Below are 57,671 nucleotides of genomic sequence, written 5' to 3'. Positions count from 1 at the left end.
ATAGGTATAATCATATATAAATAATAAGCACTTCCATTATAAGCGCTAAAGGCTTACAATGAAAGATGTCACTTAATGTTCACAAAATTTCTCCCGGAAGACAAGGATGTATAATGCATTGGCAAGCTAAGGTAAACTAAGCTTTACCGAATGATTTCCGGGAAACTCCTGCCGATCCTCGAAAAATGTTACAAATTGTTGACGCTTAGTAAGGGTGGGAGTACAATGGGTATTGGTTTGGATTGACAAGCTTCATATTTTTGAAAGGGGAACTCTTACAGATGGCAGGAAATTCTTATTATTACCGCAAGCTGCATTCACTGCTTGGCGTCATCCCGGTCGGATTCTTCCTGGTCGAGCATCTGCTGATGAACTACTCGGCCTTTAACGAAGGCCACCAAGGGTTTATCGACAAGGTAGAGTGGATCAACAGTTTGCCGTTTATTTTCGGCCTTGAGCTGATCGGCATCTGGCTTCCGCTTCTTTACCATGGTGTTTACGGCTTGTACGTGGCCTATACGGCGCGGAATAACGTTTCTAACTACGGGTATTTCCGAAACGTAATGTTCATGCTGCAGAGAGTAACCGGAGTGATCACGCTCCTGTTCGTTTCCTGGCACGTATTTGAAACCCGGGTGCAAGTGGCGTTAGGGAACGTTACTCATGAAGAGCTGGGCGTCAGAATGCATGAAATTGCCACGCAGCCTTGGGCTTTCGTGCTCTACATTATCGGTATCGTAGCGGCAGTTTTCCACTTCAGCAACGGGATGTGGTCTTTCCTGGTAAGCTGGGGAATTACCGTCGGTCCGCGTGCCCAGCGGGTTTCCAGCTATATCTGGATGGCGGTATTCGTACTCGTTTCGCTTATGGGCATTCTTGCACTGGTCGGATTCTTGGATCCGGAATTTAAAGACACGACTGTCTTGACAAAACTGTAAGAGGTGAACGGCAATGGCTAATTCAAAGGTTATCGTAGTAGGCGGAGGCTTGGCTGGACTAATGGCGACGATTAAGGCCGCCGAAGCGGGGGTACATGTAGACCTGTTTTCCTTGGTGCCGGTCAAGCGTTCACACTCCGTTTGCGCTCAAGGCGGTATTAACGGCGCTGTAAATACGAAAGGGGAAGGCGACTCTCCCTGGGAGCACTTTGACGATACCGTATACGGCGGAGACTTCCTGGCTAATCAGCCGCCGGTTAAAGCGATGTGTGAAGCGGCTCCAGGCATTATCCATCTAATGGACCGGATGGGAGTCATGTTTAACCGGACACCGGAAGGCTTGCTTGATTTCCGCCGGTTCGGAGGAACGAAACATCACCGTACGGCATTTGCGGGAGCAACTACCGGCCAGCAGCTGCTGTACGCTTTGGACGAACAGGTCCGGCGCTGGGAAACGGCCGGTTTGGTCAAGAAATTCGAGCACTGGGAGTTTACTTCCGCTGTCATTGACGATGAGGGAGTATGCCGCGGGATTACCGCCCAGGATTTGCGCAGCATGGAAGTTCGGAGCTTCCGCGCCGATGCGGTCATCATGGCTACCGGAGGTCCCGGAATTATATTCGGTAAAACGACCAACTCCGTCATCAACACCGGAACGGCAGCCAGCGCATTGTATCAGCAGGGAGTTCATTATGCCAACGGCGAGTTTATTCAAATTCACCCGACGGCTATTCCCGGTGACGACAAGCTGCGTCTGATGTCTGAATCCGCACGTGGAGAGGGCGGACGGATATGGACTTATAAAGACGGCAAGCCGTGGTACTTCCTGGAGGAGAAATATCCGGCTTACGGAAACCTCGTTCCCAGGGATATTGCCACTCGGGAAATTTTCCACGTGTGCGTAGATTTGAAGCTTGGAATCAACGGGGAGAATATGGTCTATCTGGATCTGTCTCATAAGGATCCGAAGGAATTGGATGTTAAGCTGGGCGGAATCATTGAGATTTATGAGAAATTCGTAGGGGATGACCCGCGCAAGCTTCCGATGAAAATCTTCCCGGCCGTTCACTACTCGATGGGCGGCTTGTGGGTCGACTATAATCAAATGACGAATATTCCAGGCTTGTTTGCCGCCGGAGAGTGTGACTATTCGATTCACGGTGCTAACCGCCTCGGTGCGAACTCGCTGGTTTCCGCTATTTTCGGAGGAATGGTTGCTGGTCCTAAAGCGATCGAATACATCAAGGGATTGAACAAGCATGCCGAGGATGTCTCCTCGACCGTATTCGACCGTGAATGTAAGAAACAGGAAGAAAAATATGAAAGCTTGCTATCCATGGATGGAACGGAAAATGCCTATGCTCTTCACAAAGAGCTTGGAGAATTGATGACAGCCAATATGACCGTTGTTCGTTACAACAAGCGGCTGCAGGAAACAGACGACAAAATTCAGGAACTGATGGAACGTTACAAAAACCTGAGCATGACCGACACGTCCCGCTGGAATAACCAGGGCGTAAGCTTTGCCCGTCAGTTGTGGAACATGTTCGAACTGGCACGCGCCATGACGATCGGCGCCTTGATGCGTAACGAAAGCCGTGGGGCGCATTACAAGCCGGAATTCCCGGAGCGCGATGACGAGAACTTCCTGAAAACAACGATTGCATCCTACTCGAAAGAAGGTCCGCAAATTTCGTATCAGGATGTCGATGTTTCCCTCATCCCTCCACGCAAGCGGGATTATACGACTGATAAGAAAGGAGGAGCATGAGCATGGCTGAAGCAACAGCAACAAACCAAAAAACAATTAAACTGCATATTACCCGGCAGGACACCGCAGATTCGAGTCCATACACCGAAGAGTTCGAAATTCCATACCGCCCGAATATGAACGTAATCGGAGCATTAATGGAGATTCAAAGAAATCCTGTAAATTCCAAGGGGCAGAAGACGACCCCGGTATGCTGGGAATCCAACTGTTTGGAGGAAGTTTGCGGCGCTTGTTCCATGATCATTAACGGCAAGCCCCGCCAGGCTTGTTCGGCGCTCTTGGATAAGCTTGAGCAGCCGATCCGCATTGCTCCGATGAAAACTTTCCCTGTCGTCCGCGACTTGGTTATCAACCGGGAGCGCATGTTCTCCGCTTTGAAACGGGTGAAGGCCTGGATTCCGATCGACGGTACTTATGATCTCGGTCCCGGGCCTAGAATGGCCGAAACCAAACGTCAATGGGCTTACGAATTGTCGAAGTGCATGACCTGCGGAGTATGTCTGGAGTCTTGTCCGAACGTAAACGACAAGTCGAGCTTCATTGGACCTGCCGCAATTTCTCAAGTCCGTTTGTTCAATGCTCACCCTACCGGCGAGATGAACAAGGAGGAGCGTCTGGAAGCACTTATGCAGGATGGCGGAATTGAAGGCTGCGGTAACTCGCAGAACTGTGTCCGCTCCTGTCCGAAAGGAATTCCGCTCACCACATCCATTGCGGCCATTAATAAAGATACGACGAAGCATTTGTTCAAGAAATGGCTCGGAGTGTAATAATAGTTTGATAGCTAAGCAGGCCGTTAATCCTTGCAATAGGATTGATGGGCCTGCTTTTTTCACCACATTAGAAAGTTTAAGTTCATTAAAGCATTAAAATGGAACAACTTTCTAATTGTGGCATAAAAAGTTACCTTTAAAACCGGGTTATTCTTCTTCGAAGAGGCTCCGTTAAGAGCTTTTTTTATAAGTTTTTTGGCACTGGCAAACAATAAAGCATAACTCAGGCTTCCTGAAGCTTGCCTATGCGGCTCTAGGCTTGAGACATGCAGCCTCATGGCTTATTGTTCATGGACTGATAAAGAAATTGATGAAGTGAAGCCTGGCTTCATTCTTCAATTTACGTCAAGGAGAATGATAGATGATCAAACAACGGATGAACAAACGGGTTCTTCTCCTGATGCTGCTTTGCTGTCTGGCTGTGCCGGGCGCAAATGCTGCCGCTTCACCGTCTTCCACCTCCGCTGTCGAAGCTGCAGAAGCAAGGCTGAGCTTTTTCGTATTAAGTGATATTCATGTACAGTCGTGGGACATGGACTCCAAGCGCAAATTCAAGTCGGCCATGGAAGATTTGCACAGAATTAATGCTGACGCGGATGCGTTAATTATCAATGGAGATTTAGGAAACGGGGCTCCGGCAGACTATGAGGAAATCAAACATATTCTAAACCGGACTCCTCATCCTCATAAGATTCTGTTTTCGATAGGCAACCATGAATTTTATCAGGCCTGGATCAATAAGTGGGGACGATGGGATCAGGCAGGCTTTCCCAATGGGGAGCGGGACCAATCGTCGATCAGCCGCTTCCTATCTTTTGCTAAACGGGAGAAAGTATATGAGGATTATTGGATCAAGGGCTTCCACTTTATCGTTCTCGGATCCGAAAAGTACAGACAGAGCGACCCCGATGTCAAGGAAGACGCGTATTTATCATCGGATCAGCTTCAGTGGCTGTCTGACAAGCTTGCGGAAGACGCGGAATCCGGGCGTCCGATCTTTGTGTTCCTTCATCAACCGCTGCCCGGCACCGTATCGGGAAGTGAAGAGCGGGGAGTGGTACAGCATAAATCGTTGAAGCGATTGCTTCAACGTTATCCTCAAGTGGTCTTGTTCACGGGCCATACCCATTGGGAATTGTCTCATAGGGGAATGATTCGGAGGGATGGCTTCTGGATGGTCAACAGCTCGTCTGTCTATGAACCATGGAAGGATAACAATCGCCCGGCCGGCAAGGGGCGCAGCGAAGGGCTTTATATCGAAGTTAACGGCAGCACGGTGAAGATAAGGGGAAGGGACCTCTCGGAAAGCAAATGGATCCCGGAAGCCGGATTTATTTTCAATACGAGCCTTAAAAAGGGATGATTGAACAATTTTTTGAAAAAAATCCATTTTTTCAATTCAAGCAATACTCTAAATGGATATATAATAGTATAATTACTTTTGGAAATAGATGTTAACGTGGGAGCTTCACACACTTGGTTCAAGAGTGGAGTTGAATAACATGAGGCGGGAGCCAGGAGGAAGTCAATCTTTCGAATGGAAAGGCAGGTTTCCAGACCAGCAGTTATGGTTGAAAGAAGCTCGTGCTCTATTTGCGGAAATATTCGACAACGTCAGTGAAGGCATAATGTTACTGGAAGTCGATTGGAAAGGCCGGCCATCCCGTATTTGTTTGGCAAATGACGTCATTTGCCGGCAATCGGGATACAGCCGGCAGGAGATGGTGAAGCTCTCGCGACAAGAACTAACGGCAGCCGGCCTGGTCGGACCCGACCCGGAATCACTTGAATGGCTGCCGGCTCAAGGAGGGGATTTATGTGAATGGACGTTAGTCCATAAACAAGGGAATGCCGTTCAGGTTCGTCTGTACAGGAAGGTCCTGGAGTGGAATCTGCACAAGATGCTGCTTATCATTGTGCATGATATGACAGAACGGAGACGGATGGAGGATTCCTTGAAGGAAAGAGACCGGCGCTACCAGCAAATGATCAAAATGTCGCCGGAACCGATTATTTTTCACAGTGAAGAAATTATAGTCTATGCCAATGATGCGGCTCTTCGGCTGTTCGGGGTCAAAGAGGAGTCTGAACTGCTGGGACAATCATTATATCGGTTCACTCATCCAGAGGATCATGAGCGCGTGAAGAATGGGGCGGCCGGTGTCGTTCAAGCGAATGAAGAGTCTTTCCAGTACGCGGAATTCCGGATGATTCGCAAGGATGGTACGGTCGTCGAAATCGAATCTTCCAGCACCGGTGTTTTCCAATACCTGGATCGGCCTGTTTTTCAATCGGTGCTTAGAGACGTTACAGAGCGGAAGCATAAAGAGAGGCTGCTTCGGCAATCGGACAAGCTGTCGGCGGTAGGCCAACTGGCCGCCGGTTTTGCCCATGAAATCCGAAATCCTCTCACCGCTTTGAAAGGGTTCGTGCAATTATTGAAATCCAAGTCCGCGGAGAACCAGAATTATTACGACATTATGCTATCCGAGCTGGAGAGGATGAATTACATCGTTGGAGAATTTATCCTGATTGCCAAGCCGCCACAGGACAAAGAATTTGAATATCGCAGCCTGACCGCCATGATTACGGATATCGTCACGGTTCTTGATTCTCAGGCGATTCTGAACAATGTGGAAATCAACTGTCATTTCCCCCAGGAACTGCCCAAGGTTCTGTGCGATGAGCATCAATTGAAGCAGGTCTTCGTCAATTTGGTCAAGAATGCTATTGAAGCAATGCCGGAGGGCGGCCTTTTGTTAATTACCGGGGAATTGGCGGAACAGGGCATCCGGATCCGATTTTCCGATTCGGGGAAAGGAATAGCGGAGGACCAGCTGCCCCGGCTGGGGGAACCCTTCTACACGACCAAAGAGAAGGGAAACGGACTCGGGCTGATGATCTGCCATCAAATTATTGAAAATCATAAAGGGAAGATTCATATAGAAAGCACCCTGGGAGCAGGTACGACGGTAGAAATCGTACTTCCAACGAATGGCTGACGATTTGTCCATTTCTCTCATGCAAGTTAATTGAGCACTCCGAAGGGAGTGTGTTTTTTTTAATATAAGAGGCTCAACCTGGAAATCAGTGCCTGATTTTCTACCTGCGGAATAACTAACTGGTCATCTGCCCGGCTCCCGTCCGGTTTCAATCTCGCTAACGAATCTGGGTAACGTTATTGCCTTAAAAACGATGCCACTGCAAATATAACGAAACTCACAATCGTTATTTGGGCGAAATCCTGCTCCATGGCCTTCTTTTTTGGTCAATAGCGATATGGAGTTTCGTAAGAAAATGGAAGAGAGCCGTTTTGCCCGAATAACGTTTCCAGGTTTCGTAACAAAATGCATTTTGTTTGCCCCATACTCCGCCGCACACGTTGGAGTGAAATGTTCCCCCGCCACATCCTGCTTCATAAAGAGCAGTGCATGATCGGATGGCCCAGCAGTGTCTAATTCGATTTATATTTCATTGAAAATCGATCATCGGATAATTTTCATAAAAATATTTTCAAAAAGAAAAAGGATGCTTTGGCTGTGGATAAGATTATTCACATTACTAACAGTGAGATATTGTCGGATGTTGGCGATTATTAACAAATTATCTACAGGTTGCCCACAGGTTGATGTGGATAACGGAACGGTTGTTCTAATTTTTGAACAGTGGTACGATGGAACAAATGAAAGAAAGGGTGAGACCAATGACTCTATTGAATGACGACATGCTTGTGGAAACTTATCAAAAAGCGGTGGAGTTAAAACTGGATAGGGAATTTATCTCGCTCCTTCTTGAGGAGATTCATCGTAGAAATTTATCGCTGCCTATTTCCCGAGGAGAGTATGCTGAGCCTCAGCAAAATTATTAATGTTACCAAGATCGGCGCAAGTGGGGATGAAGGGAAAATTGTCCACAGGTGTAGAGAGACCATTCGAATAAGCTGTCATAAGAACGGTCTGGACGGGCTGCGGAGGCAAATTTGTAATCTAATTGAAATATTTCTGTTATGGTATGTTAACATCATTCGGTTAATATAAACACATGACCCCCTTTTTAAAATATATTCCCTTAAGAACCTGGCCCCGTTGGCAGGTTCTCTTTTTTGCTTTGACATAGGGCCAAGAGGGCTTCCGGAATGAATGATGACAATACCGACGAAGTACGCACAAAATGTTTCGGATAAAAAATTACCCTCGGCGGTATTCTTTTTATACATAATGTAAAGGAACATCAAATTAATGATGCTCCTCTTTTTTTGCGTGCAAATAAAGACTTAGAATAAATAAGCTACCTCTAATACCCAGTGGGTTGGGTAGTTATAGTGCTCCGTTAGGAGCTTTTTTTATAATGAAATGTTCATTCTCACTTACGACTTTGTCATAAAAAGGAGAATCTTTAGGGATAACTTTACCTGCATCGACCATTTTCTGAATCTCCTCTTTAGGAATGATACTAATGGTGGAACGATCCAGCCTCCACTGGCCGTCTTCAAGTACAACATCATAAGGAATAACAGGAAGTAGTTTGTTATCATGTGTCAGGTTGGCGACATATACTTGATATTTGGTAGAGTTGATCTTTTCAGCTTTTACAATTTCGTAATCGATTTTAATTCCGTCAAGCTGTGAGGCAAAATATTGTTGCGCAGGGCTGTCGGCATTGGCTACCGAGGATAAATATAAATTACTGTCTCTTTCGTATATGCTTCTATAATAATTATGCACAGTTCTTTCAACCAATTGTTTTTCAGGTAATTCCATATTGTTCGAGGCATTACTTGACTTAGCCCCAGTTAAGGTTAACGCAGCGATTATTACTAGAATCAATAAACCTACAATGGATAAACGATACGAATTTTTCTTTGATCCGATCATATTCATTCTCCTTTTTAAATCATTTTTATTCCCTGATAGGTAGACAGCTTTGGACAAAGGGATAGGGCTGCTCCAGTGCTCCAGCAATTTGATTAAGGTCAGGCCATACTTTCGTCTCTCTTCCTGACTCACCTTGGTTAAAGCCAAGGAATCACAGGCCATTTCCTGGTCTTTGCGCATTAGATTAAAGGCGATCCAAACACAAGGATTAAACCAATGGATGAGAAGTAGAACATTCATAATTCCGTTGATCAATATGTCTTTTCGTTTGATATGGGATACTTCGTGAAGAAAAACATATTTCCATTCCTGTTCGTCAAGTGTTTCTAAGAGCGTTCTCGGAATCAACAGCTTCGGTTTGAAAAGGCCATACAAAGTTGGCGTAGTGACAAGATCTGATTCAAACAAAACAACATTAGCTTTAATCTTCAGAGATTCCCTGCAACTTTCTAAGATGCTAGGCAGGAAACTGTTACGGCATTTACGGGCTTCTTTCTGCAAGCTTATTGCAAATTGTCGATTGACCCAAAACATATATATTCCTGTTAATAAGATTCCAACCCCCCACAATAGAGCTAACGCATTCCAAAGGTTGGATTGGCTGTCAGGAAGCTGCTTAATGGTTTGATCAATGTTTTGCACGCTTTGAGTTGTTCCATTATCGATGAATATCGGGTCGGTAGGAGTCTGCACAGTGAGCAGGTCGGATGCTTGGTTACGATTGTCTTGAGCCTGAATAACAATGTCTGAAGAAAAGAGGTTAAACAAGCTATAAGAGCTTTCTGGTGACCAAGGCAATGCAAGACGGACTATGAGAAGTGTCCAAAGCAAATAATTCCAACGCGGGCTTAACTGATTCTTGAGAAGAAGCTTGGTAAGTATGATAAGAATAAACACGACTACGGCCATAAAAGAGACGTTTAGTATAGAAACAAACAAAGAGGTGAAATTGTGCATTACTCCTCCTCCTTTTTTTCGAGGAGGTTCTTTAATTCCATAATATCTTCCTTAGATAACTTTTGCTCGTCCAAGAAATGAACCAAAATGGGCTTTATAGAAATTCCTCGCATTTTAGCTAAAAAGCTGTGGGTCTCTAATTTCGTACCTTCTTCTTCTGTAACTAACGGATAATATTTGTATGATGGGCCAGTGTGGTCTATGCCGATAACGTTTTTTTGAACGAGCCTTCCAATCAATGTTCTTATTGTTTTTGGACTCCAGTTTGTGTGATCCTTTAAGGATTGGATAATTTCATTAGCCGTAAGAGGTTTTTTTGCACTCCAAAGATTTTTCATAATTTCCCATTCGGATGAGGATATTCGTGAAATGATAAGACACTCCCTTCGTAATGTGATTACACTAGTAGTCTAAAGTTAATATTACACATGTAATCTAATGGGGTCAAGGATAAATATCTTTGATAATTACTTTGAGAAAAATACGATCCCTGTCTTAAGCATTAGTCATGCCCTATCGGAAAAGTTAAAAATATACTATATTTAATAAAGATGTGTAATTTCATTTGCATTCTTTACAGAATATCGGGTGGGATGAATGGAGGAATCTTTACCGATGGATAATGACAGTACGTTGGAGGGAGGACGGAAGGCGTATGACGAAGATACTGTCTTTCTTGAAGCCATATCGGATAGCTGTCACTGTTGCGCTGCTCTTGATGTTCACCGAATTGATGGTGGAGCTGCTGCAGCCCTTTCTGATTTCCAAAATTATTGACGACGGGATCAGCCAGCAAAATTTATCGGTAGTTATCCAATGGGGTGGGGTGCTGGTCGGCTGCTCCATTCTTGCTTTTGTTAGTGGAATTATCAATTCCTTCTATGCCTCGCATGTCAGCCAAAGCTTTGGCTTCGACGTACGGGAGAAGCTGTATGAAAAAGTGCAATCGTTTTCTTTCGCCAATTTTAACCGGTTCCCGGCCTCTTCCTTGATTACCAGGTTGACCAACGATGTGACCCAGGTGCAGAATACGGTGTTTATGTGCTTGCGGATCATGCTGCGCTCACCTCTGCTGGTTGTGGGCGGGCTTATCATGTCGTTTATTGTCCATGCCCGGCTTGCGCTTTTACTTTTGTTGGCGGTCCCGGTTTTGCTTGTTTTTTTGTTCTGGGCAATGAATAAAGCGGGGAAGCTGTTCCGTTCGGTGCAGCAGAAGCTGGACGCAGTAAACAGCGTCATTCAGGAAAATTTGGCCGGGATGAGGCTGATTAAAGCGTTTCTTCGGCATAACCACGAAATTAAACGATTTGCAGGCACAAGTCAGGAGCTGAAGGATAAGACGATGTCCGTGCTTCGGTTCACGGAAGCAACGATGCCTTTCGTGCTGCTGCTTATGAATGTTTGTATAATGGCCATTCTATGGGTGGGCAGTATGCAGGTTCAAACCTCGGGGGCCAGTGTGGGTGAAGTGGTCGCTATTATTAACTATGCCACAAGAATGACGATGGCGTTGTCGATGTTTACTATGATCATTATGAATTTTTCCCGGGCCAAGGCATCCGCCTCTCGGATTTCCGAGGTGCTGGACAGCGATGGCGACCTGGTCGATGGAGAAGGCAGCCGTTCCTTTGGCCAAATTGGAGAAGGCAAGGTTGTCTTTGATTCCGTCTCGTTTCAGTATCCGGAGTCGGCCGCTCCGACTTTACATAACATTTCGTTTGAGGTCAAGCCGGGGGAGACCGTGGCGATCATGGGAGCAACCGGTTCCGGTAAATCGTCTTTGTTTCAGCTGATTCCCAGGCTTTATGACGTTTCCGGGGGAGCTATCTATATTGATGACACGGATATACGCCGTTTGACCATGGAGCAGCTGCGGCAGCAAATAGGCTTTGTTCCACAGGAAGCGCTGTTGTTTACCGGTACCGTTAAGGAAAATATAGCATGGGGCAAGGCAGATGCCACTATGGATGAGATAGTGGAGGCGGCGAGAAGAGCCCAAATTCATGAGACGATTATGCGGCTCCCCAATCAATACGATACGATGCTGGGGCAAAAAGGAGTCAACCTGTCCGGAGGACAGAGACAGCGTCTGTCGATTGCCAGAGCATTGGTGCGCAAGCCGAAAATCGTCATGCTCGATGACAGTACGAGCGCTCTGGATACCAAGACAGAGGCAAAGCTGCTGGCTGCGTTACGAGAGTATCCGTGCACACTGTTCATGATCACCCAGAAAATGACGGCGGCATTGTCAGCAGATACGATCATGCTCCTGGAAGACGGGAAGCTACTGGCCAAGGGCAGCCATGAGGAGCTGTGGGAACATTCCTCCCTGTACCGGCGTATCTATCAATCCCAATTCGGAGAGGAGCGGTCGAAGCATGCTCAAGGAATTGATTAGGCCCTTCCAGTATCCAAGAACAGCCATGAGTCGGGAAGCAAGTCCCAACCAGCCCGTCTCTTCCAAAGTTAAACCAAGAGCGAGGAACTGGTCCGCCACATTGCGAAGAATATGGGGTTATTTGTCCCGCAGCAAGGCGAAATTGTATCTTGTGCTTCTAATGGTCATAGCCAGCTCGGGGCTGACCTTGCTGGGTCCTTTTCTGGTAGGCAGAACGGTGGATAACTACATCGTGCTGCAGAACTCCAGCGGACTCCTGTACAGTTTGCTGGGATTGGCCTGTATCTACGTCCTGCAATCCGTTACGGTATGGCTCCAGAACTATTGGATGATCGGGATCGCGCAATCGACCGTTTTCTCTATGCGTTCCCAACTGTTTGAACATCTACACAAGCTGCCCATATCTTTCTTCGACAAGAGACAGCACGGCGAGCTGATGAGCCGGGTAACCAATGATATAGAAAATGTAAGCTCCACCCTGAACAGTTCGTTCATCCAGATTTTTTCCAGTTTATTGACGTTAATCGGAGCGGTTTCCGTTATGTTGTGGCTCAGTCCGCTGCTGACTTTACTTACGTTCCTAGTCGTTCCCGCTATGGTTTACGGAACGAAATGGATCACGAAGAGAACGGGCAGGCTCTTCAAGGAACAGCAGAAGAATCTCGGCGATCTTAACGGCCACATCGAGGAAACCATCTCCGGCCAGCGGATTGTCAAGATGTTCTCGCAGGAGAAGAGAGTCATTGCCGAATTCAAGGAGAAGAATGAACGTATACGCAGATCGGCCTTCTGGGCGCAGACCTTCACCGGGTTCATCCCGAAGGTGATGAACGTACTGAATAATTTGAGCTTTGCGATGATTGCCGGAGTGGGGGGCATTCTGGCTCTTAAAAATTTGATCACGATCGGGGCCATTATCGTATTCGTGGAGTACTCCAGGCAGTTCACCCGGCCGCTTAACGATCTGGCGAACCAATTCAATACCCTTCTGTCTGCCGTTGCCGGGGCGGAAAGAGTCTTCGATATTCTGGACGAAGAGGCGGAGGAGAAGGAGACGGCCGGGTCCGTGCGGCTCACCGAGCTTCGGGGAGAGGTGAATTTCTCGAACGTATCCTTTGCCTATGACAAGGGCGGGGAAACCATCTCTAATGTCAGCTTTCATGCGGCCCCCGGGGAGACGATCGCTCTGGTCGGCCCTACCGGTGCGGGCAAAACGACTCTTATCAACCTGCTGTCCCGGTTTTACGATACGGATAGCGGGGTTATAACGGTGGATGGGATTGATATCAAGAAAGTTCATCGGGCCGACCTGCGGAAGCAGATGGCCTTCGTCCTTCAGGATTCTTTCCTTTTCCAGGGAACGATTCGCGAGAATATCCGCTACGGAAGGCTGGATGCGACCGACGAGGAAGTGGAGGAAGCGGCCAAAATGGCTGACGCCCACTCCTTTATTATGAAAATGCGAAATCAATACGATACGGTCCTTAAGCCGGGCGGCGGCGGAATCAGCCAAGGGCAGAAGCAGCTTCTGTCCATTGCGCGCGCTATTTTGGCAAATCCGGTCATTCTCATCCTGGATGAGGCTACGAGCAGTATAGATACGGTTACGGAAGTCAAAATTCAAGATGCTCTGCAGAGGCTGATGAAGGGGAGAACGAGCTTCGTCATTGCCCATAGGCTGAATACGATTCAGAAGGCGGACCGGATTCTGGTGCTGCAGGACGGCAAAATTACAGAAGCCGGATCGCATGAAGAGCTTCTCCGGCGTCGAGGGTTTTATTATGAGCTGCATAACCGGCTGGTCACCTTCGGCAGCGATGAATAGCGAGCAGAGGTGACCAAGTAATCAGGCTGCCGGTTGGAAATGAAAGTGCCGGGAAAAACCGGGCAAATGGCTAAAGAACGGTTCGGGAATTGAACAAATAGGGGGAGGCTTACCAAGTGATTTTGGAGGTCCTGCCCCAAAGAAGAGCAAAAGTGCAGGTCTTTTAGCGGAGATTCGGCAAATCACGGGAAAGACGGACAAATCTGCAGTTTCTTTCTCCAGCAAAAGCGGAAAATCGGCAAAATCGCCAATTCACCTGCACTTTTGCATGTCTTTCGCCGACTTCAGCTTAAATCCTTCTAAAGACCTGCACATCTGCAGGTCTTCGTTCTTTTGGTCGCGGGACTTCTATAAGACAACAGTTATGGCATCAATAAGTCCGACCAACCTTCATACAGCGCCGCAACGCACGCGTCCTCACAGCGGGACCGAGACCGGCTGCTTCTGACGGAAGAAGACCCATTCCTTATAACCGATTTCCCGGAGCTTTCTCTGAACCAGCTCCCATTCATCGCCTATGCGCGACGGGATATGGGCATCGGAACCGAAGGTGACCGGAACACCATAATATAGCGCCCGTTCCAGAATGTCGTCGGAAGGGTACCATCCTCCGCAATCTTTCGTTTTGCCGGAAGTATTAATTTCGATAGCGACTCCGACATCCCCGATGACCTTCAAGGTTTCCTCTACAGCCTTGGTCGGAAGCTGGGAAAACTGCGGATAAAAACCTTTCATGGCATCGATATGTCCCAGAATCTGAAACATGCCGCTTCGGGCGGATTGCAGGATCAGACGGTAATATTCTTCCTTAGCCTTAATTTTCTGCACATCGTCAAGCTTCTTCCACCGGTTGCGGTTGAAAATGCTGACGCCTCCGGTTTGATGCACGCTTCCTATAATGTAATCGAACGGATACTGCTCATAGATTTGCCGGTAAAGGTCGGCGTGCTCCGGGAAGAAGTCGGACTCAACTCCGAGCAGAATTTCAATCCGGTCTTTATATTCCTCCTTCAGCCTGAGCACCTCGGAGATATAATGGGAGAACTCGCTTTTGGCCATGGCAATGTAAGGCTCCGCATGATCCTCCTCTCTGCCGAAATAAGGAGAGTGGTCGGAAATGCCTATGACGTTCAGTCCTCCTTCTATAGCCGCTTCAATGTAATCGCGAATAGAGCCTTCCGCATGTCCGCATCTTTCGTGGTGGGTATGCAAATCGAATTTCATGTCGCGCCTCCTTCGGTCTACATTTAGAATTTATAAGTTCGAGAACCTGCCAAGTACTCGGAATGTAGGGTTAATATTTGTCATGGAGATGGTTTATTCCGAGCCGATGAAATGAGTTTCCGGCATCCCTTTTAAATCGTTCAAGAATTGTTTGATAGCTGAGCTTAAGTAGCGTCCGGATTTATAGATGACTCCGACCGGATGAGGAGTTTCCAGCTCACTGATATTAACCATTTTAAGTGTGCCCAGCCGAATTTCGTTGGAAATCGACATTTTGGAAATAATCGCCGCTCCCAGATTCAACTCCACCATCCGCTTAACCTCTTCGCTGCTGGACAGCTCCATGACAATCTGCGGATGAATATTCAGCTTTCGGATCAGCTGGTCCACAAATCTGCGAACGGCAGTGTCTGGAGACAGCATAATAAAAGGCAGTCGGTCAAGAGATTCGACAGAGGCATGAGAAGATTTAGCCAATGGGTGATCAGGGGATACCACTAATTCGAAAGTATCGTAATAGAGAATGGAGGTTTCCAGCCCGGGGTTTTTGTCAAACAGATAAGCGATACCTATATCTATGGCGCCGCTTTCGACACTGGACAATATTTGCGAGGTGGGCATGGAATGAATAGTTGTTTTGATAAGCGGATATTGGTCCTGGAAGTAGGAGAGCACCCTCGGCAGGATTTGCACAGCTATGGAGGTGGTCGTCCCCAAATTAATATGACCTTGGGGCTTATGCTCCAAATCCGACAGCTTCTGCTTAAGCTCCTCGACGGTTCGTAAAATTTTATAAGCATGCTCGAGAAAAACCTGGCCGCTGTCCGTTAAGGTGACCGGTTGATTCCGGTCGATCAGCACCGTCTTAAACTCGTCCTCCAAACTCTTGATCTGAGCGGAAACAGCAGGCTGGGTCAAATTCAGGATTTCTCCAGCTTTGCGAAAACTCATCGTCTGCGAAATAGTAATTAAAGTTTCCAATTGATTGATATTCATTCCGCTCTTCGTCCTCCTGTCCAAAGTTAGCGTTCCAAAGAGTCGAGGGGATCATTCAATAATTGTTTATTATCGTTATTATCTGATAAATAAATATTATTTTTCAACAATTTTATTATAAAGGAGAATGAAAAGGTCATCAATCTTTTTAAATATCTGTAGAACAAAAACTCATTTGCAGAGGGAATTCCTGCAGGGGAGGAGGGAACAGTAGGAGGATTTAAAAAAACGAACCGTTCCAAGGCGAAAATTAAACAGCCCCAGTCCCGTAGATTTCAGGACCGAGGCTGTTAATCGATTTTTATCTTTTTTTACTTGGTAGTGGGCGTTGCTTGCGGGGGAGTTCCTCCCCTTGTTTCACGATATATTACCAACCGTCGTTCTGATAAACCTTCCCTGCACCGTCGATTTTTTGCGGCAAGTCGGAATCCACCCAAACGGTAAAAAAGAAGTCTCCGTCACCTACGTCACTCCATTTTCCTACATAAACAGTCTGTGTGCCAAACGGATATTTAAGCTTACCTTTCGTATCGCTACCGAACCATCTTTTTTTCCATAACTCAATATAATAATCCCCGCTTGCATAGTTGTAATTATCTGCATCAGCTTGGGAATTTATTTGGATGTTTTTGCCAGTTGAAGAAAATGTTTTGGATTGAAGTCCAGAGTAAGTAACCCCGGTGAAAGTAAAGCTATAAATCTCTTTTTCGTTAACTGGAGACATTATACGAAATTGAGAATCTGCAAGAGGTTCAGCAACACCTATTGGAGCCCCGGAAGATTTGCTGACTGTCATAGGATTCTGAGTCTCATTAAGTCTATCAACCTTTGCCTCAGAAATAGAAGGAGTTGCATTCACTGAAGCGACGGAGCCTGTAACTAGCGCTAAACACAGGGATGATGACAAAACATACTTGCGAAGTTTCAAATTTTCCACAACCTATCATTTTTTATTCCGTAAATGGAATATTATGGTATAATGATTATATCATAATGGAGGGATTATATGGAAGCAAAAAAACAAAAAAGTATTTTATTGGTAGTAGTATTATTTTTAATTGCTGTAGCAACTGTCTCTATTTATTATTTTTCATCTGCAGGAAAATCTAATGATGAATCATCCTTAGTCTCAATTGAGCAAACTCTATCGAGTTATTTAGAGGGAGTGAAAAACGAAGATATCGATCAAGTAGTGGCAAATCTTCGAGATGTCACATTCAGTGATCGGGAGTCCTTGGTATCGTTTTACAAAAGAAACATACATGAAGTTAAACTCGTCGATTATAAAATATTAAAGGTTAAACTAGTGGATTCTACCAACGCAGAGGCACAAATTAAATTAAACATCGAAAACGAGGGAGAAATAGAACGAAAATTCAATTTGATAAAAGAGAACGACGACAAGTGGTATGTATATTTTAATTTTCAAATCTAAATAGTAAGTTTTGGCGATCATTGGGAACGAAAAATAATTTACAAGCGGAAAACACCGGACAGGGAACAGCCTGTTTTACGGTGGCTTTCCGCTTGTTTTAGCTTTCTAATGTTCCATTGGAATTCCATGATGCTGCAAGGGATGTTTGGATAATGTTAAGATAGGCATGGCAGTCAATCTTACGATACTACGCGATTGAGGTGGTCAAATAAATGAAATTTGGTTTATGTATTGTATTGGATTATCCCCGGCAAGGGAACTCCGAGGCGGGAGGGATGAAGGAATGGATGGCCCGGCTGCAGGCCAAATTGGAGGAGGCCGCCGGCTACGGCTTGGATAGGGTGGAACTGCCGTTAAGCCCGCTCGCCGCACTGGCGGAGCCGGAGTTTGAAGAAGCGGTTTCTCTGGTGAAAACCTCCGGTCTTTCTTGTCCGGTAGTGAATTCTATGATCAGACCCGGCCTGCCGCTTACGGGACCGGAGGTGAACCCGGAGCTGACGGAAGCCTATCTGGAGTCCGCCTTTCTTCGGGCTGCGCGATTAGGAGCCGGAACGGTGATTCTGGGCGCGGGGCAAGCCCGGAATATCCCGCAAGGCTTCGATAAAGAAACCGCAGCGGAGCAATTCGAAGCCTTCCTTCATCAATGTGAAGCTCACGCGGCGAAGCATGAGTTAATCGTGGCGATTGAACCGCTTAATCGTAAGGAATGCAATTGGATCAAATGGGTGGAGGAAGCGATCGAACTGGCCGCCGGTCTCTATTTGCCCCATATTCGTGTCGCGGCGGATTCCTACCATATGCTGATGCAGAGAGAGGAATACGACATCCTGGAAGAAGCCGTGGAGATGGGGCTGCTGGCGCATGTTCATCTCGCCGATCGGGACCGGAGACTGCCGGGCTGTCCTCTTGTGGAGAAAGGCGCCGATTTCAAACAATTGCTGGGAACACTTAAACGGTCCGGTTACGCAGGAGAAGCTTCGTTGGAATGTGCACCGGAACAGAATTCTTCATTGACCATCCCGCAATCCCTTGAGTATTTAAACAAACTATGGGATGAACTATGAGCAAGGGGCTGTCTCTTTAGGCGGTTTCCGATTTTTCAAGCACCACCTGGGAGTCTGATGCATATCAGGCTATAAGGTTGGCTGGGTGCACTGCAAAGCCTGCGACAGTACATCTTTTTGCTTCTTGAAATAGGGATTCAGCCATTCGGCAAGAGAATTCCTGTATTTTCGCAGCAATTTAGGTTCGCCCAATCGCCAAGGGAAGGGAAACTCATCAGCACTCACCAAGTCGGGCTGGCAGCTAAAAAAGGACCCCATTTCCGCTCCATAGTGGGATTTGAGGTCCTTTTTGGCTTCATTTCTTTATAGGATGTTCCGTTTTATGCGAATTTGAGACAGTCCTTGAAATACATCATTAACTGTCAATCAGTTCAAGGCGAACGCAGAAGCGGATCTCGCGGCCTACGGTTTCGGCCCAGATTTTGCCGTCATGGTTTTCCACAATGCTCTTGGCGATGGCCAGTCCGAGTCCCGAGCCTCCGGTCGAGGACGTTCTCGAAGCGTCAATGCGGTAGAATCTTTCGAACAGCTTGTCCAGCTCATCTTCCGGAATGGGGTCTCCATTATTGATGACACATATATGAGCATATCCTTCTTCTCTGGTCAAACGGACAGACACCACACCGGGCTTGGAGCTGTATTTAATGGCGTTGGTCAGTAAATTTTCGAACACCCGGATGATTTTGTCCGCGTCGATATGCGCCATAAGCTTCTCAGCGGGAAGATGACGTTCCAGCACAAGCTCGTTCTCTTCCGCATAGCTGACCGTTTCTTCCAGAAGCTGTTCGATCAATTCATTCAGGCAGACCCTTTCCTTGGCGAGGCTGACTCCGTGATTGGACAGCTTCGTGTATTCAAACAGGTCGTCAATCAGTCCCTTTAACTTTTCCGATTTGCTGGCGGCGATATTCAGATAAGTCTCCGCTTGCCTTTCGTTCTCATAATTTTTATCTTTAAGCAGCCGCAAATAGCCGATAATGAGAGTGAGGGGAGTGCGCAGATCATGGGAGACATTCGTAATGAGTTCGTTCTTGGTGCGCTCCGCCAGCCTTTCTTCCTCAATCGTTCGCTGCAGTTCCTTCGCCATGTGGTTGATGTTGTCCGCCAGCGAGCCCAGTTCATCGGAGGACTTATGCGGGACCCTGTAATCCAGATTGCCCTTGGAGATTTCCAGCAGCCCCTGGGCAAGCTCCTCCACGTCCTTCATCTTTCGTTTCGTCAGCCAGTAGAACAAACCTATGAATGCGGCAACTGCGGCTATTAGCGGAATCGGACTGGAACCCGGGTCATATTCAATTTGCGGGCGCGGAATCCCGCTTACTACCAGATAAGCCTTCTCGCTAACCAAATCAATCGGAAAAAAGGAGATGAATTCCTTCGAAGTATTATCGTTATAAATACGTTCATTCATCGCATTGGAGATGAGGTGGTGAACGTCGACTTGGGTTTCCGTTGTATTGGGGGTCTTATACAGCACTTTCCCGTCAAGAGATAGGATCAGCATTTTATAGGAGCTGTATTGGACCATATCCTCTATAATGGGCTTGACTTCATCCTCAGATATTCCCGAAAGCTTATATTGCAGCCGGGTAACGATACTTCTTGCCTCTCTTTCAATCTCTGCCTTGCCCTCGGTATAATCAATCCGGGCAACTTTATTATACTGGTCGAAAAAGGTAGCGCTCAGGCTGTAAGTGAGCATCGAGACGAGAAGACAAATGACGAAGGTGACGATCAACTGCAGCCGGATGCTCTCCTGAACTTTATTGACGCCCTGGATCAGCATTTTAAAGGAGAAGCGGAAGATGTCCCCGATCCAATTAAAAGGAAAAATCCGGCCAAGCCATTTGAACGGCGTGAATTTAATTTTCAATTTTATAGCCGACCCCCCACACTGTCTTTATAAATCGGGGCTTTCGGGGATTGTCCTCGATTTTCTCCCTTATTTTTCGAATATGCACCATCACCGTATTTTCCGACTCGAAGAAAGCTTCCTTCCAAACCCGCTCGTATATTTTCTCAATACTGAAGACCATGCCCCGGTTTCTGGCCAGCAGCTCCAGAATGGAAAATTCCCGCGGAGTAAGCTTGACCTCACGTCCGTCGACTTTGACCTCATGGGTAGCTACATTGATGGTAAGATCATCGATCTCTATCTCCTCTGCCTTGGCAGCGGAGGGGGTGTTCAGCCTGTTGTAGCGTCTGAGCTGGGATTTGACCCGCGCCATAAGCTCAAGCGGATTGAACGGCTTCGTCACATAATCGTCCGCTCCCATGCTGAGGCCCGTGATCTTGTCCATGTCCTGGCTCTTCGCCGACAACATGATAATCGGCATGTTCCTCTGCTCGCGGATTTTCAGACAGGCCTGAATGCCGTCCATCTTGGGCATCATGATATCCAGAATAATGAGATCGACAACATGGGACTCTAATATGTTCAATGCTTCCAGGCCGTTATAGGCTTTAAGAAGCTGATAACCGTCATTTTTTAAATAAATTTCCAGCAGATCAACTATTTCTTTTTCATCGTCGACAAGGAGTATTGTTTCTTTTGCCATACATGCTTGCTCCTTCCGTTCAGGACCTGCTGAATGATGGCCTGGCTCAGGACGAAAGCCAATTCACCCAGCAGAATGCCTGCGAACACATCCAATATTACATGCTGTTTAATAAACAGCGTCGATAAAATAATAAGCACCGCGGTAACGATAGTAAACAGCCGCAACCCGAAGCCCCGAATCGAGCTTGCCAGCAATCCCCTCATGACCAGATAGCTCGTCAGCACATGAATGCTTGGAAGACAGTTGAACGGCTGATCCGACCAATAGATGAACCGGACCAAAGCGGTTAACCAATCATCTCCGGTTAGCTCCGGGCGGGGGGCCGCCGTTTGGTAGAAATAAAAAATAATATAGCAAACGATAAGTCCGATATGAAAGGAACCCAGCGTCCGGAAATAGGTCATCCGGTCCTTCGCACATAATAATACAAGGACGAAAATAATAAAAGCATACCACGCGATATAAGGCAACACGAATATTTTCAAGAATGGAATGCGATGGTCCAATGCCGTTGTCAAATAAGTCACTCCGCGCCCAGGATGATTAAGCAGCGGGTAGACGATGTTCAACAGCGGAATGGTCAGCAGCAGCAGAAGCGGCTTGAAGTTGCTGCGAAGCCATCCTTGCTGCCGGCGAGCCGAAGGCCTTTCCAATGGAAGCTGCAAATTCAGGTCCCCCTTTATTTTTTTATTTTGGATCTCCTTGTTCATTATAGGAATCATTTCTTAAGACAGAATAGGGAATAGTCTTAAAAAAACCTTAATAGTGTCTAAGTGCTTTGAACGAGAGTTATTTGGTATACAGGGGCTTGACTCAGCGTAAATACGCTTCCCGAAGAATGTCCCGGGCTGCTGTCCCCGCCGATCTTAACCTCATTCGATTCATCTTATGCCGCCGTCGGCGCTTAATAAAACCGGCAACCGGCACATTTCGATCAGTCATTGCTTGCATCCCTCAATGACTCCTACTCTGTTAGACGATTCTTCCCGACAATTAGTTTCCATTATTTGAAGAAAGCAGTCTCTATATCGAGACTAACTTCCGCCTGGCCGAGACGATCATCCGGAAACGAACCGTTCGATTCGAGCACTTATCATTTGATTCTGGACGACAGCGGGAAGGTGAACCTACAGCGATGCTGGCCAAATATCCTAAGGTCGTCTATTTTTCCGGCCATACTCATTTACAACTCTCTTGCCCGAATATATATTATGAAGAGATCAATGTCTTCATCGGCTCTTCATCGGTCCGTAATCCTTTCGATCAAGAATCGGTACCGCTGTCCGGAAGCATCAGCGAAAGTCTCTTCATTGAAGTGGACGATCAGCAGGTACGCATTCGAGGGAGAAGGCATGATTTGCGCCGCTGGGCGGACGGAGTTGATTTCATCCGAACCGCGGAGCGGTTGGCGCCAAGGATAGATAGGAGGCGGGGGAATGAGCAGCTATAAATTGCTAGCGCTCGATATGGACGGAACGTTGCTGGATCATGAGCATTCGATTTCACAGGAGAACAGGCGTTGGATAGCAAAAGCCCGCGAAGCAGGGATAACGGTCATGCTGGCTACAGGACGGAACCTTCCATCCGTCATGCCATATTTTCAGCAATTGGAGCTTGACGGACCGTTGGTAACCGTGAATGGAAGCGACGTTTGGCTCAGGCCGGGCGAGCTGCTGCAGCGTACGCTGCTGCGGCCGGAGGCGGTGCCGGAGCTTGTGCGGTTAGCGAGGCATTGCGAAGTGAAATTCTGGGGCCATGCCGTGGAAGGAACCTTCAGGCAAGACCGCTGGCCGGACCAGGAGGAGGCGTTTCAGTGGTTCAGTTTTGCCGTGCATTCTGAGAACAAGGAGCATCTGGAGTGGATTCGCAGGGAATCCTCGAGGATCGGAGCCTTTGAAATTTCTAATTCCCATCCCTGCAATCTGGAATTCAATCCTCCGGGAATTCATAAAGCGAGCGGAGTCGGCAAAGTATGCGAAATGCTTGGAATCAGCATGGACGAGGTGATTGCTGCGGGTGACAGCATCAATGACCTCGCTTTGATTCGTGCAGCCGGTCTGGGCGCGGCTATGGGCAACGCGCAGGAGGAAGTGAAGAGAGCCGCGGATACTGTTGCCCCGGCGAATACCGAGGATGGCGTAGCCGTTCTAATCCAGAGGTATATATTCGGCCTGGAGTGATCTGTTGAATAGCGAACGACTGCCGCTTAACAAAAAGGAAAAAAGCCTTCGACCCTTCTAGCTAGGATATCGGAGGCTTTTTCTTAGATTCGGGTAGGAATAAGAATGCCGTACAAATTCGGATGCAGGCGCGCCAAATACAGGCAGAGGCCTACAAGGCAAGCACTGATTACAATCCAGGCGATTTCTTGTCCTTTCCAGCGGGGCATCCGGTAATACCGATGCTTGCGGTTGCGAATTTGAAAGCCCTTGGAATCCAGAGCGTTGGCGATAAGCTGAACTCTCTTTAACGAGGTAAAGATCAAGGGAATGATCAAGGCCGCATATGCCTTCAGCTTGGTGAACAGGCTGCCACGATCCCATCGGACCCCCCGGACCATCTGCGCTTCCCGGATCGTCGCCAGATCATTCTTGACGAGGGGGATGAAGCGAAAGATGAGCGAGATCAGGAAGCCGATGGAGAAAGGAAGGCCGATTCCTTTCAAGGCCATGGCCATTTCCCGCGGAGAGGTTGTAAATAAATAGAATACCGACAGCATCACAAGGGTAGCGATACGTAATCCCATGCCTATCGACCATAATATTCCCGTATCCGTTATCTGAATCGCATATCCGATCCAAGGGATCGTGCCTTCCCAATATGCATTTCCCACCCGGACAAACAGCAGCCAGGAAACTGCAGTGAAGACGGAGGAAATGCCCCCCAGAATAAGAAAGGTCCGGAAGAGCGAACGCGTCCAGCCGATTCGGGACACGAGCAGCAGGTGAAGCAGAGCTACACCGGCCAAATATCGGGGATCTTGAAAGATCAAGGCCAGGCTGCCGGCCAGAAGAAATAGAAGCAGCTTGGCGCTGGGATGCATTCCCGCCATTGTTCGGGAACTTGGCGCTGCTGACGGTACTGCAGAATGTACAGGGTTACTCATGTTCATCTTCCTTTGCCGCACGCTGTTGTAAACCCTCCAGGGTGAGCGGGAGAGGACTGGACCATCCGCAGCCCAGCGCAAACCGGGTTACCGATGGAGGCTCTACCTGCGCTTCAGCCAGAACATCCGGCTTGGCGAATACCTCTTCCGTACTGCCATCCTCTATAATCACTCCCTGCCGGAGGACGATGACGCGATGGGCATAGCGGGCAACAAGACGCATATCGTGGGTCACCATCAGGATAGTGTGTCCCTCTTGGTTTAACTGTTCGATGAGCGACATCATGTCCGTGACGCCGCGGTGATCGAGACCGGTGGTAGGCTCATCGAGCACAATCACCTGCGGCTTCATGGCAAGCACGGAGGCGACGGCAATCTTCTGCCGTTCCCCTTTGCCGGCAAAATAAGGCTCTTCCGCGCGTGCTTCATTCAATCCGACGGCAGTCAGAGCTTCGGTTACCCGGTTCTCCACTTCCTCTTCCGACAGCCCGAGATTTCGGGGCCCGAAGGCGACCTCATCCCAAATGGTGGATTGAAAAATTTGGTGATCCGGGTTCTGGTAGCAGTAAGACACCGTGGAAGATAAATCGGAAATAGCCATTGAAGCCGTGTCCCGTCCATCTACATACACTTTGCCGGAGGTCGGCTTGTACAAGCCGTTGCAATGCTTGGCCAGCGTTGTCTTACCTGAGCCGTTGCCGCCGATCAACGCAACCGATTCCCCGCGCCTTAGCGAGAAATGGATATCTTTCAGCACGGGCCGGCCCGGGTGATATTGATAATGAACATGCTCGAAGCGAAGGATGGCTGTCATACGCCCGATCCCTCCTTTGCCCGGAGCGACCGGTACCAGCGGACCGCTTCTTCTACGGATAAGGGGGGCGTAACCGGTACGCTCTCTTGCCTCCGAAGCCCGTGATGGAAGCTGATTAGATCCGGGACGTAGATGCCGGAAGCCTCAAGCAGCTCGGTCATAGCGAAGAACTCTCCGGCCGGGGCATCCACGGTAATAGCCCCGTTGCCCAGCAGAATCATTCGGTCGCAGAATTGAGCCAGCTCCTCCGTTGCATGAGACGATACGATAATCGTCATTTCCCGCTCCAGCTTCAACTGCTGCAGCAGTGCAAAAACCTCTCTGGCGCCTAACGGATCAAGCTCGGAGGTCGGCTCGTCCAGGATGAGAATGGGTGGTGAAACCGCCAATGCGGAGGCGATGGCCACCCTCTGCTTCTCCCCTCCCGACAAATCGAAAGGAGAGCGCCGTTCAAATCCGGACAAACGGACCCGCTCCAGCACTCTTGGAATGATCCGATCGATATCTTCATCGCGGTATCCCCGATTTTCCAACGGAAAAGCGATCTCTTCCTCCACCGTCAAACCGATGAATTGAGTCTCGGGGTCCTGGAAGACGATTCCGATCTCCCCTTCCGCCAGGCGGGTTCCCGAGAATTCCCCTTCGTAATTGGAGGGAATCAGACCGCTTAGGGCGAGAAGAAGCGTCGTTTTACCGGCTCCGGACGGTCCGGTCACCCCTACGACCTCTCCCCGGCGGACTCGCAGATGGATCCCGTTCAAAGCCGGATGGCTGCGGTCCTCATAACGCCAGGAAACATCTTCGAGTTCAAGAATCGGTTTCTCCTCACGCATTGTTGACTCCTTGATTATTTACTGTCGATCCGGAGGTCCGAATGGGCAGACCGCGGTATAGGCCGGCTCTCTTGACGAAAGGATGGAGCAGTCTCAGCAGCACCGGACCAAGCACTCCGGTGGCGATAGCCTGGTTAGCAAACACAATCGGCGTGAAGGCAGTGGCAATCTCAACGGGAGTAAAGCCGAGAAGCACATTCACCCAGATCGATCCGGCTATGATACCTGAAGCGAGTATGACCACGAAGAAATAATATTCAACGACGCTTCGTATGGTTTTCAGAAGGGGATGGCTGACGAACAACAACCCGAGAAAACCGCCCAGAAAGTTAATGATAAAACCGACGATCAGCTTATGCGGCAGCGGATCGCCTATGATCAGATCGTTAATGAGATTGCCGAAGGCGAGACCCAGGCAGCCGGGCAATCCAAACAGCATTCCGAATACCGGTTGTAGGGCGTTGGCCGGACGAACCGGAACGGAAGGAATCAATTTAATGTTCGCCAGCGTCATGAGAGCAACCGCGTATAATGCAGCGAGTACGACGACCAGCACATAGTCTACGGTTGTCCATTTCCGCCGGAATATGGCAGCGAACATGGCAGGACCTCCTGATTAAGCAATAGTTTTGATGTCTCTATCAATCTTAAACCTATCCAGTCTGGCTGGCAATATGATCTTTTTCCAAGCAAGCACCTTGCGAGCGGCTGAGTAAGCGGCCTGCCGGGGTTCCGCATCGTTAATGAGGGCCTATTCGGTTTTATAGCTCTTCTTACTCGGGCCATCTCTATGCTGTAAGGACATGGACCTGGAATAGTAGGCTGGTGCTAATGATTTGGTTCAAATGTCTATTTCTTATCTAACTAAACGATCACACAGCCATTCACCGTGACGGGCACATACAGTATTTTGAGGTGAATTCGATTGAGAACAAAAAACTACAATAGCGCCACCATAGTTGGTAAGCTGAAAGTCTATTATTATTTGGCAGCGAATCACCAGGTCAGCAAACATCTCCCTTACACCACTTCTTTCTCGAAAAAAAATCTTAAACGAATGACCGAATCGTTCCGGTGCTTGTACATTAAACCTAACGTAGGTTCCCTAGGTATCGGTATCTATAAGCTGGAAACGGATGACGAAGGATATCTGCTTCGTTCCAGGAAGAGAACCAGAAGGTTTACAGACATTCATTCGTTATACCGCCATCTGCTTAATGTAAAAAAGAAAAAACTGCTTATTCAACAGGCTGTCGGTTTGGATCGGGTGCAGGGGAACCCTTATGATTTACGCGCCATGGTTCAACGTAAGCCCAAAGGCAAGTGGACGTGTACCGGCGTTATCGCCAAAGTGGGCAAGCCGAATAAAATCGTCACCAATTATCATCAAGGCGGCAGGCTGGTCAATATGAGCAAGCTGTTCAGACAGCTTCAGCTTTCCCCGGAGGAAGGGGAGGAAAGATTGGCACTAATAAGAAAGACCGCGCTTCAAATTGCCCGCGTACTGAGCAAGAAGAAGTCCGGCATGCGGGAGATGGGGATTGATTTCGCCGTTGAAGAGGAGAGCAAGCAGCTGTTCGTACTGGAGGTCAATTCCAGACAGCCCCAATTTGCCCCTATTAGAAAGGTGGACCGGGCTATGTACAATAGGGTCATGTCATATGCCCGGGCATACGGAAGAAAGCATGGGTAATTTCGCTTGATGGAAGTTAGCGGGCAAGGAAGAAGCCGCCGCTTGACTTCTTAAACCTTAAATGATCTGCGTTATCGCCATGGTCACACAATCTCGTTATCGTTTCGCGGCAAGGCGTTCAAAGAGCTCCAGCAGATCGCGGCACACCAGGTCTGGTCGGATGGCTGAGCCGGCGATCAGCTTGTCCGCTTGATCGGGTGTCACGAGACCGGTCAAAACCAGCGCAGTCCGGCATCCGGCCGAGATTCCTCCTTGAATGTCGGTCCGAAGGTTATCTCCCACAACCCAGGCTTCGCCGGCGGGAATGCCGAGTGCTTCGACGGCCATCTCGAGCAGAATGGACGATGGCTTGCCGATAACGACCGGCTCGGCTTCGCTCGCCATCCGGATGGCTGCCGCCAGGGAACCTGCTCCCGGCCGGAAGCCGCCTTCACCGGGCAGCAGATGGTCCGGGTTCGTCAGGACATAAGCGGCGCCGTTCCGAATGTGGCGGACGGCCGCCTCGAGCTTGGAGTAACTGAACTGCCGATCGATTCCCTGAAGGACGAATTCAGGTTCTTCCCCGGTGACCACGAGGCCTGCCTCATGAGCGGCATGCAGCAGACCTTCTTCGCCGATGACGAAGGTGCGTGCCCCCGGCTGCCTTCCGGAGATATAGCGGGCCGCGGCCTGAGCGGAAGTAAGGACTTCGTCCGGCCGAGCTTCAACACCGGCTACGGAACGCAGGTGTTCCGCGACCTGCTCCGGCCGCCGGCTGGAATTGTTGGTGGCGTAAACGAAGGGAAAGCCGGCTTCCCGAAGCCGTTCGATAAACTCGGCCGCTCCCGGTATGGGACGGGTTCCCACGTACATAGTGCCGTCCAAATCGATGATAAATCCCGGTTTGTTATGCATATTAAGCCCTCCTCAGAGCATTATGGCAGATGGATGAGAAAATATCTTTAGCTACTTAGCCTAAGGTAGCATGATTCCGCGATAGAGATCAATGGATACGCAGAGTCAAAGTAGGTCTTGCCATAGATTGGAATATCGCTTATAGTAGAGACAAATCCAATAAACCGTGCGGAAGAACCGCCCTTATTCTCGAATGCGAGTATAGGGGCGGTTTGTTTATTTTGGCCGCACTGAACTCTCCGTTAAGCTTTTCCTCAAATGAGGATTTACTAGTTAAATTTGTCAAATTAGGAGGAATGAACTATTTGTTTGTAGAAATTGTTATAGGTATAAAAGCCTAATCGGCCGTAGGCTGCCCTTTCTTTGGATCCTATTGGAAGCCTGTTTTAGGCCATATTATAGCATTCACAATAATCATTGGAGGTTTGAAACATGAAAACAATTCCATTCAAAAACAAATTCATTACCGTTGGCGTAGCCGCAGCATTAATGATGACGGGATGCACCAATCATTCGTCCTTGCTTGCCGCAGGCAAAGAGGAGCCGCAGGAAGAGAGAACAGGCGCTGTAAAGGAGGCTAAGGCCCCGGTTCAAGTTTACTTGTCGGATATTAAAGGCCACTGGGGTGAGCAATCGATTCAGCAAGCGATAGAGGCCGGTTATGTGGACGGCTATGAGGATGGAACGTTTAGGCCGGATCGCGACATTACACGGGCTGAGTATGTAACGATGGTTACAAAAGCTATGGGCTTAGATCCATTGAACAAGGATAGTGACAATCAATGGTACGATCCCTATATTTCGGCTGTTGTTAATGCCGGTTATCACCGGTACTCGGACTTTAATAACGGAACATGGGATACCCCGATTAGTCGGCTGGAAATGGCCAGAATTGCCGTTCGGGCGGCCAATGAAGAACTGCAATCTGCAGAAAATCAAAGCAGTGACGAAGAATTGATGTTCCTGGCGACCAAGACTGGGCTGATCACCGGAATGGCCGATGGCCAGTTAGGGAAAGAGGAAACGGCTACTAGGGCGCAATCGGTGACTATTATTCAACGCATCCTGGATTTGAAGGAAGGCAAGGAGCTGGAAGTCGATAAGCGGGCAGCCAGCTACGCCGAGGTTGAGTGGCGCAATACGAATATGGAGTCGATTTTGGGAGTTCTACCAGAAGGAGAGTTTCCGATGAATTTGTCATACGGAGCCGAGGTAGATGTTACATTGAAGCAAGTATTGGTGGTGGATATGGAAGATCCGGATGCGGCATTTAGATCTTGGTTTCCAAGAGTAGAGAAAAATAATGGTGACCTGCCCGATCATGATTATTTGATTGCAATGGAATTCCAGGCGACCAATAACACTCTTAGAGAAGGATATTGGGATTTTAGTCAGTATTTTGGGCCGGGGTATCACTTTATTCTGGCTTATTCTTACTCGGATCATCCTACCCCTGTGACCTATTTTCAAACTTATCTTATGAGTAAACAATTTAATGAAACCGGTTGGATGTTTATGACTATGCCTAAAACAGAGGTAGAAGATAGGATTTCTACTGGAGACTTTTGGATCGATATATCTAACAGATATGAACCTCAAAAAGGCTTTAATTATTTGACAAAGCCAATGAGGGAATAAGGTGATATAGACGTGAAAGTAAAGAGGTTTTTTAAACCAATCATTGCAGTTCTATTAACCCTACTTTTGTTAAGTAGTATTTTACTACTTTTTCCTAGTGGAAAACTGCAAGCAGAGTCTTTAGATATCCAATTTGGTGGATCTGAGGTAATTATAGACAACGTAAAATATTCCTATCTTCCTTCGAGTACTCTTTCCGGACTAACTGTAAATCTAAATTTCGGTAATCGGGAGATTGATTATTGGGAAATCGAAGTGAACGGAACCAAAACCAAAAACGGTGGAACATTATCTGGGAATGTACTTACGCTTCCTAACGTTAAAGGTATTGAAAAACAAGTTGCCAACAAAACGGAAACGAATCCAGGGCACTATATTTGGCGAAATGCTGCAGGAACCCATTGGCAAACACAAGGAGAGCGAACAGCAAAATACTCCTTTCCTGGAAGTTGTGTGAAGAATGGTGTATCCGATTGCCCGGGACCTTTTCCCAGCCATCTTCCCTATGATTTGCAGTTTCAGGGCAAAGCCGTAACGACCGCTTATGAAGTGGATTCTCCAAGTCTATATTACCTAGATGAGAGTATGATTAGAAACCCGGCTGGTAAAACGATACCCGTATCCGCAGTAGTACCAGAAAGTATTCGTATTATTAAAGAAAAATCATCAATTATAACCCCTGAGGTAGTTATTCTTGAAACCGGAGGAGTTTCAGAAGGGGCATTACCGGGCAAAGGGATGGTACGGGTTGCAAAGATGCTAGATGGGAACAATAATCAATCACCTAGAGACTATACTATAATTCCTTCAGATACTCCAATTACTGGACATACCCAAGGCCGCAACTACAAAATGGAGATCAATGCCTTCTGGCAAGGGATCTCCTATGAATATAGCGGTAAAGTGACGGTGTATTTGAAGCCAACAGAGAAACCCGATTTAGGTAGCCTTGACTTCAAGACTTTGGTGGATTGTATTGCTTTAAATGTGGAGACACCGTTTGAGTTTTCCTTTAGTAACGGTGGACGAGCCATCGATACGCCGTTTACGGTTGAAGTGTGGGTCGCCGGCCAGCTCCATAAGACGTTTAATTATTCGAAGATGGGATCCAATCAGACGATCAAGGAGCAGTTCACGTATAAGTTTACCAATGAACGGTCCACCGAATTTGTCATCAAGCTCGATCCGGATAACCGCATCACCGAAGAAACGAAGTCTAATAATGAGATCAAGAAACTGTATGCGGCCAGCCGGCATTGTGACGACAATCCGATTGAAGAAAAGGAGATTACCGGGGATTTTGAAATTGTACCCGGCAAAATTCAGTTCCGAGATTCCTTTACGCTCAAGCCGAAAAATATTGTGGTGAAGGGAACCGGCTGTGAATACGTCAGCCATAAATTCCGGTATTATCAAAATGGGTGGAGCGTAGAGGATACGCCACTCGTTAAAGGAAAAACCCAAAATTATGTCCAAAGATACCCTTATTCCCTACAAGTGGGAACGGTTCAAGTGTACATGCAGATACAAACGACCTGCGGAAATTCCGACTGGATCGGGCCGAAGCCGTTGGAGATTGAAACGAATCCGGATAACCGGCCGCCTGTGTTCAGTATCGGTTGGTTTCAGCAAGGGGATTATTATGGTTTTATTCCTTCAGCCACCATTGTCGTCAAGGATTCCTATGTGAACCTACGGGTTATCCAAAATCCGACAACCAATCCACCCGAGCCTTATGATCCGGACGGGGACCCAATCGAATACTATTTCCACTTCGAAGATAGTAAGAGTTCATGGATTCGCGGATTGCCGGATTATTACCAGCTCTGGCCCGGAAATACGGAGTTCAACAATCTAAAAGCTACAGAGCTGGGAACACATGAAATCATGGCGACCGCAACGGATCCCCAAGGAGCTTCTTCAACCAGCAAGGCGATGATTACGGTGGTCGAGCCTAACCCGATCCCCATCATAACTGCACCTGATTCCGTAGTTGAGGGACGTCCCGTGAAGCCACCGATCCATGGGGAAAACAGTTTTACGTATGTTCCCGGGCGAACCATATCCAAGCACATTTGGGAAAATAGACGGGATGTGTACCCGAAGCCGGGGATTGAAACGATCACCTTGGAAGTGGAAGACAATACCGGATTGCGTTCTTTACCCGAAAATAAAGCCATTCATAAGCTTGTGGTGAAGGAAGATTTGCCGCCGGTTCCCAAGCTGGCCTATAACTCTATCGGACTCCGGAATACACCGCTGCCGATTAAGAACGAAACATATAGTCCGGATGGTGACGCTATCGTTGTCAATGATCTGTATGTGGCCTATGATTCCAACAATGACGGCAAGTGCAACGAAGCGGACTTCCGGAAAATAGGCTCTGGCGGTGGAGTGGTGAACTACACCGCAGATAAAGTAGGGAAATATTGCCTGAAGGTGTATGCCGAGGAGGATTGGGGTAAACATGCGACCGGATACTTTTCCTTTGAAATCGTGAATCAGGCACCCGAGGTCAGTTTTACGCCGATTGGCATTTCGACCGAGCCGGAACCGATTGAATCCACTGTTTATCCGGCAAGCGATTTTATGACGAATAAATGGGTGAATACTTCTTTAGACGAGCCGAGCATTTTAAAATATTGGTCCGCAACTCCGGATGGACTGCTTGTAACAACGCCGATTATAGCCCAAAAACCGAATCAACTTCAGAAAGACCTTAACGGTTATATATCTTTACCTGTTTCTTCAGATCAGATCAAGACGCCTAAGAAACTCCCTAAACCCTACTACAGTAGGGACTTAAGAAGTCTTGCGTATAGTTTAGGTGGAGATAGATATATTATGCACGTTTGGGAGGGTTATAATAGCGTTTACTATTTAGTAGATCCAAGTGGCAACCAAACCAAATTATTCGAGGGTGGCTATTCTGATAACCATATGATTATCAGAGAAGATTTGGACCAAATAATGTTCTATTTTCGGAACTACTTAGGTTGGGTTATGGATAGGTATTATTCCGATCTTCGGGATTATGCGCTGTATCGAATTTCAGACTTGGCAAGAGGTAAGGTAGAGCCCTTAGAGACATCGCACGTTTCTATACAAGAAACCAAATACGGGGAAACCGTCACTGTGGACGGGAAGATTCTAAAATTCTCTGACGGAACTGGAACGTATGATGCCGACAGCTTCTTGAAGTTTAATAGTGATGTCAAAAAAATTGACTTGTCTAACCGCAGAATATATTCCTATTCTTATGATAACTTAGTGACCCCTTATAAGGTTGAAAGTTATTCGAATGTACCTGCTGCTGACATGCAATATAGTAATCCTAAACATCCCGATTATCTTCCTGCTTATTTGAATACTGATATTCAGGATTCCAGGGGAAATAAGTACAGCATTGTTAATGCACATTTAAAAGATACGAATAGAGGGTGGGTAGGATACTTAGTCCGCTGGGATGGATACTCTGGCAAGCCTCAGGTTCTTACTGAACTTGAAGATGTTTCTTATCTCGGAGCAAGTATCTGGAGTAAGGTCCAAGAAGATAGGTATCTTATAATCCACTGGAAAGACAAGTACCACCAATACGACCTTGTTACCGGAAGCCTCAGACAAGTAGATTATCGTCCTCCCACTCTCCCCTATTGGGGAGGAGTCAATGGTATTGGGATTAGAACCGACGTGATTAGGGATCCTTATGATGATGAGCGGATGGGAGAGAAATATAGAGTCGTTGACCGAAAGTCGGGAAGGGTATTATGGGATCTTCCTTTTAGTTCCGGAAGGTACGGTATTCAGGGATATGAGTTTGTGGTAGGCAGCTATTATTTCCCGGAAGAAGCTACACTATACCCATTTGAGTATAATGGAGAGCAACCACCTGACCATAACGAATGGCAGACCAATGGGCAGTTGATAAATGCCCAAATGCCTCCTTTGGCCAACGGAACGATTGCTTGGAGTCAGAAGGTTGCATATCAAGAATTCGATCATTTACCAACGGGAATGAGTTTCCGGATTCAAAACCACAAGAATATGTATCGGGTAGAATCCACTAATTCTAAGCTAAAACTAATCAAAATCGTCAATGGAAGGAAACAGACCCTTAAAGAAGTCACTCATTTCATTCCCGATAATACTTGGACCGGCTACAAAGTCGATATGCGCGGCAGCAGTCTGAAGGTGTATGAAAACGGGGTGCCAATCATTGAAGTCACGGATGGCACATTCACCCGAGGTACATTCGGCCCGTATTCCGTTCATGATACGGTTGCTTTTAAGGGGATTTCCTCCCGGATGATGCCTGCCGGAACGGATAGCGAAGTCAATGGTTATGCCATTGTCGATACGCAGGTGACTTATGATTCGACATACATTGATTTTGAAAATGACCCGAAAATTCCGGACAAAACGGAATGGAAGACAGAACATATTAATACAACAATGTTCTTGAATATCGGGGATGGCAAGAGTGGGTTGTCTGCGTTTCATAATTCCGTCCGGAAGACGCCGGTTCCGGTTTTCGATAAGGTAGGACTGTACCGGATTTCGTATCGGGAAATGGACGATCCTCATCCCAATTATCGTTATCCGAGCAATGTGTTCGGCCAATACCGGAAGTACTCGGATTTTGATATCAAAACGCTCATTGTCCATCGGAGGCCGATAGCGAATTTCACGGCCAGCATCAACAATAACAACCTGGTGGTTTGGAATGAGCGCAGCTACGATCCGGACCGCTGCTACAGCTTCGGAAACTGTCAGGCGGCTTATGCAGGCAATCACGGGATTTACCAGAAGAAATATTATTACGTCACACCTAGCGGCCAGACTGTCCAAGGAAAGCTGCAAAGGCCAACGGAAGAAGGAGTCTATACCCTTGGATTAGCTGTAGCTGATGAATACCGGGCATGGAGCGACTGGTACGAGCAGGATATCGTTGTGAAGCAGCCTGTCGCGGCCAATCGACCTCCGAGCGTGACCTTAACCTATCCGAACGGAAGCAAGGCAAACCCGACATATGTGCCTACCGTGACACCAACGATTAAATGGAATCAAAGCGATCCCGATCCCGGTACGGTCTTTGAACTGTTTGACGTTCAGATTAAAGATGAATGGGGTCGAATTTTCCTCAAGAGGACAGGATTAGTCCAGAACACGACAGCTGCTTCGAATCAGTGGACGCTAGATGTTGCTCTGGAGCAGGGGCAGAAGTATGAGGTGCAGGTACGAGTCACGGATGGCCAAGACTATTCTCCGTGGTCCAACATCGGCTGGATGATCACGAATCGTCCTCCGGCTGCTCAGATGACCGTTCCTAACGGCACGAAGGACAAGCCTGCGATGATGGATACGCTGCGGCCGATCCTGCAATGGAAGCAAACCGATCCGGATCCGGGCACCGTATTTAAATGGTACCAGCTACAGATTATGGACGAAGCCGGAAAAGTAATTCTGGATACAGGAGAGAAGAGCCAAAATACGTCCAACACATCGGCCTCCTGGAAATTAGACAGAGATTTGCCGCCAAGGCAAAAGCTTCAGGTACGTGTTCGTGTGCATGATGGACATATCTGGTCACCATGGTCTTCTGCGACCTGGATGATGATTAACCGCCCGCCGGTTGCTGATTTCGATTGGTCGCCTAAACCGTTGTGGGAAGGAGACCCGGCAGAAGTTTTTGCCCTCGCAACCGATCCCGATGGAGATACATTAACCTACCTGTGGGAAGTGGAAGGGCCTGACGGCAAGCGTAGCATATTCGATACCCCGCGCTTTAGCCAGCGATGGCTGCAGCCCGGGCGGGTGATTGTGAAGCTGACCGTATCCGACGGTCTGGCCTCCGACTCCATTACCAAGACGATCGTGGTACAAGAGTTAACGATCCGCTCCGAGGTTCATCATACTCCTGAATGGCTGGCCAGACATGAGGAGAAGGAGCATAATACGACGGTTCCGCCTAAAGATTTTTATTCGGGGGAAGTGTTCGTCGTGCAGACGGAAAGCTCGCCGGCTCCGGTTCGTGAAGCGTCCGCTTCCTTGCAGGCCAACGGCAAAGACGGCAGTCCCATCTCTATTACTGCCCGTCTGGAGCCTGATGAAAGCGGCGTTCTCTTCCATGGAGAGCTGTATGATGAGCGGCTCGGCTCGTTGGAGGGAGGACTTCCCAAGGGGCTTCACCGCATCCGGTTCAAGATCATATATGAGAATGGGGTGGTGAAGGAGGAGGAGGTCCCCATCCGAATTATCGGATCGATTTATGACTATATCGGGGTGCACCGGATTCAGTGAGCAGGAAAGATTTACAACAGAGCTTGGGGATAAAGATGTGCAGCCCCCAATGCGGGGGATTGTAATGCATGACGGCGGTCAGTAGATCGCTCGTGCGGCCTTCCGGCCCATAACCAGAGCAGCGCGGGCCGAAAAGGCGCGCGCTGCTCTACTGGAAGGGAGGAGGGCAAGCCTGCAAGTACTTAAGTGACAAAATTGTAAGGTTTACTCATGGGATTGCAAGACTTATCAATAGCTCCCCGTAAAGTCGATGGTATATAATGCAAATGGGGAAAAATCCATACGCTGCCGCCATAGATCATTGACATAGTTTTGCCATATGAACTATCCCGGAATTTTATAGATTTCTATTTTCACAGAATTTATAACTCAGATTTTGCCAGAGCGAAAATCGATTTAAAGAATATTGGTTGGCAAGGAATAGGTTAGGCACAGCGGATGGTTTCGCCCGAACAAGCCAATGACATCAAAAGGGAGAGACAGTACATGGCACGAAAAAGATTACAGCTTGTCGCTAAAACAGTGCTTGGAATAACGATAGCCGCTTCCGGAGTATTGACAGCCGCTCCGAATGTTCTGGCTAATGAGGAGACCCCTGTCGTCGTTCAATCCATTCAATATCGGGAAGGGGATCATGTTCTCCGGTTATGGAAGGACTATTTGGAAGGTGTCGTGCACCCGTTGGAAACGATCCAGCCTGCTTCTGTGAAGGGCGGGGACGTAGGTGAGGGAGACGAGGATAAGTTTAAAGATTTACAGTTTCTGAAGTCTCTTGTGGGGGATTCGAGAATAGTCATGCTTGGGGAGAGTACTCACGGTGCCTCCGAATACAACCTTTCCAAAGTTAGACTTATTCAATTTTTGCACGAGGAAATGGGATTTGACGTAATTGCCTTCGAATCGGGCCTGGATGCAGCATTCTCATCCTATGTTCAATCGGATTCTCTAAGTCCGCTGGAATTGATGAGAAGCTCCGTATACCCGGTTTGGCACACACAGGAGGCGCTGCCTCTGTTCGAATACATAGCCGACCGCCGGAATTCGGAGAATCCGCTAATTCTAACCGGATTCGACAACCAGACCCTGTACTCTTACCGTGACTTCATTCAGAAGTGGATAGGCCCTGTTGATTCGGAAATGGCCGGGAAATGGAATCAACTGGAGGATAAAATCTGGTCGTGGTATGCCGGCGATAACAATGATTTGGAGCAGTTTTATGAGGAAAAGCCCGCGCTCTTGCAAGGGCTGCAAGAAATTTCCGCGTTCTTGCAGGCCAATGGCGAGAAGCTGAAACAAGCCTACCCGGATGATCCCGAGCTGCTGAATGTAACCAAGCGGGTACTGAACAACCGTATTGAGTTAGTGAATACGGTTCTCGAAGCGAGCATTAAGCAGCGAGTGACGGTTGCAAGCGGGGAGATGCCGGAGTTCCGTCTGGAAGAGGATACGATGTATTTGCGGGATAGGGCGATGGCGGATAACTTGGCCTGGCTCGCCGAGGAGGTTTATCCGGATAAGAAAATCATCGTCTGGGGACATAACTTCCATATTCGCAAAAGCAATACGACCGTCGGCAATACCTATAACACGCCTAATATGACCGAGCTGCTTCCGGAAAAGCTGCGCGAGGAAAGCTATGTGATCGGTTTGTATGCACATAGCGGAGTTTCGGGCGACAATATGGGAGAAGATTCTCCCTTCATCCCGGTCCAGCCGGGAAGCGTGGAGTATCTGCTCAATGAAACCGGTCATCCGTATTTGTTCGCAGACCTGAAGAATGAGCAGCGGAGAGTGTGGAACGCATGGATGTTTACTCCCCGGACCGGACTGTATTGGGGCATGTTTGAGGAGCTGTTTATTCCTCGGGAACAGTATGACGGAATCTTGTTCTTCCGGACGGTTCAGACTCCGCAATATATAAAAAAATAAAAAAAGGTTGCGTTTTGGAACAACCGATGTTAGAATCTTACAAAATTGGATGGAAGGATCTCTAGGGAGCCGACGGTTTGCACTCATTACAAACCGGTCGAACCGAGCGAGATCGGCGCATAGGGCAATAGGATGCGCTACACCGTAGGGATAAAAGACCTTCGGCAAGTTCCGCCTTAATCGGCGGCTTGCGGGAGGTCTTTTTCGCTTTATCAGGATAAAATATCCGCCGCCCGTTGGCCGGTAAAGGAGGTAAAAGGATGAAGATTATTCGTGTGGAAGGACTGAGCAAACAATTTATCCGCAAACAGAAGAGGGAGGGGCTCCTGGCCAGCTTTCGCTCGCTTGTAGCGCCGCAGTGGGTAGAGAAGGTGGCGGTGCATCCGATTGATTTTACGGTGGAGGAGGGGGAGATGCTGGCTTTCCTCGGCCCGAACGGCGCCGGTAAATCGACGACGATCAAGATGCTGACCGGAATTCTCCATCCGACCTCCGGGCATGCTGAAGTGATCGGCTACTGTCCGTGGAAAGAGCGGTCGAAGCTGGCGTACCGGATCGGATCGGTCTTCGGGCAGAAATCCCAGCTCTGGTACCACCTTCCTCCGGCGGATTCCTTCGAGTTGATGAGCCGGATTTATGAACTGGGAAGGAACGATTACAAGCAGCGGAGGGACGAACTGATTGAGCGTCTTGGCCTGTCTGCTTATCTTCACGTTCCGGTGCGCAAGCTGTCGCTGGGGGAAAGAATGAGATGCGAGCTGGCGGCCGCCCTGCTGCACCGCCCCAAGCTGGTGTTTCTCGATGAGCCCACCATTGGCCTCGACGTGATTGCCAAGCAGAAAATCCGGGAGGCAATCCGCGAGATGAATCGTCAGGAAGGGACGACGGTATTCATCACCTCTCATGATGCGGGGGACGTGGAGCAGTTGTGCAGCCGGGCCGTAGTCATTAACGACGGGCGGATTATTCTGGACGATCCGGTCTCCGTTATGAAGCGGGAGTATTTGACGATGAAGCGGGTCACTCTCGAGCTGCGAAGTGAGCCCCGGCATTGGGGACCGGAAGGAATGGCCGGAAGCGAGGAGCGGGAGAGGCGGAATGAGGGGCAGGAGCGGCTGGAAAGTAACGGCCGGCGAAGCGGCGATTCCCAGCCCTATAAAACAGGCGGCATCGGGATTCGCGGAGTTGAGCTGATCGAACTGGAAAATAACCGCCTCCGGCTGGATATTCATACGGAAATCATTACGGTGGAGGAAGTGCTCGGCTATATTGTCCGGCACTACGAGCTGGAGGATGTAACGATTGAAGACCCGCCGATGGAAGAAGTCATTACGCATATTTATGAGCGGTCCGGGAAGGAGGCGGGGTGAATGCGACGGAAAGGCTGGACGGTATCTGCCGTACTGTCACCATCCTCACTGGCGCTGAAAGCAGCGAAATATGCGGCGGTCGGAAGCATTACGCTGCGCAATCATTTGGCTTATGTGCTGGATTTTGTGATCCGCTCCTTATTTTTGATAGTCATTCTGTTCATCTTCGTGCAGCTGTGGACGGTAACCTATGCCGGTGTCGGAGAAGAGCAGATTGCCGGCTACCGCTATGGAGAAATTATCTGGTACCTGATCTTTGCCGAGGCGATCATTATGGCCTCCCCGAAGCTGAATGTGACGATCGAGGAAGAGGTCAAAACCGGCACGGTAGCCTATAGATTATCCCGGCCGCTGAGCTATGTGGGCTATCATTATGTCAGTTACATGGGAGAAGCGTTGATTCGCTTGGCCGTGAATCTCGTGGTAGGCGGAATGCTTGGCCTGCTCGTAATTGGGTCGCCGCAGCTCGGATGGGGCTGGGCCGGCTTCGGACTGATCGTTATCGGCTCGTTCACGATTAACTATTTCATTCGCATGTCTTTGTCTCTGTGCGCTTTCTGGCTGGAAGAAACTCAAGGGCTCGCATTCGTGTACGATAAAATGCTGTTTACGATCGGCGGCATGATGCTGCCGCTGGAGCTGTTTCCCGATGTCTTGAGGACGGTCTGCGAATGGCTCCCTTTTCAAACGATTGTCTATTTTGCCGCAAAAACAGCGATCCATTACGACCCGGGAACTCTGTTGGGCATGATGGCCGTACAATGGCTGTGGGCGGCCGCCTTAGGATTGTTAACGATAGCGATTTACCGGAGAGGGGTGAAGAAGCTTCATGTCAACGGCGGGTAAGCTGCTGCGGTTTTGTTTGTTTTGCTGGAAGCTGAATTTGGCGGGGGCGCTGGAGTTCAGGCTCAATTTTCTATTGACGGCGGGAATGATGCTCATCAATAACACAGTGTGGATTTTTTTCTGGGGAGTGTATTTTACAAGCTTTCCGATTGTGAACGGATGGGAGCTAACGGATGTCATGATGATGTGGGCGATCGGAACGATAGGCTTCGGGCTGTCGGCCACGTTGTTCGGCAACTCGCTGCAAATCGCCAACATAGTGGCTAACGGCCGGCTGGACGTATACCTGGCCCAGCCCAAGCCCGTCCTGCTTCATGTGCTGGTGAGCCGAATGTCGTTATCGGCTATCGGGGACGTGCTGTTTGGAGTGATTTTATACGGAATATTCGGGGATCATTCCTTGATTGGAGTGCTTCGCTTCGTTCTGGCTTCAGTGCTGGCTACGGTGTTCTTCGTTTTCTTTCACGTGCTTAGCCAGTCACTCGCCTTTTATATCGGCAATGCGGAAGGGATCGGCTATCAGTTGTTTAATATTTTTATCACTTTCAGCACGTATCCTACAGATATTTTTAAAGGCTGGGTCCGCCTCCTCCTGTTCTCGGTGATCCCTGCCGGCTTCATCAGTTATATGCCGATAGGACTGCTGCGGAACGCAGACTTCAGCTTCCTATTGTGGGCAGGGGCGGCCGCCCTTGTCCTGACTGCCGCCGCTCTGTTTGTTTTCTACCGGGGGCTGGCAAGGTACAGCTCCGGCAACCAAATCGGCTTGCGGATGTAATGCCGGCAGCGGGCTATCTACCGCCGCCTACCTGCCGGGAATTGGCGGCCGGCTTGCTTCCTCATAATGCTGGATAGGGGCCTGGAACAGAGTAGCATTGGTACTGCCCCCCGATAAGATGGGCTCCGTCCGGGGGGCAAATACCCGGCGGGCATCCGCAAAAAATTAGCTTTAATTTTCATGCGGATTTAGATAAGGTAGAATATAAGGAAATGATTACCACAACTAACATGGAAATGGAGTGGAACGGATGCCGTCTCAAATGGTTCATTTGGCTGTGGCCGTTAAGCTGTACGAGTATGATAAGGAGGAGCCGGGCCCGTCTTTTTTGCTTGGCAGTGTAGCTCCGGATGCGATCCACATGCGCCCCGGAAGCAACCGGGAGGATAAGAAAAGAACTCATTTGGGCATTACCCAATCCGGAGTGGATGCCGACGGAATTATCCCGGGCTTTGTCCGGCCTTACTTCGAGGCGGAAAGTACGGAGGACGTCCGGCAAACGATCTTGGGCTACGCGGCCCATCTGTTAACCGACTATTATTGGCTCCAGACACTGAATCGCGAGTATGTTGACGCGGTAGCTCCGCGCTTGTCCAAAGAGGAGATCCGCACTTTATATTACCGGGAAACGGATAAGAATGAGTTCCGCCTGTATCGGGAGGCTCCTTGGCGGCCGAGGATATGGGACTCGCTTCGCGCAGCAAGGGCTCTGGATGTCGCCCCGTATTTAACGGCTGAAGAAATAAGCCTATGGCGGGAACGGGTGCTCACCTGGCCGGAGGTCAATCAGGAGCAGGATGTCGTTCCTGAATATTTTACTCCTGTTAAAATTGAACGGTTTATTAATGAGGCGGCTGCTTATGTTAAGCATCAATTGGCTGAGTACCGGGAGGCGCTGAGAAAATGAGGGCGGTGCTGTTCGATTTAGACGGGACACTGCTGAACCGGGATGCTTCCTTGATCAAATTTGTAAACGACCAGTACGAACGGTACCGGCATAAGCTGAATCCGGTCTCTAAGGAAAGGTATTTGTCCCGGTTTATTGAATTGGACCAACGGTAGCTAGCACAATCATCCTCCGGATCGCCTTGTCCACATATGTCGACAGCCAAGCAGGCAATGCTGCTGTGCTATCTGCTTGGCGATAATAACGGTCGCTCACCCAGGAATTACTCCGATAGGAGTTTTTCCTAGGTTTCCTACTGTCAATTATTAATAAATATACATAATATCATATAAAATACAGAAAGGTGATTCTATGTCATTTCGTTATATTACTCCGGAACACGTACGTAGATTGGCATGTGGATTTGACCGGCATGGCGGAAACTACGGCACGAGTGATTCTGGAGCTGATCAAGCGGCTGCCCGGAATCGAAGACCGGGAAGGATAAAGGGCAATTTATAATTTACTCCGTATCCTTTACAATAGAGGTAATGTGCTTTTGGAGGCAGGATAGTAGTTGCATACAAGCGAAAGCGGGAGGATGGGGAATGGGGATCGATTGGTTTAATGGAGTTAACGAAACCTGGGGATACGTACTGGTCTTCCTGTTGGCCGCGGCTCCATGGCTGGAGGTGTTTCTAGTGGTCCCGCTTGGAATTCTGGCCGGCTTGTCGCCCGTACCGGTGGCTCTGCTCGGATTCGCAGGCAATTTTATTCCAATAGCTCTCATTGCGATTTGGTTTAAAAAATGGACGGAATGGAGAGCCAAGCGCAAGGGGATGACGGAGGAGGAGCAGATGAATTCGCGCAAGCGGTCGCGGGCCAAGAAGGTCTGGGATCGCTACGGCATGCCCGGACTTGCACTGCTCGCCCCTGCGATAGTAGGAACGGACATTGCGGCCATTCTCGCGCTGTCGTTCGGTTCCCCTCGAAAATCGGTGCTTATATGGATGACGGCCAGCCTGGCGATATGGACAATACTGTTGGCCTATGGTACGGTCTATGGGCTGTCCTTTGTCGAGTATTTCCGCCGCTGATTTCGAAAGGCTTAATCTGCCGGCCGCAGGGGGCGGAAACAGTGCGATATGCGCGAAGAGTTGTGAGGCCATTTACACCAATAGAGCTTGCGAGGCATCTTCGAGTAACTGATCGTTACGCCCGTAAGGTGCTGCATGACTTGGTGGAGAAACAACAATTTGATAGTGGTTAGAGGAAAATTGAGATTTCGGACGTATCAGTTGAATATTGTCAGTAACTTAAGGACTTTGGGGGGGAAGGAAGGGAGGAGGAGAGGAGAGAGAAAGCCTACGGAACTGAGAGGCGTTATTCAAAGAAATATCGCCATTCTTTAAAGTTAACGGAACTGTACGCCGTTATTGGCTGCAATTCGCGAAGTATTGCCATCGAAATAAGCAAATAACTGTACTGAGTTCCGTTAGGATTACAATACTGCCAAAATCAATGAAATAAGGTCGCTGACTTCCGCTAATGTCACCGGAGCCTAGGGCAATCCGAATCTTGATCGAATGGCTGACGAAGACTGTATTTTGATGATGGCGGTTACGTATTCCTTTACTAGATAGGCATAATTCTCTTCTCCGCCATATCCGGCATCGGCAATGATAGTTCCTGGTATTATGGAGCGCTGCCTTAACCTTCTCTAGATGGGGCTTTAAGCGCGAATATCCGTTGGACGCTGCTGAAGGCTATATCCATGTTATATTCAATGTACAAAGAAACCGTCTCCTTTCAAATGGTGGGTCGCACTTCCATTTTACTAAGAAACGGTTTCTTTTTTAGTTTAACAATTTTCAAAACGGGGCTGCCCAGTGGCCATCTTCGATGACTTTTGGGACAGTCCCTTATTTAAATATAAAGTATATGTTTCACCTTATACCTGTTCTTATATTTCATCGGTAAACGCGCCTGTCCAAAGGACGGCTTTAGCCGTTTATCCTTTCCTTGTTTCAACAAATTCCAGACGGTTGCCGAAAGGATCGTTAACATGCACCCGCAAGATTCCTGGCAGAGGGACATCCTCCTTCATTGTTACCCCATGGCGGGATAGCTGTTCCCGAAGACGGTTAAGGTCTGACACCTCGAAGGCGGGATGAGCCTTCGTTGCCGGATGAAAATCTTCCTGAACGCCAATATGCAGCTGACGATGGCCACATTGAAACCACACCCCGCCTCTATGGCTCAAGACGGCAGGCTTCGGCAGTTCGCTCATTCTCAGAATCTCGCCGTAGAACCGACGGGCTTCTTCCTCGCATCCAGCAGGAACTGCAATCTGCACATGATCGATTCCTATCCATTGAAACATGAGATCCCTCTTTTCGTTTCATATAGTGAAACTAAATTTTATCAAGTGGTATAATCACACTATAGATCACGTTCCATAAACTGTCAATGGGTGCGGCAGACTTGGATTTTTGTTTGTGCTTCTAAAAATAATAGAGTGTGTCGGCGCATAGTTTCCCATATGGAAGCGACGCGTTTTTTTGTTTTGCATTAGGCATCCTTCTAAGCAGCATTTGAGAAAATAGTAGTCTCTAACTATCTCATCCCGCAGCAAATATAAGGTTAAGAATTTAGTCCTAGTCTTAAAGTTTTAAAATATAGGTTACCAATTCTACAATTTTGATTTATAATACTCTTGACTGGAAAAACCGTACATATTTATGATTCTTTAGTATTAGAGTGGAGGGGGAATTTAGGCATGAAAGCCGAATATATAAATTCGTTCTTGGAATCTGCCACGTCGGTCATCGAGCAGTTGACCCAGGTTCGTCCGACGAGAGGACAGCACGGGCTTAAAGAAATCGAGATGCTGGACAACTACGTTTGGATTCAGATCGGCTTAACGGGACAGATGGACGGGAATGTTATGTTTGGCCTCCATGAAGGCGTCGCTCTCAAGCTCGTATCGGCGATGATGGGCGGCTTTTCGATGACGGAGCTGGACGACATAGGCCGGAGCGCCATTTCGGAGCTGGGCAACATGATCAGCGGGAATGCCAGCACCATTCTTTACAATCAGGGACTTAACGTGGATATTACTCCTCCCCGGATCATTCTCCCCGCCAGCGCCAAAATCTGGACCCCCCGCCAAGTGATCTCGGTTCCATTAATGATGGACGGAATCGGCGAATTGGATATCCAAATGGTCGTTGCATAGTTTCTTGCCCCCATATTAAAATAAGTAGAATGGAAGGCTTTCGCGCCTTCTGTTTTGCTTTGTATTCCCGTATGTGCTTTGTTAGAATATGGTAAGAACGTCTGGTGACGTTCACTTGTTTTATTAGATCAATACGGGGGATGGATATGCCGAAGTCTATAGCCGGTCAAATTATAGTAGTGACGGGAGCTTCCAGCGGGATCGGTGAATTACTGTCCCGAAAAATAGCCGCGGAAGGAGCTTTCCCGGTTATGATGGCGCGCTCGGAAGACAAGCTCCGGCAGATTTCCGAAGAGATCCAGGAGGAGCATGAATGGATGCCGGTGGATGTCCGGGATGAGGATCAGGTTAACCGTGCGATGGCACAGGTATTGAGCAAGCATGGAAGAATCGATGTGCTTGTGAATAATGCCGGGTATGGAATTTTCGAGCGTTTGGAGGATGCATCCATGTCCTCGATCGAAGATATGATGGACGTTAATTATTTCGGAACGGTCAGATGCATTAAAGCGGTGCTTCCCCATATGATGAAGGCCGGAAGCGGACAAATTGTCAACATAGCATCCATGGCGGGGAAGGTAGGGTCGGCGAAATCAACCGGCTATTCGGCAACCAAGCATGCGGTGCTCGGTTTTACCAATTGTTTAAGGCAAGAGCTGGCAGGAACGGGAATTACAGTATCCTCCGTAAATCCGGGACCGATCGATACCCCTTTCTTCGACCGTGCGGATCCGAGCGGACAGTATGTTAAAAATATATCCTGGTTCATGCTTAAGCCCGAACAGGTGGTTCAGGCCATTATTCAAGTCATCCACCGCAAGAAGGCGGAAGTGGACCTGCCCTTCGTTGCCGGTCTCGGCAGTAAAATGTATCAATTGTTTCCCCGGTGGGCGGATCGCTTGTTTGCCTCCGTACTGAACCGGAAATAGATAAGACCTTAAAACGGCGGGCGTAGTAATCACCCGATTAAACTATAATATGAAAGACTGGGGGAAAATAAAGTCGAAGAAACGATGGAGCGAAAAACGGACATGACAACGGATCGGAACGGGGAAAACAAGACCTGCCCTTACCCGGACGGCCATATTGTACATAAGGAACGTCTGGACAGGCCGGCAACGGATGTCACTGCCTATAAGGTTACTTATGCCAGCAAAGGGCTGTTGGTCAAAGGCTACCTGCTTCTTCCTAAGCGGCCGTATCCTCTTCCGGGGCTTCTATATTGCCGTGGAGGAATAGGGCGTGTCGGGATGGTGCAGCTTCCGCGCATGACCGCTCTGGCCAAGCTGGGCTACATTGTGTTCGCTCCTTTCTATCGGGGGAATGACGGAGGCTGGGGAAAGGATGAATTTGGCGGGGAAGACCGCCACGATGTCTTTAGCGCAGTTGCTTTGCTTCATTCGCTTGACGAAACGACGGGCGATCCGGTATCGCTTATCGGTTTTTCGCGCGGTGCGATCATGGCGCTTCTGGCCGCGAGGGAATGCAGTGGGATAGGGCCCATTGTCGTATGGAGCGGGGTAAGCGATTTGAGGCTTACCTATGAAGAAAGAGTGGACCTGAGGAGGATGCTCAAGAGGGTTGTAGGTCACCCGCGTAAGGATGCGGAGAAATATAAGGAGAGATCGCCCGTAGAGTGGGCCACCCATATTTCCCATCCGATTCTGATCATTCATGGAACGGAGGACGATCATGTCAGCCCTGAGCACGCGCGCCGGTTAGCCCGGGCTTTGGAAGCGGCGGGCAAGAAATATACGCTTATGCTGATGCAGGGATTGCAGCATCGGTTTTCACAAGCAGAGGAGCAACGGACCTTAAGAGAGATCCATGACTGGATCCAGACCCACTTGAAGAATGGAAGTCAACAATAGATAGTGATAGTAAACATTAGCAAACTATGGTTACCCTTTTGTACATCCTCTTGTAGTAAAATAGAAGACGATCTGAACGGATGCAGTCATGCAAGTGGGGGAACGCTATGCCAAGTCACTTAATTCTTTTATACGATGCGGATTTTTATTCACTGTCTGAATCTCTACAGCGGGAAGTCTACCGGGAGTTTTATACTTTGGTCTACCCGCTTGTATTCGCCATGGTCCGGGATCATGGGGCCGCTGAGGATATTATTCAGGATGCTTTTCTGAGAGCCATCGACAAAGCGGCGCAGGTGGAGGAACCGGAAAAATTCGAGAGCTGGTTGAAAACGCTAACAAAAAATTATACGTTAAGTTTTTTAAGAAAATGGAGTCGACAGCGTGATGAATTGCTTTCTGATGATGTCTTTCTATACAAAGAGTTCTTCATGAGCGGGGAGGCCCTGCCTGTAGACAAGGAAGTGGAGCTGACGATGATGAAGGAGGCAATCGCCCGTTACTTGGATAGATTGAAGCCGGAGTATCGGCAAATCGTGGAAATGAGGTGGATTCATAATCTTTCTTATAAGGAGATGGCCGATGCGCTTCAGGTGACGGAAGGCAGCATTCGGCAGAAGCTGTTTCGCGCACGGGAGGCTATTAAGAATAAATTAAAGGAGGAGTGGGGAAACCGATGAGGAAAGAGGAAGAATGGGATCGGCTGTTGGATTCGGTCTTCGAAGATGCCGTTCGTGAGAACTATCGCTGCGAAGTCCCGGATCCTACCCCCTCTTGGGAGAAAGTAAGAGAGAAGCTGAAGGCCGAGAAGAGGAGGAGGGCGAGAAGAAGATGGCGAAGCAGGATAGCGACCATTGCGGCTTCACTTCTAATTGGGGCCTTCATATTCAGCACCCCTCAGATCACGAACGCTTTCGCTCCATTGACTGCAATATTTAAGCAATTGACCGGTAATATGCTTAGCTTTTTCTACGGGGAGTCCGGGTTGGAGGAACGGACAGGGGCGAAGACGTCGCCGCCTCCACCGACGGAGGAGCCGCCTCAAAACATTCCCGAGGATCATTCGGACGGTTCCCGGGCTTCAACGACGCTGAAGATATCGATGGAGGAAGCGAAGCAGAAGTCGTCCATCCCCTTGCTGGAACCGCAATATGTCCTGGACGGATATAAGCTCGATTCGGTGAAGCTTTCCTTGGACCAGCACGGGCAAACCTTGAACGCGGTTATCTACTATGAAAATGAGGAAGGCGGAATTTATCTGGTCACGCAGAGTGTGCTGGAATTAAATACGGTCTATACCACCTTGTCGGACGAGAACGACACGGTCAAGGATGTAGAAATTAAAGGTCGCAAGGGGAAGCTGATCCAGGGAAGCGACAAGAATGATATGATTCTGACCGATGAGGGCCGCTTGATCAGAATTACCGGTCAAATCTCTGTAGAAGAGCTGTACAGCATTGCCGAAAGTCTTCAGTGAGAGAATGTTCCGGCAGGAGGACTTGAAGGAGAGGTTTCGGGAAGCGGAAGCTGATTTAATCTATTGTATAGACATACGGAAGGGGCGGAAATGGTCCGCCCCTTCTTAAATTCATCCACCGATCCTTAAGCTCCCTTAGAGAACTAGAATCGAGTTTCCTGTAGTATATCCTCTTTCAAAATCTGTCCCCTGAATGACCCAGTGATAGCCAAGCACCCTGTAATAATAGCCTGTCAGACAATCCCGGGTGTCGGAACCATAGACGGTGATGTCATTACTGTCCTTGAATTCGATTTCCTTCAAATCAATCCACTCTTTGCCTGTCCACATTTGCAGTGTCAGCTTGAGTGCAACGGTGCTAACCTTCTGGGTGGCGAAAGTAGTTCCCGAGAAGCCAACCTTCCCATTGCCTCTGTCGGTAATCGACACGTTTCCGGAATCGAGGTATTTATGCCAGGGTTCGAATTTGTACGTTCCGAAATCTCCCGGAGCAGGGGTAAAGTCGTGGACGAAGATCGGTTCCGGATGCATGTCGGATTCCGGAGGCGGAGCTGTTTTTGCCCCGTTAGGGTACGGAGATGCCGGTTCTGCAGCGGCTGTGCCGGCCATGGCAAAGCAGAGGACAAGGGTAAGAACGAGCAGCAAGGATGGCTTGAACATACGATTTAGGGTCATTTTAAATACCTCCCATTTTTATATTTTTCTTACATATATTGGACGATTCAACTCTATGGAAAGTTTGTCCAAAATTGTGAACATTTTGTGAACATTGTACAAATGAGCCGATGGTTGTGGCCCGGCTCATTTTCTTAGGCTTGCACCAATTATGAAAAAAATAAGTCCCCGGCATCTGCCAGGGGCTTATTATCAGATCCGATTCATCCTGCGAAATTCAGAGGGCGTTATATTAAGCCTTTGTGTAAACAGGCGGCTAATGTAGTACCCGTTCTGATAGCCGCATCGTTCCGCAATCTCGTCGAGCGTCAGGTCTGTCTCCCGCAGCAAGGTGCAAGCTTGATTCAAGCGGATCGTAATCAGGTAGTCCATGGGGGTCATTTGGTAGGCCGCATGAAATTTCCGGGTAAATTGTACCGGAGTCAATCCCAGCGCAGCGGATACTGCCCCGAGATTCAAAGGCTCGTGCGCCTTCTGCCGAATGATCAGCGCTGCTTGGTCCATAAGCGGGTGTTCCGTCGCCTTGCCGGTAGGGAGCGGCGCGGGATGTTGCTCGGCACAGTACATCAGCCAGCAGTCCCTCAGCAGGTGGTTTTTCCAAAAGTGGACAGACGGCTCGCTAGTTATCGGCAGCGAACGCAGATAAGCGCAGACGGATCTTAAGCGGTTCCTGTCCCGAATCTCCACTCGGCCTGCAGGAAGAAGGTCGGAATCCATCCCGGCCTGCAGTTCCGCGCAGACAGGGGCGTCCCAGGTCCAATCGAACAGAAACATGTGAAACGATAGCGGCAGGATGGTCCTGCGGCGAAAAGGCACGTTCGGGGGGCAGAACACGAGACTGCCGGACGCCGCCTCTCCTTCATGTTCTCCAATGCCGTAGGCAAAGGAGCCGTCCTCGATCACGAACAAGCACCATTTGTCGTACGTATCCGTTTCATATAAAAATCGTGCTTTTCTATTCCAATATACATGGGAGTGAAGGGCGGGAATGATTTGCCACATTTGATGCATCGGATCGCTCCCTTTTTTTTCCGAGGAAAGCTGCGTGGCTCTCCGTCTGCTGAAATATTGTATAACATGTAGTATAAAATAGTGCATTAAAAATGAACAGCGATCTCTTTATGATTGAAAATAAAGATAAACTCTTATCGATATAAGAAAGAAGGGATCGTCATGTCGACATCGAAGCTGCGCAGCAGCAAATCCTTGACCGCCGACATCGTAGTGGCGGGTGGAGGGATGGCGGGTGTTCTCGCTGCCGTCTCGGCAGCAAGGAACGGGGCGAAGGTCATCTTGGTTCAGGACCGTCCGGTGCTCGGAGGGAATGCCTCCTCTGAAATTCGTATGCATATTGTAGGAGCTTGTCCGCGAGGCAAAGAAATGGAGACGGAAGCGAGGGAAACCGGCATTTTGGAAGAAATCCGCCTGGAATGTGCGGTCCGGAATCCTCAGAGCAGCGCCAGCATGCTGGATTTGATTTTATACGAAAAGTGCCGGGCGGAGCCTAATCTGCAATTGCTGCTGAACACTTCTTTGGTAGGAGTAGCGATGGAGGGCGAGCGGATAGTGTCCGCTCAGGCCAACCGCGAAAGCACGGAAGAACAGTTCGACCTGAATGCCGAAATATTTATCGATTGCACAGGAGATGGACGGCTTGGCGCAGAATCCGGGGCTCTGTTCACTACGGGCAGGGAAGCTGCCGATGAGTACGGCGAGTCCGGAGCCGCCGCGAACCGCGACAGCTACAGGCTGGGCTCTTCCTTGTTGTTCACAACGCGCGACATGGGTAAACCTATGCCGTTCACTCCGCCGCCCTGGGCGCGCCAATTTACCGAGGAGGACTTGAAATTCCGCAGCCATAGCTCGTGGGAATACGGGTACTGGTGGGTGGAATATGGGGGGACTCGGGATACAATCAAGGATAATGAGGACATCCGCGACGAGCTTCTGGCTATTATGCTGGGAGTCTGGGACCATATTAAAAACAGCGGCCATCATCCGGAGTCGGAGACATGGGCGCTCGATTGGTTCGGCTTTCTGCCCGGCAAGCGGGAATCGCGCCGTTTTATCGGCCGGCATGTCCTGACCCAGAACGATTTGGAGCAGGCGGTCGATTTTGAAGATGTCATCGCGTACGGAGGCTGGTCGATGGACACGCATCCTCCCCAGGGAATTGACGCGAAGGAGGAGAACCCGTGTAATCAGCCGATGACGCCATACATGTACGGTATCCCCGTGCGTTCGCTGATCAGCCGGAACGTAAGCAATCTGATGTTTGCCGGACGGAATATTTCGGCGACGCACATTGCCTTCTCCAGCACGCGGGTTATGGCGACCTGCGCCGTCATGGGGGAGGGCGCGGGGACGTTCGCCGCCAGCGCAATACGACGGGGCCTCCCGCTGCAGGAGGCCTGGCAGAATAAATCCGTTATATACGAGGCACAGCAGCAGCTTCTGCGTCAGGGCGCCTTTCTTCCCGGCTGGAGACTCGAAGACCGAAACCTGGCGGCACAGGCCGAGATTACCGCTTCCTCCGAACAGCCCGGCGGGGAAGCGTTCAACGTGGTGGACGGTTATACAAGAACAGTGCATGGTGCCGGAGGGGTCAGGCCGGAGCTGACGATGCCCGGCACGCATCGCTGGATGGCGGAACCGTCCGACCGTGAGCCGTGGCTGAGTCTAAGCTGGCGGCAGCCTGTCGATCTCTCGCAGATCACCCTCGTTCTCGATACCGGCCTGCATCGTCAGCTTACGCTGACACACGAGAAAGGCTTTCGCCGCAGAATGAAGTGGGGCGCCCAACCGGAAACGCTCAAATCGTTTACGATTGAAGCGGAGCAGGACGGAAGCAGGACAGAAGTTATACATGTCGACAATAATTACCAGCGTCAATTGGATTTCCCTGTCCAGTTGCGGAAAGTAAGCCGTTTAACCATCCGGGTTCATTCGACGAACGGGCTGGACCATGCCAGAATAGTGGAATTGCGATGCCAATAGCGAATACGATAAGATAGAATCCCCCGGGACAGCTCGATGCTGTCCCGGCGGAGAATGACAAAGTGGGACCGTTGCCTTGCGGGTGGCGGTCCTTTTCCTTCATTTCTTCTCTAGATTGGAATAGTCGCCCGCAATCTTCTATAATAATTAACAAATGATTAAAAAAAGCCCGAGAATACTTGGAAGAGAATAAAATTAGAAAAGAGGAATGGCATGCAAGCAAGTTTCGAAACGTTATCGCTGGACAATGATTGGATCAAGAAGCTTAATGCGATGAAGATCGTGACCCCTACCCCGATCCAGGCCGAAGCGATTCCGGCCATACTCGAAGGACATGATCTCATTGCCCGTTCCCAGACCGGGACCGGGAAGACCTTGGCTTATGTTCTTCCGGTGCTGGAGACCATCGACCGTTCATCCAAGCGGCTTCAGGCTGTCATTCTGACGCCTACCCGGGAGTTAGGCATGCAGGTTCTTGAGGTGATAGAGTCGTTGGTTCCGGATACCGGGATTATAGCCCAGCCGTTGATCGGAGGAGCCTCCATTCAACGGCAAGTCGACAAGCTTAAGCTGCATCCCCAGATTGTGGTGGGAACGCCGGGGAGGGTGCTGGAGCTGATCAAGCTGAAGAAGCTGTCCATGCATTATGTGCGTACGATCGTGGTCGATGAAGCGGATGAGGTGTTCCGTCTTGGCGAGAGGAATGAAGCAGAGGCGATTATTAAAAGCGCCTTGCGCGAACGACAGCTTGTTTTCTTTACAGCTACGGTTTCCAACGAATTGCGTGATTGGGCTGAACGGTTAATGAAAGCCCCGATTACCCGTCTTAGCGTAGACCCCGATCAAATGGCACCCTCTTCCATTGAGCATATCTACTTTATAAGCGAGGAGCGGGACAAGATCGACACCTTGCGCCGCCTGGTCCGGCTGTATCATCCGAAATCGGCGATCGTATTTATTAACGATACCGACAAGGTGGGAGAAGTGGCTGCCAAGCTGCAATACGTCGGTTTGTCGGTGGAAGCCTTATACGGGGATTCCGGGAAACAAGAAAGAGCCCGAACGATCAAGCGTTTCCGCGAGGGCAAATTTCAATTGCTTCTTGCCACCGATGTGGCATCGCGCGGCCTTGACTTTCCGGAGGTGTCGCACGTGTTTAACCTGCAGCTTCCCGTAGACCCGGATCATTATGTGCACAGGGCAGGAAGGACCGGTCGAATGGGACGGAGAGGGACCGTCGTGTCGTTGGCCGAGGTCGGGGAACTGTTCATCATCGAGAAGTTTTCCAAGGCGATCGGAACCCCTATCGTTCACAAAGATATGTATGAGGGAGTTATCATTGATCCCGCTGATAAGCGGGGTCGCCGTGCCGGCCGAATGAAGGAGCAGGCTGTTATTTCCAGTGTTACTCCCCAAGCAGACAAAGAGCAGTTCAAGAAGCGGACCGGAACGCTAAAAAGAATCCAGGACTCTTCAACGAATTCACCTGCACCAGGATCTTCCGCCAAGAAGGCCAAGACGAGTCGGCTGCGCGACCGCAAGAACAAAGGCGCTCCCAAATGGCTGAAGAATAAAAAGCAGTAGAGGATGACCTTTGTGAAAATAGCAAAAAGGCTGTTCACCCTAGTAGTGCTGCTCCTGGTACTAGCTGTGCTCTTGACTGCGGCCTTATTGTTTTATGTAAAGCCGGATAAGACTCTGGATCTGAGCTACCGCCCGATAGATATCAGAGATAAAATAGAACAGATGATCCGTAACCGGCAGCTTTCTTTTACCCTAAGCGAAGAGGAAGTCAACAGTTTGTTCAAACGAGCGATCAGCGAGCATCCGCTGCCTCTCCCTCCGGATATCCGAATAGAAGGGGCGGATGTTCGTCTGGCTGAAGGCGGGCTTGTAGCAGACTTCAACCTTCGGTACAAGGAGAGAATTCCAATCGCGGCTACCGTATACCTGCGCGCGGAATGGCGCTCTCCGGAATTAGTTGTTGAACTGGAACGGATCAAGGCGAAGCAGCTTACTCTGCCGCAAGCTGTGGTGGAGGGGCGCCAATATCGCTTCCGGCTGGACGAGCATCTTCCTTCCTTTATCCGAATAACGGATATCGGGATTCAGCCCGGGGGAGTTCGTATCGATTGGGAGGTCGATCAAGACCGGGTGGAGGAACTGCTGGAGGACTTTTTGCGCCATCGGGGGTATTAGGTAAACCGTCCAGCTTGTTTCCAGCGAACCATTTTCAGATCAACAAGAAGAACCTCGGATCCCGCATTGGGGTTACCGAGGTTCTTTGTCTTGTCGGAGATAATATGATCGTAATCCTTACGGGAACGAACACGATCTCCTGCCATTAATTATCGTATTAGAGTGACATTACTTGGATCTGGAGTACTGCGGAAATATAATTTCGCCGACATTCAGCTTGCGGATCTCTTCTTCGGTCCATCCTGCCAGCTTGTTGGTCGCCTGAATATTAGTCAGTTTGATCTGATACTTCTCCTGCAGATAAGCATGCAGTTGCGGCCAATCGCTTTCCGTCAGCTCCTTAAGCTTCTTCTTGCCATCGATTTGACCGAGAATCACTCCGATCGATTCCGCAGCCAGAGCCGTATTCGGCTGGATTCTGGCGCTGCCGTAAGCGATGGCGGAGGAGCCGACGTTTTTACCGGCCATAATGACATTGTCGTAATTTTTCAGCAGGAAGCTGCGCAGCGGCATCCCGTATTTGTCCGGTCTGCCCATCTCGATGCCCCACTTCTGTACGCTGATACCCTGCAGATCGAGCGGATATCCTCCAATACTGATATTATCATAGAACATGCGGCCGCCCAGCATGTCCGAAACCTGCATGACATAATCGGTCTCGTAATGATCGTACTCGCGGATGTACAGGTAATCCGGGAATCCATTCAGCTCCGCATTTTCCCAGCCGACGATGTTCTTGCGGAAGTGCTCCAGGATCAACGGGATTTCCGCCTTCCCAAGCTCTATGGCTTCCTTCACGGACTGCTCGTCCGCCGGATTGACATCATAGATCAAAAAGGCATTGATAATCACTTCCCCGTCCCGCTGGTTAACGGCGTTCAAGCCCCGGAGGAAAACCCGGTCATTGCTGGGCTGATAGGCGGACGTCATTCCGCTCAAGCCAATGGCATAGCTTTCGTTAACATTCCCGTAGCCGTACTTTTTGTTCCGCTCGGCGGCAGTCAAACCGTTGAAATGAGTTTTGAATTTTTGCCAATCGACATTTTTGAATTTCATCATCATGCCTGCGCTCATATACTCGATTTCGTTCTTTCCGTAGAAAGCCTCGAGTCCCGGTAACCGGTTTACTTTCAGCTGACCGGCCATCGCTGCATAATCGGTATTTTCCACAAAATAGGAGGCGGTTATCCGGTGGTGGGAGCCATCGGCCTTCACGTAAAGGATAGAAGTTACCGTTTCCTCGCCGTTAGCCCCCGGCTTTGTTTCGATCTTCTTCAGTTGTATCCCCGATTCGATCGGTATGCCTTTCGCCAGCTTGTTGTTGTAATAGTCAGTGAACTCCGAAAGCTTGCGAATTTGACCGGCGCGGAAGCCGTCGAACAGCTCCTTGGCTCTTCCTTGGACCAGCAGCTTGCCGCTGCCGTCTCTCGTTTCATCCAGGAACAGCATCTCGCCCTGCAGCAGCTGCCCTCCGATCTTCTCGCGGGGGTCAAGCACTACGACATCCAAGCCTTCATCCTTGGCTGCCCTTGCCAAATACATTCCTTCCATTTCGCTGCCGATCACGACGATATCCGTAGAGGCCTCCTCAACGTCCGGCTCGGGTTCCGGTGTCGGTTCCTCCTTAACGGCCGCTGAATCAGGATCACTACCCGATAAATCGGTTAGCGCTTTCGGTGCAGGCCCATTCATAACAATGACTGCCAATACGGCTGCCACGAGAAGGACTAGTCCGGCTAAGAGGGTCCATTTCAAACGCATAATCTTCTTATCTCTCCTTCTTCAGGTTGTTTCAAGGGTCGTTGCTTGCAAGAATGCGGGTTTAAGTAGGAATAGCCACTTTGTATAGTCTAACATTTTCCTGTTACCCCCTCAAACGATTTCTATCCGGCGAACCGTGTAGTGTACTAAGGGAACCTTTCGCGAACAGGTCTGATCCCATTTTATTATGTGAAGGAGAGTAGGACATAGATGACAAAAAATACACCATCTTCTATCAAAAAACTGCTGATCGGCGGTTTGACGGCCACCTTCGTACTGGGAGGAGCATCGTCCGCTTTAGCTTCAGACCATCCCGGAAAAGGAAACTGGGAGAACAGCAAGAAAGAGCAGTCGAAATGGGAACAGAAAGCAGAGAAGGAAAGCAAGGGTAAAAAAGATACGAAAAATAAATTCAAAGCGGATTTTAATGATATGGTCGGCGGGGATGTGGAATGGGCCAACCGTCATATTGCGAGTCTTGCAGCTCTGAAGGTATTCGAAGGCTATGAGGATGGAACGTTCCAGCCGCGCAAGCCTGTAACCCGCCTGGAAGCAATCACCGCAGCGGTCCGTTTGTTAGGATTGCGGGATCAAGCGGAGTCGGAAGAGGCGAAGAACTCTCCGTTGAATTTCAAAGATGCCGATAAGCTGACAGAGAAATATCCATGGGCAGTCGGATATGTTTCCGTCGCTCTGAAGAATGATTTGTTCCTGGAAACGGAATCTTCCATTAAACCGGAAGCACCGGCGGATCGTCTCTGGGCAACGATGCTGCTCGTCAAGGCGATGAAGCTTGAGGATGAAGCGAAGGCCAAGATGAATACGAAGCTTGATTTCAAGGACGCCGACCAGATTCCGGCCGGAGCGGTAGGATATGTTGCCGTTGCGCTGGAGAAAGGATTAATCCAAGGCTATGAGAACGGCAAGTTTCTCCCCAACAAACCGGTGACTCGCGCTGAGCTTGCTGCCCTGCTTGATCGTACGGGAGACCAAATTCCGGACGTAGGCCATTCCTTGCGTGCGGGTACGGTAGTTTACGGCGTGAGTAACAACACCCTCACTATCCGTCAAGGCAATGAGAATGTATACTTGAGCTTGGACCCGGATGCCTTTATTTTCAAGAACGGAGTTCGGGTGAAGGCGAGCGATATCCAGCCGGGGGATTTTGTTAAGGTCCGGTTGTATAACAATACTATCGTCTTTGTCGATGTCATCCACAGCGAGTATGGGAATGCCTTGATAGCCAGAGGAGGATTTGAAAAATTCACGGTGGATCAGCAGGGAAAAATCAGCTCGATCACAATCACCGAGAAGGTTAACGGACAGGAGAAGAGCGTAACCTATGCGGTAGAGGGTGACGTTCGCTTAATTGGCGATACCTCCAAGCTGGTTCTGAACCAGCCGAAAACCCAAGTGGAATTGAGCGGCAAAAACAACAAGGTTCAAATCATTCAAGTGATCCAGAATTAATAGCTCAACTTTCGCAGCTTAAATTCGGCAGATAGGCCTTGATGTAGCTGGGTAAACCAGCAAACCATTGTTGGAGTTGC

General features: G+C 49.0%; 48 protein-coding genes. 31 read left to right on the top strand and 17 right to left on the bottom strand.

Annotated features, from left to right (window positions below; genetic code table 11):
* Positions 1-281: 281 nt before the first annotated feature.
* The 6 genes from ACTHRH_RS09845 (at position 282) to ACTHRH_RS09820 (ending at position 7,350) form a co-directional block, all read left to right on the top strand.
* Entirely contained in the window at positions 282-938 is a 657-nt protein-coding gene (locus ACTHRH_RS09845) for a succinate dehydrogenase cytochrome b558 subunit (protein WP_144932277.1), read from the top strand.
* A 13-nt stretch (positions 939-951) separates the two neighbouring features.
* Positions 952-2,709, top strand: a complete 1,758-nt coding sequence (gene sdhA / locus ACTHRH_RS09840) for a succinate dehydrogenase flavoprotein subunit (protein WP_144932276.1) — start codon at positions 952-954, stop codon at positions 2,707-2,709.
* Positions 2,710-2,711: 2 nt separating this feature from the next.
* Positions 2,712-3,479, top strand: a complete 768-nt coding sequence (sdhB, locus tag ACTHRH_RS09835) for a succinate dehydrogenase iron-sulfur subunit (protein ID WP_144932274.1) — start codon at positions 2,712-2,714, stop codon at positions 3,477-3,479.
* Between the two features lie 364 nt (positions 3,480-3,843).
* Positions 3,844-4,845 carry a metallophosphoesterase family protein gene (locus ACTHRH_RS09830; RefSeq protein ID WP_440415336.1) on the top strand — a complete coding sequence of 334 codons (1,002 nt, stop codon included), beginning with the start codon at positions 3,844-3,846 and terminating at the stop codon, positions 4,843-4,845.
* 139 nt (positions 4,846-4,984) lie between these two features.
* Positions 4,985-6,484 (top strand): PAS domain-containing sensor histidine kinase, encoded by a 1,500-nt coding sequence (locus tag ACTHRH_RS09825; protein WP_440415334.1) that lies wholly within the window; start codon positions 4,985-4,987, stop codon positions 6,482-6,484.
* A 671-nt stretch (positions 6,485-7,155) separates the two neighbouring features.
* Entirely contained in the window at positions 7,156-7,350 is a 195-nt protein-coding gene (locus ACTHRH_RS09820) for a sporulation histidine kinase inhibitor Sda (protein ID WP_397346524.1), read from the top strand.
* A 448-nt stretch (positions 7,351-7,798) separates the two neighbouring features.
* Here the strand turns inward: ACTHRH_RS09820 and ACTHRH_RS09815 are convergent, their stop codons facing one another.
* Positions 7,799-9,313, bottom strand: a complete 1,515-nt coding sequence (locus ACTHRH_RS09815) for a M56 family metallopeptidase (protein ID WP_379285965.1) — start codon at positions 9,311-9,313, stop codon at positions 7,799-7,801.
* Entirely contained in the window at positions 9,313-9,675 is a 363-nt protein-coding gene (locus tag ACTHRH_RS09810; protein ID WP_225312745.1) for a BlaI/MecI/CopY family transcriptional regulator, read from the bottom strand. The genes ACTHRH_RS09815 and ACTHRH_RS09810 overlap by 1 nt, the downstream gene beginning before the upstream one ends.
* 293 nt (positions 9,676-9,968) lie before the next feature.
* Here ACTHRH_RS09810 and ACTHRH_RS09805 point away from each other — a divergent pair, with 293 nt between their 5' ends.
* Both ACTHRH_RS09805 and ACTHRH_RS09800 read left to right on the top strand, forming a co-directional pair.
* A complete protein-coding gene (locus ACTHRH_RS09805; RefSeq protein ID WP_440415331.1) occupies positions 9,969-11,711 on the top strand; it encodes an ABC transporter ATP-binding protein in 1,743 nt (580 codons plus the stop codon).
* On the top strand, positions 11,692-13,536 hold the full coding sequence (locus tag ACTHRH_RS09800; protein WP_440415329.1) for an ABC transporter ATP-binding protein: 1,845 nt from the start codon (positions 11,692-11,694) through the stop codon (positions 13,534-13,536). Before ACTHRH_RS09805 ends, ACTHRH_RS09800 begins: the two co-directional genes overlap by 20 nt.
* A gap of 417 nt (positions 13,537-13,953) precedes the next feature.
* Here ACTHRH_RS09800 and ACTHRH_RS09795 read toward each other — a convergent pair whose 3' ends face one another.
* From ACTHRH_RS09795 to ACTHRH_RS09785, 3 genes are all read right to left on the bottom strand, one after another.
* Positions 13,954-14,760, bottom strand: a complete 807-nt coding sequence (locus tag ACTHRH_RS09795; RefSeq protein ID WP_144940513.1) for a histidinol-phosphatase — start codon at positions 14,758-14,760, stop codon at positions 13,954-13,956.
* Positions 14,761-14,853: 93 nt separating this feature from the next.
* On the bottom strand, positions 14,854-15,756 hold the full coding sequence (locus tag ACTHRH_RS09790; protein WP_144940511.1) for a LysR family transcriptional regulator: 903 nt from the start codon (positions 15,754-15,756) through the stop codon (positions 14,854-14,856).
* A gap of 367 nt (positions 15,757-16,123) precedes the next feature.
* A complete protein-coding gene (locus ACTHRH_RS09785; protein WP_379285974.1) occupies positions 16,124-16,684 on the bottom strand; it encodes a hypothetical protein in 561 nt (186 codons plus the stop codon).
* 78 nt (positions 16,685-16,762) lie between these two features.
* On the opposite strand from ACTHRH_RS09785, the gene ACTHRH_RS09780 reads away from it, so the two are divergent.
* Together ACTHRH_RS09780 and ACTHRH_RS09775 are read left to right on the top strand one after the other, a co-directional pair.
* Entirely contained in the window at positions 16,763-17,191 is a 429-nt protein-coding gene (locus ACTHRH_RS09780; protein WP_379285976.1) for a hypothetical protein, read from the top strand.
* 212 nt (positions 17,192-17,403) lie between these two features.
* Complete coding sequence (locus ACTHRH_RS09775) at positions 17,404-18,255, top strand: sugar phosphate isomerase/epimerase family protein (protein ID WP_379285978.1); 852 nt, start codon at positions 17,404-17,406, stop codon at positions 18,253-18,255.
* 355 nt (positions 18,256-18,610) lie between these two features.
* Here ACTHRH_RS09775 and ACTHRH_RS09770 read toward each other — a convergent pair whose 3' ends face one another.
* Genes ACTHRH_RS09770 through ACTHRH_RS09760 form a run of 3 tightly spaced genes read right to left on the bottom strand, consistent with a single transcriptional unit; the run spans position 18,611 to position 21,481 of the window.
* Positions 18,611-20,128, bottom strand: coding sequence for a sensor histidine kinase (locus ACTHRH_RS09770; RefSeq protein WP_260982203.1), 1,518 nt, complete (start codon positions 20,126-20,128; stop codon positions 18,611-18,613).
* Positions 20,118-20,813, bottom strand: coding sequence for a response regulator transcription factor (locus tag ACTHRH_RS09765; protein ID WP_144940507.1), 696 nt, complete (start codon positions 20,811-20,813; stop codon positions 20,118-20,120). Before ACTHRH_RS09765 ends, ACTHRH_RS09770 begins: the two co-directional genes overlap by 11 nt.
* Positions 20,768-21,481 carry a phosphatase PAP2 family protein gene (locus tag ACTHRH_RS09760; RefSeq protein WP_186328469.1) on the bottom strand — a complete coding sequence of 238 codons (714 nt, stop codon included), beginning with the start codon at positions 21,479-21,481 and terminating at the stop codon, positions 20,768-20,770. The genes ACTHRH_RS09765 and ACTHRH_RS09760 overlap by 46 nt, the downstream gene beginning before the upstream one ends.
* A gap of 470 nt (positions 21,482-21,951) precedes the next feature.
* Between ACTHRH_RS09760 and ACTHRH_RS09755 the strand changes: the two genes are divergently transcribed.
* On the top strand, positions 21,952-22,266 hold the full coding sequence (locus ACTHRH_RS09755; protein ID WP_440415324.1) for a hypothetical protein: 315 nt from the start codon (positions 21,952-21,954) through the stop codon (positions 22,264-22,266).
* Complete coding sequence (locus tag ACTHRH_RS09750; RefSeq protein WP_440415322.1) at positions 22,253-22,996, top strand: HAD family hydrolase; 744 nt, start codon at positions 22,253-22,255, stop codon at positions 22,994-22,996. The genes ACTHRH_RS09755 and ACTHRH_RS09750 overlap by 14 nt, the downstream gene beginning before the upstream one ends.
* Before the next feature lie 83 nt (positions 22,997-23,079).
* Here ACTHRH_RS09750 and ACTHRH_RS09745 read toward each other — a convergent pair whose 3' ends face one another.
* Genes ACTHRH_RS09745 through ACTHRH_RS09730 form a run of 4 tightly spaced genes read right to left on the bottom strand, consistent with a single transcriptional unit; the run spans position 23,080 to position 26,170 of the window.
* Positions 23,080-23,922, bottom strand: coding sequence for an energy-coupling factor transporter transmembrane component T family protein (locus ACTHRH_RS09745; protein ID WP_379291559.1), 843 nt, complete (start codon positions 23,920-23,922; stop codon positions 23,080-23,082).
* A complete protein-coding gene (locus tag ACTHRH_RS09740) occupies positions 23,915-24,736 on the bottom strand; it encodes an energy-coupling factor ABC transporter ATP-binding protein (protein WP_440415319.1) in 822 nt (273 codons plus the stop codon). Before ACTHRH_RS09740 ends, ACTHRH_RS09745 begins: the two co-directional genes overlap by 8 nt.
* A complete protein-coding gene (locus ACTHRH_RS09735; protein WP_379291555.1) occupies positions 24,733-25,569 on the bottom strand; it encodes an energy-coupling factor ABC transporter ATP-binding protein in 837 nt (278 codons plus the stop codon). Before ACTHRH_RS09735 ends, ACTHRH_RS09740 begins: the two co-directional genes overlap by 4 nt.
* The gene (locus ACTHRH_RS09730) at positions 25,562-26,170 is read right to left on the bottom strand and encodes a QueT transporter family protein (protein ID WP_144940499.1); all 609 of its coding nucleotides are present in this window, start codon (positions 26,168-26,170) and stop codon (positions 25,562-25,564) included. The genes ACTHRH_RS09735 and ACTHRH_RS09730 overlap by 8 nt, the downstream gene beginning before the upstream one ends.
* Before the next feature lie 324 nt (positions 26,171-26,494).
* Between ACTHRH_RS09730 and ACTHRH_RS09725 the strand changes: the two genes are divergently transcribed.
* Complete coding sequence (locus ACTHRH_RS09725) at positions 26,495-27,262, top strand: YheC/YheD family protein (protein ID WP_144940497.1); 768 nt, start codon at positions 26,495-26,497, stop codon at positions 27,260-27,262.
* A gap of 96 nt (positions 27,263-27,358) precedes the next feature.
* Here the strand turns inward: ACTHRH_RS09725 and ACTHRH_RS09720 are convergent, their stop codons facing one another.
* Complete coding sequence (locus tag ACTHRH_RS09720; RefSeq protein WP_144940495.1) at positions 27,359-28,156, bottom strand: HAD-IIA family hydrolase; 798 nt, start codon at positions 28,154-28,156, stop codon at positions 27,359-27,361.
* Positions 28,157-28,588: 432 nt separating this feature from the next.
* Between ACTHRH_RS09720 and ACTHRH_RS09715 the strand changes: the two genes are divergently transcribed.
* The 9 genes from ACTHRH_RS09715 to ACTHRH_RS09675 all read left to right on the top strand — a co-directional run bounded on the left by ACTHRH_RS09715 (position 28,589) and on the right by ACTHRH_RS09675 (position 43,000).
* A complete protein-coding gene (locus tag ACTHRH_RS09715) occupies positions 28,589-29,794 on the top strand; it encodes an S-layer homology domain-containing protein (protein WP_440415316.1) in 1,206 nt (401 codons plus the stop codon).
* A gap of 852 nt (positions 29,795-30,646) precedes the next feature.
* Positions 30,647-36,094 (top strand): CARDB domain-containing protein, encoded by a 5,448-nt coding sequence (locus ACTHRH_RS09710; RefSeq protein WP_440415314.1) that lies wholly within the window; start codon positions 30,647-30,649, stop codon positions 36,092-36,094.
* Positions 36,095-36,580: 486 nt separating this feature from the next.
* A complete protein-coding gene (locus ACTHRH_RS09705; protein WP_440415312.1) occupies positions 36,581-38,023 on the top strand; it encodes an erythromycin esterase family protein in 1,443 nt (480 codons plus the stop codon).
* A gap of 260 nt (positions 38,024-38,283) precedes the next feature.
* Positions 38,284-39,393, top strand: coding sequence for an ABC transporter ATP-binding protein (locus ACTHRH_RS09700; RefSeq protein WP_379291542.1), 1,110 nt, complete (start codon positions 38,284-38,286; stop codon positions 39,391-39,393).
* Positions 39,394-40,239, top strand: a complete 846-nt coding sequence (locus ACTHRH_RS09695) for an ABC transporter permease (RefSeq protein WP_440415309.1) — start codon at positions 39,394-39,396, stop codon at positions 40,237-40,239.
* A complete protein-coding gene (locus ACTHRH_RS09690; protein ID WP_144940483.1) occupies positions 40,223-41,017 on the top strand; it encodes an ABC transporter permease in 795 nt (264 codons plus the stop codon). The genes ACTHRH_RS09695 and ACTHRH_RS09690 overlap by 17 nt, the downstream gene beginning before the upstream one ends.
* 250 nt (positions 41,018-41,267) lie before the next feature.
* A complete protein-coding gene (locus tag ACTHRH_RS09685) occupies positions 41,268-41,924 on the top strand; it encodes a hypothetical protein (RefSeq protein ID WP_379291539.1) in 657 nt (218 codons plus the stop codon).
* The gene (locus ACTHRH_RS09680; protein ID WP_144940480.1) at positions 41,921-42,079 is read left to right on the top strand and encodes an HAD hydrolase-like protein; all 159 of its coding nucleotides are present in this window, start codon (positions 41,921-41,923) and stop codon (positions 42,077-42,079) included. The genes ACTHRH_RS09685 and ACTHRH_RS09680 overlap by 4 nt, the downstream gene beginning before the upstream one ends.
* 432 nt (positions 42,080-42,511) lie before the next feature.
* Entirely contained in the window at positions 42,512-43,000 is a 489-nt protein-coding gene (locus ACTHRH_RS09675; RefSeq protein ID WP_144940477.1) for a small multi-drug export protein, read from the top strand.
* A 914-nt stretch (positions 43,001-43,914) separates the two neighbouring features.
* Here the strand turns inward: ACTHRH_RS09675 and ACTHRH_RS09670 are convergent.
* A complete protein-coding gene (locus tag ACTHRH_RS09670; RefSeq protein ID WP_440415306.1) occupies positions 43,915-44,286 on the bottom strand; it encodes a VOC family protein in 372 nt (123 codons plus the stop codon).
* Positions 44,287-44,682: 396 nt separating this feature from the next.
* Here ACTHRH_RS09670 and ACTHRH_RS09665 point away from each other — a divergent pair, with 396 nt between their 5' ends.
* The 5 genes from ACTHRH_RS09665 (at position 44,683) to ACTHRH_RS09645 (ending at position 48,489) form a co-directional block, all read left to right on the top strand.
* Positions 44,683-45,141, top strand: coding sequence for a chemotaxis protein CheX (locus ACTHRH_RS09665; RefSeq protein ID WP_144939836.1), 459 nt, complete (start codon positions 44,683-44,685; stop codon positions 45,139-45,141).
* A 146-nt stretch (positions 45,142-45,287) separates the two neighbouring features.
* Positions 45,288-46,070: an SDR family NAD(P)-dependent oxidoreductase gene (locus ACTHRH_RS09660; protein WP_440415303.1), complete on the top strand. Its 783-nt coding sequence runs from the start codon at positions 45,288-45,290 to the stop codon at positions 46,068-46,070.
* A 102-nt stretch (positions 46,071-46,172) separates the two neighbouring features.
* Entirely contained in the window at positions 46,173-47,012 is an 840-nt protein-coding gene (locus ACTHRH_RS09655; protein WP_440415301.1) for an alpha/beta hydrolase family protein, read from the top strand.
* Between the two features lie 107 nt (positions 47,013-47,119).
* Positions 47,120-47,692 (top strand): RNA polymerase sigma factor, encoded by a 573-nt coding sequence (locus tag ACTHRH_RS09650; protein WP_440415299.1) that lies wholly within the window; start codon positions 47,120-47,122, stop codon positions 47,690-47,692.
* On the top strand, positions 47,689-48,489 hold the full coding sequence (locus tag ACTHRH_RS09645) for a DUF4367 domain-containing protein (protein ID WP_379291529.1): 801 nt from the start codon (positions 47,689-47,691) through the stop codon (positions 48,487-48,489). Before ACTHRH_RS09650 ends, ACTHRH_RS09645 begins: the two co-directional genes overlap by 4 nt.
* Before the next feature lie 135 nt (positions 48,490-48,624).
* On the opposite strand, the gene ACTHRH_RS09640 is transcribed toward ACTHRH_RS09645, so the two are convergent.
* Positions 48,625-49,164 (bottom strand): hypothetical protein, encoded by a 540-nt coding sequence (locus ACTHRH_RS09640; protein ID WP_379291527.1) that lies wholly within the window; start codon positions 49,162-49,164, stop codon positions 48,625-48,627.
* 192 nt (positions 49,165-49,356) lie between these two features.
* Positions 49,357-50,175, bottom strand: coding sequence for a helix-turn-helix domain-containing protein (locus tag ACTHRH_RS09635; RefSeq protein WP_379291525.1), 819 nt, complete (start codon positions 50,173-50,175; stop codon positions 49,357-49,359).
* A 162-nt stretch (positions 50,176-50,337) separates the two neighbouring features.
* On the opposite strand from ACTHRH_RS09635, the gene ACTHRH_RS09630 reads away from it, so the two are divergent.
* The 3 genes from ACTHRH_RS09630 to ACTHRH_RS09620 all read left to right on the top strand — a co-directional run bounded on the left by ACTHRH_RS09630 (position 50,338) and on the right by ACTHRH_RS09620 (position 54,360).
* Positions 50,338-52,161, top strand: coding sequence for an FAD-dependent oxidoreductase (locus ACTHRH_RS09630; RefSeq protein WP_440415296.1), 1,824 nt, complete (start codon positions 50,338-50,340; stop codon positions 52,159-52,161).
* Between the two features lie 213 nt (positions 52,162-52,374).
* Complete coding sequence (locus ACTHRH_RS09625; RefSeq protein ID WP_150959685.1) at positions 52,375-53,745, top strand: DEAD/DEAH box helicase; 1,371 nt, start codon at positions 52,375-52,377, stop codon at positions 53,743-53,745.
* Positions 53,746-53,757: 12 nt separating this feature from the next.
* Positions 53,758-54,360, top strand: coding sequence for a hypothetical protein (locus ACTHRH_RS09620; protein ID WP_440415294.1), 603 nt, complete (start codon positions 53,758-53,760; stop codon positions 54,358-54,360).
* A gap of 168 nt (positions 54,361-54,528) precedes the next feature.
* Here the strand turns inward: ACTHRH_RS09620 and ACTHRH_RS09615 are convergent, their stop codons facing one another.
* Entirely contained in the window at positions 54,529-56,121 is a 1,593-nt protein-coding gene (locus ACTHRH_RS09615) for an FAD-dependent oxidoreductase (protein WP_440415292.1), read from the bottom strand.
* Positions 56,122-56,331: 210 nt separating this feature from the next.
* Between ACTHRH_RS09615 and ACTHRH_RS09610 the strand changes: the two genes are divergently transcribed.
* Positions 56,332-57,591: an S-layer homology domain-containing protein gene (locus ACTHRH_RS09610; protein WP_379291518.1), complete on the top strand. Its 1,260-nt coding sequence runs from the start codon at positions 56,332-56,334 to the stop codon at positions 57,589-57,591.
* Positions 57,592-57,671: the final 80 nt, after the last annotated feature.

The sequence above is a fragment of the Paenibacillus sp. SAFN-117 genome (genome assembly GCF_051966115.1).
Lineage (GTDB): Bacteria > Bacillota > Bacilli > Paenibacillales > NBRC-103111 > Paenibacillus_L > Paenibacillus_L residui.
This window is presented reverse-complemented; position numbering and strand designations above follow the sequence as displayed.

Bases quoted from the DNA above. Each gene is read 5' to 3' on its own strand.
- ACTHRH_RS09660 (WP_440415303.1), top strand. From the start codon at position 45,288: ATGCCGAAGTCTATAGCCGGTCAAATTATAGTAGTGACGGGAGCTTCC.
- ACTHRH_RS09635 (WP_379291525.1), bottom strand. From the start codon at position 50,175: ATGCATCAAATGTGGCAAATCATTCCCGCCCTTCACTCCCATGTATAT.
- ACTHRH_RS09790 (WP_144940511.1), bottom strand. From the start codon at position 15,756: ATGAATATCAATCAATTGGAAACTTTAATTACTATTTCGCAGACGATG.
- ACTHRH_RS09780 (WP_379285976.1), top strand. From the start codon at position 16,763: ATGGAAGCAAAAAAACAAAAAAGTATTTTATTGGTAGTAGTATTATTT.
- ACTHRH_RS09755 (WP_440415324.1), top strand. From the start codon at position 21,952: ATGCTGGCCAAATATCCTAAGGTCGTCTATTTTTCCGGCCATACTCAT.
- ACTHRH_RS09715 (WP_440415316.1), top strand. From the start codon at position 28,589: ATGAAAACAATTCCATTCAAAAACAAATTCATTACCGTTGGCGTAGCC.
- ACTHRH_RS09695 (WP_440415309.1), top strand. From the start codon at position 39,394: ATGCGACGGAAAGGCTGGACGGTATCTGCCGTACTGTCACCATCCTCA.
- ACTHRH_RS09675 (WP_144940477.1), top strand. From the start codon at position 42,512: ATGGGGATCGATTGGTTTAATGGAGTTAACGAAACCTGGGGATACGTA.
- sdhB (WP_144932274.1), top strand. From the start codon at position 2,712: ATGGCTGAAGCAACAGCAACAAACCAAAAAACAATTAAACTGCATATT.
- ACTHRH_RS09625 (WP_150959685.1), top strand. From the start codon at position 52,375: ATGCAAGCAAGTTTCGAAACGTTATCGCTGGACAATGATTGGATCAAG.
- ACTHRH_RS09820 (WP_397346524.1), top strand. From the start codon at position 7,156: ATGGAACAAATGAAAGAAAGGGTGAGACCAATGACTCTATTGAATGAC.
- ACTHRH_RS09710 (WP_440415314.1), top strand. From the start codon at position 30,647: ATGGAGATCAATGCCTTCTGGCAAGGGATCTCCTATGAATATAGCGGT.
- ACTHRH_RS09745 (WP_379291559.1), bottom strand. From the start codon at position 23,922: ATGAGTAACCCTGTACATTCTGCAGTACCGTCAGCAGCGCCAAGTTCC.
- ACTHRH_RS09610 (WP_379291518.1), top strand. From the start codon at position 56,332: ATGACAAAAAATACACCATCTTCTATCAAAAAACTGCTGATCGGCGGT.
- ACTHRH_RS09805 (WP_440415331.1), top strand. From the start codon at position 9,969: ATGACGAAGATACTGTCTTTCTTGAAGCCATATCGGATAGCTGTCACT.
- sdhA (WP_144932276.1), top strand. From the start codon at position 952: ATGGCTAATTCAAAGGTTATCGTAGTAGGCGGAGGCTTGGCTGGACTA.
- ACTHRH_RS09830 (WP_440415336.1), top strand. From the start codon at position 3,844: ATGATCAAACAACGGATGAACAAACGGGTTCTTCTCCTGATGCTGCTT.
- ACTHRH_RS09655 (WP_440415301.1), top strand. From the start codon at position 46,173: ATGACAACGGATCGGAACGGGGAAAACAAGACCTGCCCTTACCCGGAC.
- ACTHRH_RS09630 (WP_440415296.1), top strand. From the start codon at position 50,338: ATGTCGACATCGAAGCTGCGCAGCAGCAAATCCTTGACCGCCGACATC.
- ACTHRH_RS09690 (WP_144940483.1), top strand. From the start codon at position 40,223: ATGTCAACGGCGGGTAAGCTGCTGCGGTTTTGTTTGTTTTGCTGGAAG.
- ACTHRH_RS09640 (WP_379291527.1), bottom strand. From the start codon at position 49,164: ATGACCCTAAATCGTATGTTCAAGCCATCCTTGCTGCTCGTTCTTACC.
- ACTHRH_RS09685 (WP_379291539.1), top strand. From the start codon at position 41,268: ATGCCGTCTCAAATGGTTCATTTGGCTGTGGCCGTTAAGCTGTACGAG.
- ACTHRH_RS09700 (WP_379291542.1), top strand. From the start codon at position 38,284: ATGAAGATTATTCGTGTGGAAGGACTGAGCAAACAATTTATCCGCAAA.
- ACTHRH_RS09775 (WP_379285978.1), top strand. From the start codon at position 17,404: ATGAAATTTGGTTTATGTATTGTATTGGATTATCCCCGGCAAGGGAAC.
- ACTHRH_RS09750 (WP_440415322.1), top strand. From the start codon at position 22,253: ATGAGCAGCTATAAATTGCTAGCGCTCGATATGGACGGAACGTTGCTG.
- ACTHRH_RS09705 (WP_440415312.1), top strand. From the start codon at position 36,581: ATGGCACGAAAAAGATTACAGCTTGTCGCTAAAACAGTGCTTGGAATA.
- ACTHRH_RS09730 (WP_144940499.1), bottom strand. From the start codon at position 26,170: ATGTTCGCTGCCATATTCCGGCGGAAATGGACAACCGTAGACTATGTG.
- ACTHRH_RS09645 (WP_379291529.1), top strand. From the start codon at position 47,689: ATGAGGAAAGAGGAAGAATGGGATCGGCTGTTGGATTCGGTCTTCGAA.
- ACTHRH_RS09670 (WP_440415306.1), bottom strand. From the start codon at position 44,286: ATGTTTCAATGGATAGGAATCGATCATGTGCAGATTGCAGTTCCTGCT.
- ACTHRH_RS09735 (WP_379291555.1), bottom strand. From the start codon at position 25,569: ATGCGTGAGGAGAAACCGATTCTTGAACTCGAAGATGTTTCCTGGCGT.
- ACTHRH_RS09650 (WP_440415299.1), top strand. From the start codon at position 47,120: ATGCCAAGTCACTTAATTCTTTTATACGATGCGGATTTTTATTCACTG.
- ACTHRH_RS09765 (WP_144940507.1), bottom strand. From the start codon at position 20,813: ATGGCAAAAGAAACAATACTCCTTGTCGACGATGAAAAAGAAATAGTT.
- ACTHRH_RS09720 (WP_144940495.1), bottom strand. From the start codon at position 28,156: ATGCATAACAAACCGGGATTTATCATCGATTTGGACGGCACTATGTAC.
- ACTHRH_RS09815 (WP_379285965.1), bottom strand. From the start codon at position 9,313: ATGCACAATTTCACCTCTTTGTTTGTTTCTATACTAAACGTCTCTTTT.
- ACTHRH_RS09800 (WP_440415329.1), top strand. From the start codon at position 11,692: ATGCTCAAGGAATTGATTAGGCCCTTCCAGTATCCAAGAACAGCCATG.
- ACTHRH_RS09845 (WP_144932277.1), top strand. From the start codon at position 282: ATGGCAGGAAATTCTTATTATTACCGCAAGCTGCATTCACTGCTTGGC.
- ACTHRH_RS09795 (WP_144940513.1), bottom strand. From the start codon at position 14,760: ATGAAATTCGATTTGCATACCCACCACGAAAGATGCGGACATGCGGAA.
- ACTHRH_RS09665 (WP_144939836.1), top strand. From the start codon at position 44,683: ATGAAAGCCGAATATATAAATTCGTTCTTGGAATCTGCCACGTCGGTC.
- ACTHRH_RS09740 (WP_440415319.1), bottom strand. From the start codon at position 24,736: ATGACAGCCATCCTTCGCTTCGAGCATGTTCATTATCAATATCACCCG.
- ACTHRH_RS09615 (WP_440415292.1), bottom strand. From the start codon at position 56,121: ATGCGTTTGAAATGGACCCTCTTAGCCGGACTAGTCCTTCTCGTGGCA.
- ACTHRH_RS09680 (WP_144940480.1), top strand. From the start codon at position 41,921: ATGAGGGCGGTGCTGTTCGATTTAGACGGGACACTGCTGAACCGGGAT.
- ACTHRH_RS09825 (WP_440415334.1), top strand. From the start codon at position 4,985: ATGAGGCGGGAGCCAGGAGGAAGTCAATCTTTCGAATGGAAAGGCAGG.